This window comes from Kitasatospora sp. NPDC028961, from assembly GCF_055564815.1.
Map to the genome: position 1 here is coordinate 10,018 of NZ_JBVHVO010000017.1, position 53,616 is coordinate 63,633.

A 53,616-nucleotide genomic window follows, 5' to 3' on the forward strand; every position below is an offset into this window, starting at 1 on the left:
GGCGGTCTTCGTGCTGGGACCGAACGGCAGCGGGGTGGCGATCCGCGAGCAGGCGGCCCCGTCCGCCGGCTGGGGCGCCTGGAACGGCTCCTTCGGGCCCGCGGCATCCGACCTGAGTGTCGGTCAGAACGCGGACGGGCGGCTGGAGGTGTTCGCCGTGGCGCCGGACCGCAGTTCGATCTCGCACATCTGGCAGACGGAGCCCAACGGCGGGTGGAGTGGCTGGAACGGTGACGGCGGCGCGCCGTTCGGGGGCCCGACCGGCGGTGCGCCGGTGATCGGTCACCAGGCCGACGGGCGGATGGCGGTCTTCGTGCTGGGACCGAACGGCAGCGGGGTGGCGATCCGCGAGCAGGCGGCCCCGTCCGCCGGCTGGGGCGCCTGGAACGGCTCCTTCGGCGGCGCCGCCGCGACCGTGAACGTCAGCCGCAACGCGGACGGCCGGCTGGAGGTGTTCGCCCTCGCCCCCGGCGGAGCCAACATCTCGCACATCTGGCAGAACGCGCCCAACGGCGGCTGGAGTGCCTGGAACGCCGACGGCACCTTCGGCGGCGCCGCCTGGGTGGGCGTATGAACACGTCGAGAGGAACGGTCGAGCCCGCGATGCCACCGCGCACCCGCCCCGCCCGCCACGCGTCGCACGCCTCCAGGGCGACGGCCCGGGCCCTGCTGATGGCGCTCGTGCTCGTCCTCGCCCTGGCCGGCACCGGTCTGGCGACCGCGGGCAGCGCCCGGGCCGACTCGGCCCTCGGCGGCCCGATCACCCGCGGCGAGATCATCGCGCGGGCCCAGTACTGGGTCGACCACCAGCCGGGCCCGTACGACCAGGGCGGCTACTCGCCCGGCCCCGGTGGCGACTTCGACTACCGCCGGGACTGCTCGGGCTACGTGTCGATGGCCTGGCACCTGGACGCCAACGCCTGGACCGGGTCGCTGTCGGACACGTACTCGTACCCCATCGACCGCGGTGACCTGCGCCCCGGCGACATCCTCGACAACTACAGCGAGCACGTCTTCCTCTTCGACCAGTGGCTCGACGGCGACGGCGACTTCTCCTACTACTCCTTCGGCTCGGCGCCGGTCCGACACCTCACCGCCAACATCGGCGACGCCTCACTGGACGGGCACCCCAACGGCTCGTTCAGCGCCCGCCGTTACCACCGGGTGGTCGAGGACGGCCCGGCCGGGCCGCGCCCGTACCCGTCCGGCCGGATGGTCTCCGGCCGCGACGCGGACGGCCGGCTGGAGACCTTCGCCGCGGGCCCGGGCGGTGTCTGGCACACCTGGCAGCTGTCCGTCAACGGCGGCTGGTCGGAATGGGTCGACGAGGGCGGCCCGGGCAACGCCCAGCTGGCGATCGCGCCGAACCAGGACGGCCGGCTGGAGCTGTTCGCGCTCAACGGGAGCATGTTGGCCCACCTCTGGCAGACCGCACCGAACGCCGGCTGGTCGGGGTGGGCCGGCCTCGGCGGCGGCGGGTCCCGGATCGCGGCCGGTGGCAACGCCGACGGGCGGATCGAGGTCTTCGCCTCCAATGCCACCGGGGTGTTCCACACCTGGCAGACCGCGCCCAACGGCGCCTTCGCCGGGTGGGTCGGGGTCGGCGGCCCCGCCGGTGCACGGCTGCAGATGGAGAACGCGCCCGACGGCCGGCTGGAGCTGTTCGCCCTGTCGGACACCACCTTCGGCCACCTGTACCAGACCGCGCCCAACAGCGGCTGGTCGGCCTGGGACTCCTTCGGCGGCGGCGGGCACGGGCTGACGGTCAATCACAACTCGGACGGCCGGCTGGAGGTGTTCACCTCCAGCGGTACCGGGGTGTTCCACCGCTGGCAGACCGGCCCCACCAGCTGGTCGGCCTGGACCGGTACCGGCGGGGGAGCCGCCGACTCCGAGCTGTCCTCGGCGCGTTCCGCCGACGGGCGGATGGAGGTGTTCGCCATCAACGGCGGCACGGCCACCCACCTGTGGCAGACGGCCGTGAACGGCGGCTGGTCGGGCTGGGAGACCTTCGGCGGCGGCGGCACCGCCATCGCCGCGGCCACCAACCAGGACGGCCGGCTGGACGTGCTGGGCAGCAGCGGGTCCGGTGTCTTCCACCGCTGGCAGACCGGTTTCAGCGCCTGGTCCGGGTGGGGCCGGCTGAACTCCACGGACGGACCGGCGCTGGCCTGACGGCCGCCCGCCCCGACGGGGCCCGCCCGGCCGGGAGTTCCGCCGGCCGGGCGGGCCCCGTCGCGTCCGGGGACGGGGTCCCGGTGGCCGGCGCCGGCCGGATCAGCGCGCGAGGAGGCGACGGAGCCAGCGGGTCCGGGCGTCGCGGGCGTCCCGGGCCAGCGCCGAGTGCGGCGCGAGGGTGTCGAAGCCGTGGCAGGCACCGGGCCACACGTGCAGTTCGGCCCGGCCGCCGGCCTGCCAGAGCGCCTGGGCGTAGGCGACGTCCTCGTCCCGGAGGGTCTCGGCCGATCCGACGTCGACGTAGGCCGGGGGCAGCCCGGACAGGTCGGTGGCGCGGGCGGCGGCCGCGTAGGGCGGGAGGTCCGCGGCACCGTACCGGTCACCCAGCAGGGCCTGCCACGCGGTGGCGTTGGAGGTGCGGTCCCAGGTGTCGGTGCCGGCCAGCTGGTGGCTGGAGAAGGAGCGGTCGCGGTCGTCCAGCATCGGGCTGAGCAGCAGTTGCCCGAGCGGGACGGGCCCGCCCCGGTCCCGGGTGAGCAGGGCGAGCGCGGCGGCGAGCCCGCCGCCGGCGCTCTTGCCGCCGAGCACGATGCGCGCCGGGTCGATTCCCAGCCGGTCGGCGTGCGCGGCCGCCCAGGTGAGGCCGGCGTAGCAGTCCTCCACCGGTCCGGGGTACCGCGCCCGCGGTGCCAGCCGGTACTCGACGGAGATGACGGCCAGCTCCAGCGGGAGCGCCCACTCGCGCAGCACCCGGGGGAGGACGGACCAGGCGTTGCCCATGACCATGCCGCCGCCGTGCAGGTAGTACAGCAGCGGCAGCGGCCGGGAGATCCCGGCGGGCCGGGCGCTCAGCAGGGTGACCTCCGGCCCGTCCGGCGGTCCCGGTACCCGGAGTTCGGCCACCTCGAAACGGCCGCCGTCGGTCAGCTCGTGGACGGCGGGCCGGGGCCGGGTCGCGGTGTCCCGGGCCTGGCGGGCCGGCAGGTTCGCCGGGGTGAGCGGCTCCCCGGCCGCGTCGCCCAGAGCCGCCAGCGCGGCGGCCAGCTCGGGGTCGAACGGGGGCGCGGTCCGGGCCCTCGGGGCGGGGCCGGGTGCGGCCGGCGGGTCGGCGACGCTCATGCCCGGCCGTCCGGTCGAGCCCCGGGGCGCCGGCCGGACGGGACCGGGGGGAGGCAGCACGTCGAATGAACGAGGTCCATAGGGCCCAGTCAATCACCCGTCCGGCCGGGCCGCGGCAGCTCCGCCGCCCCCGTGGGCGGCCGGCTCCGGCCCCCCGGGCGGGCCGGTCGGGCGGGGGCCGGGAGAATGGTGGCCATGACCACCACCCTCGATCACCCCGCCGCTGTCGCCGCGGAGACCGCCCGCTTCGTCGCCGTCGTCCGTGCCGCCGACCCGTCCACCGCGGTGCCCACCTGCCCCGGCTGGACGCTGGCCGACCTGGTGCGTCACGCCGGGAGCGTGCAGCGCTGGTTCACCGTGCTGCTGCGGCAGCGGATCCAGGAGCCGCCGCGCAGCCGGGAGGTCGACCTGCGGCTGCCGGAGGGGCCGGACGGCTACCCCGACTGGCTGGCCGAGGCCGCGGTCGAGGCCGGTGCGGAGTTCGCCGCGGCCGACCTCGACGCGCCGATGTGGGCCTGGGGCGCCGACCAGCACGCCCGGTTCTGGGTGCGCCGGATGCTCTTCGAGACCCTGGTGCACCGCGTGGACGCGGAGCTCGCCCTGGGCCTGCACCCCGGGATCGACCCGGCGCTGGCGGCCGACGGCGTCGCGGAGTTCCTGGTCAACCTGCCCTTCGCCGCCGGCTTCGCGCCCGGGACGGCCCTCCTGCGGGCGGACGACCGGACCGTCCGGTTCACCCGCACCGACGGGGCCGGGGACTGGCTGGTCCGGCTGCGGCCCGACGGTTTCGGACTCGACCCGCAGGGTGCCGGGACGGCCGCCGACGTGACCGTGCGCGGCACCGCGGCGGACCTGCTGCTGTTCCTCTACGGCCGGCTGGACCGGGCCGCCGGCCGCTTCGAGGTGACGGGGGACGAGGGCCTGCTGGCGCACTGGGTGGCCAACTCCGCGTTCTGACTCCGCGTTCTGACTTCGCGTTGACCGGCGGGGCCGGCCGTCGCGAACGCGGCGGGCCGGGTGCGGCCGGGGCGGCGCCCCTCGCCACACCCGGCCCCGGGAGCCGGCCCGGTCGGCCCGGTCGGCCCGGTCGGCCCGGTCAGACCCGGTCAGACCCGGTCGGCCGCGATCAGGACGTACTGGAAGGAGCCGTCCTTGTACGAGGAGATGAACGCCTCCTCGATGCCCGTGACGAGCGAGGAGGTCGCGCGCAGCTCCCAGTACGGCAGGGTCGCCGGGGTGAGGTCGATGACGGCCTGCGGCACGAGCCGGTTGTCCGCCATGGCACGCAGGTACTCCCGGCGGGAGTGGATGTTGCACTCGAAGTGCGCGTTGATCTGCGACACCCACTTCGACGGCTGCCCGTAGGCGGGGTTCCAGCAGCCCGTGATGGTGACGTACCGGCCGCCGACCGCCAGCATCCGGGAGTGCTCGGCGAAGAGGTCGTGCAGGTCGACGTACATGCTGGACTCGTTGTTCCACGAGCCCGCCACCTGGCCGGTCTCGAAGGGCATGTCGAGCATGTTGCAGACCCGGGACCGGACCGAGCCGTCGATGCCGAGCTCCCGGGCGCGCCGGTTGCCGAACTCGGCCTGCTTGGCGGAGAGGGTGACGCCCTCGACCTTGCATCCGAAGCGCTGGTGGGCCATCACCATGGAGCCGCCGCGGCCGCAGCCGGCGTCCACCAGGGTGGCGTCCGGGGCGATCGGGCCCAGGTGGTCCAGCAGCACCTCCGCCTGGGCGGACTCCAGCCGGTGCAGCTCGGCGATCACCTTCTTCTCGCGCTCGCTGTCGCCCGGGTCGCCCAGCGAGGCGTGGTCGATGTCGCCGATGCCGTAGTGGTGGTGGTAGAGGCCGTCGACGTCACCGAGGCGCAGGTTGACGGGCCGGGCCTCGTGGTCCCAGTAGCGGGCGATGTCGCCCTGGTAGGGCGTGGCGGGGCCGGGAACGAGGCTGGTGGGCGTGGTGGGGATATCGGTCGTGGTCATGGGTCAGCTCCTTGGTTACCAGAAGTCGGGCAGGCTGTAGCGGTAGGTGTTGGTCCGGTGCCAGTAGTGGTTGCCGTCGATCCACACGGCCACGCCGCGCAGGAAGCGCAGCAGGGGCGGCGCGGGGCAGGCGGCGGCCAGGGCGGCCGCCTCGGCCTCGAAGGCGTGCATGAGGTCGTTGTGGACCTCGACCGCCTTCAGGTAGCCGTCGCGGTCGGTGCCGCCCTCCTGCTCGGCGAGCACCACCGGGAGGTTCAGGTGCCGGCCGGGGCCGGCGAGTTCCTTGGTGTAGGAGTAGAGGTCGTTGACGATCGTGGTGGCGTTGGAACCGAGCGCGATGACCCGTTGCAGGGCGGGCAGCGTGTGCAGGTCGGCGGGCAGCTCGTAGCCGCCGACGGTGTCCGTGATGGTCGGGCACGGGCGGAAGTTGTTGTACTGGCGCATCGCCAGGTACTCCCAGACCGTGGGGACGTGCTCGGTCTCGGCCCAGGCCGCCTCGGCGAGGTACCCCAGGTGCAGGCGCGCCATGTCGTGCCGGAACCGGTCCGCCTGGGACGGGCTCGCGGCGCGGTGGAAGTAGTCCATGGCGGAGCGGTAGGCGCGCCGCGGGGCGTCCTCCTGGAGCGACTCCTCCCAGGCCGGCTGGTACTCCGCCGTGGTGTGCAGGGGGTCGAGCGCGGTGTGCGCGAGGAGCAGCCGCCCGCCGAGGCCGACCGGCGAGCCGCCGTGGTCCTCGCAGTAGCAGTCGTCCACCACGTTCTCGGCGACCATCAGCCGGGCGGCGACCATCAGGTGGTCGGTGTCGGGGGCGTCGGGGTGGCAGGCGACCATGTACCGGCCGATCGAGAACCCGTCGAACTGGTCCTCCCACTCAGGCGGGTACAGCTGGACCTCGTCCACCGCCCAGGCCTTGATCCGGTTGCCGACCTCCTCGACGCGCCCGGGGTCGGGCTCCGGTACCGGGTGGTAGTAGAGGCCCGGAACGGCGCCGCCGGCCTCGGGCGGTGGCGTACGGCGGCCCGGGTGCAGGCCGCCCGTGCCGAGGCCGCTGGGGCCGCTGAGGATCCGCTCCAGGGCGGTACGGCTCATGACCGTACCGCCGAGGTGTCCCCGGTGATCTCCGGTCCGGTGTTCATGGGCATGGACGGGCCTCCCTCCGCGCAGGACCGCGCCGGATGACGGGTCGTCATCCGGCGCGACAGAAGGGGGATCCCGCAGGCGGTACCCCCCTTGCCGTTCGCTGATCAACGGTAGGCGGGGTGGTCTCGGCCGAAGGCCTCCGGAGCGGTTGATCTACTCGATAGGGTGAATGTTCGGGAAGATCGGGTTTCAAGCGCGCGGTGTGCGCGTGGTGGGGACGGCCGGGGCGGCGGCCGACCGGCCCGACGGCCGCCGACGGCCGGGTCCGGTACGGACCCGGGCTCCCGCGCACACGCAGATCGGGGCCGGGTCGGGGCGTGGAGGGCCGGGTCGGGTGGTGCGGGGCCGGAGGTGCGGATCGAGGGGTCGGGGTGCGGCGGGCGTTCCCCGGTGGGGACCGGGGACCACCGGCCCGCCGGGTCAGCCCTCGGGGTACCGCTCGGCGTCCTCCGCCGCGGCGGCGTCCCGCCGGTCCAGGGCTTCGGCGGTCGCGGGGTACTTGGACCGCAGGCGGTCCCGGAGCGAGAGCGAGGGGCCGCCTGCCCCCTCGGAGGCCGCCGGGTCGGCGGCCGGGGCGCGGGTGGGACCGGTCACCGGGGTGGCGGCGTCATGGGCCGGGGTCGCGGAGTCGGGCGCGGAGTCGGGCGCCGGGCCCGCGGGGGCGCGCAGCCGCGCCAGCTCGGCCTCCAGCTCGGCGACCCGGGACCGCAGCTGCTGCGCCTCCTGGGCGGCGTCCCGGTAGAGCTGCTTGTTGCGCTTGCCGACCTCGGAGAGGGTGTCCACCCGGTCCGCGAAGGCGTCGCGCTCACTGGCGATCGGCTGGACGATCTGGCCGGCGACCACCGCCGCGATCCAGTCGACCCACTCGTTGATCCGGGTGGTGCCCAGCGGGCCGATCAGCTCGGCGTCCTGCAGGCCGGTGAGCATGGGACGGCGGATCATGTCGGCGATGCTCCGCTGCGGGCCGCTCTGTTCGGTCACGACTGCTCCTCGATGCTTGCCCCGCGGTGGGGCGGTGGATGCCGCCGGCGTCACGGTCCGCAGGGCAGGTGCCGGTCTCCTCGGCGATCTCCAGCCTAGCCACCTGCGATTCGGCCGTCGCCGGGTGGCCGGGCCGGGGCCCCGGCGGGGGTGTTCCGGGCCGCCCGGCACCCGGTGGGGAGCGCCGGGCCACAGTGGCCGGATCCGGTCGTCCGTGAACGTCGGACACCCCGGGTAGTTCGTGCCGCCAGGGATTTTACCGGGGGTTAACAATCGGCCACCGGGTCGACGGGTCGTGTCCGGACGGGCAAGGCGGCGGGGCCGTTCGGGCAATTGCCGTGGTGAAGCGCCCTCACGGCCGTGATGCCTTGTGGGTACGGCCGGTTGGGCGCCGCCGACAGGCCTCTGACCACCGGCGCTGAAGCTTGATGTCGTGTACAGAGCGACCCTTGACGCGTTCTGCTGATGCTGGTTCAGTTGCGCTGTGGCCTCACGGGAAGCACACGTATCTTACGAATCTCTCATGTATTCCACTCACAGTGATGCGATAGCCGTTGTCGGTCTGTCGTGTCGGTTACCCGGAGCTTCGACTCCCGATGAGCTGTGGCGACTTCTCCGGCACGGTGAAACCTCTGTCACGGAGGTGCCGGAAGGCCGATGGGGTGAATTGCCGACGGATGGCGGACAAACAGTCGAAACCGGCGGATCGATACCCCGATGGGGCGGTTTCCTCGATCAGGTCGACCGATTCGACCCCGGCTTCTTCGGCCTTTCCCCGCGCGAGGCGGTCGCGACGGACCCGCAGCAGCGGCTGATGCTGGAACTCGCCTGGGAGGCCCTGGAGTACGCCGGGATCGTCCCGGCGACGCTCGACGGACGATCGGCCGGTGTCTTCTTCGGTGCGATCTGGGACGACTACGCGACCCTGCTGCACCAGCGCGGTCCGCAGGCCGTCACCCAGCACAGCGTGACCGGGCTGCAGCGCAGCATGATCGCCAACCGGGTCTCCTACACCCTCGGCCTGCGCGGGCCCAGCCTGGTGACCGACACCGGTCAGTCGTCCTCCCTGGTCGCCGTCCACCAGGCCTGTGAGAGCCTGCGTGCCGGCGAGACCGACCTCGCGCTCGCGGGGGGAGTGAACCTCAACCTCGCCCCGCAGAGCAGCATCGCCGTCGCCCGGTTCGGCGGCCTCTCGCCGACCGGCCGGTGCCACACCTTCGACGCCCGCGCGGACGGCTACGTCCGGGGCGAGGGCGGCGCGGTGGTCGTCCTGAAGCGCCTCGCGGACGCGCTCGCCGACGGCGACGGGGTGCACTGCCTGATCCTCGGCGGCGCGGTGAACAACGACGGCGGCGGTGAGGGGCTCACCGCACCCAGCCCGGCGGCCCAGGAGGAGGTCGTCCGGCGCGCCTACCGCCGGGCCGGGGTGGACCCGGCGGACGTCCAGTACGTGGAACTCCACGGCACGGGCACCAAGGTCGGCGATCCGGTGGAGGCCGCGGCCCTCGGCGAAGCCCTCGGGCGGCTCCGGGAGCCCGGGCGGCCGCTGGCGGTCGGCTCGGCGAAGACCAACGTGGGGCACCTCGAAGGCGCCGCCGGGATCGTCGGGCTGCTGAAGGTCGCCCTGAGTCTGCGGCACCGGGAGCTGCCGCCCAGCCTCCACTACGAGCGCCCCCATCCGCTGATTCCGCTGGACTCGCTCCACCTGCGCGTGCAGCGGGAGCTGGGGCCGTGGCCGGAGCCGGACCGGCCGCTGCTGGCGGGCGTGAGCTCGTTCGGCCTCGGCGGGACCAACTGCCATGTGGTGCTGGCCGCCGGGCCCCTGCCGACCGCCTCGGAGCCGGGGCTCTCGGAGGGTGGGCGGACGGAGCGCGGGCGGACGGAGGGCGGGTCCTCGGAGGTCGAGGTTGCGGAGGCCGGGGGCTCGGCGGCCGGGCCTTCGGGCGGCGGGGCGGGGGCGGCCCGGACGGTGCCGTGGCTGCTGTCCGGCCGCTCGCCGGCGGCGCTGCGGGCCCAGGCGGCCGCGCTGCTGGCGCGGCTCGACGAGCGGCCCGGGCTCCGCGCGGCGGACGTCGGGTACTCGCTGGCCGTGACGCGCTCGGCCTTCGAGCAGCGCGCCGCGGTGACCGGTCGGGACGACGCCGGGCTCCGGCGGGGCCTGACGGCGCTGGCCGGGGGCGGGCGCGCCGCCGAGGTGCTGTCGGGGCAGGCGTACGGGCCCGCCCGGCTCGCCTTCCTGTTCGCCGGTCAGGGCAGCCAACGGCCGGGAGCGGGGCGTGTGCTCTACCAGGAACACCCGGTGTTCGCAGCGGCGTTGGACGCCGTCTGCGAGCACGTCGACGCGGCCGCGGCCGCCGCGGGAGCGGGCCCGGACCGGCCGCTGCGGGACGTGCTCTTCGCGGCACCGGGCTCCGCCGCCGCGGATCTGCTGGACGGCACCGGTGTCGCGCAGCCCGCCCTGTTCGCGATCGAGGTCGCCCTGTTCCGGCTGCTGGAGAGCCGGGGCGTCCGACCGGACCTCCTGCTCGGCCACTCCGTCGGCGAACTGGCCGCCGCCCACGTCGCCGGGGTGTTCCCGCTCGCGGACGCCTGCACGCTGGTGACCGCCCGCGGCCGGCTCATGCAGGCGCTCCCGCCCGGCGGCGCCATGGCGGCGCTGCAGGCCGGTGAGCAGGAGGTGCTCCCGCTGCTGGCCGGCCGGGAGCACCTGGTCGGCCTCGCCGCCGTCAACGGCCCGGAGGCGACCGTCGTCGCCGGGGACGCCGAGGAGGTCGAGCGGATCGCGGCCCACTGGCGGACCGCCGGCCGCCGGACCAGAAGGCTGCGGGTGAGCCACGCGTTCCACTCCCCGCACATGGACGCCGTGCTGGACGACTTCCGCGGCGTCGTGGCGGCCCTGGACCTCCGGCCGCCGGAGCTGCCGGTCGTGTCCACGGTCACCGGCGATCTCGTCACGGCCGAGGAGTTCGGCTCGGCCGAGTACTGGGTGCGGCACGTGCGCCGGCCGGTCCGGTTCCTCGACGGCATGCGCCGGCTGGAGCGCGAGGGCGTCACCGCCTACCTGGAGCTCGGGCCGGACGGCACGCTCGCCACGATGGGCCGGGACTGTCTGACCGAGCCCGCGCGGCCGGGCGCCGGTCCCGTCCTCGTGCCCACGCTCCGCAAGGACCGGCCCGAGGCCGACGCGCTGGTCACCGCACTCGCCCGGCTGCACGTCCACGGCGTCGAGGTGGACTGGGCGGCGGAGTTCGCCGGGCACGGCGCCCGGCGGGTCGAGCTGCCCACCTACGCGTTCCAGCGGGAGCGGTACTGGCTCGGGGGCAGCGTGCTCTCGCCGGCCCCGGTGGCCGGGACGGCTCCCGCGCCTTCCGCGCCTCCCGGGGCCGACGCGGTCGAGCGGCCGGAGCGGGCGCCGGTCGGCGACCGGGGCCCGGGCGCGCTGCTCGACCTGGTGCGCTCCGAGGCGGCCGCCGTGCTCGGCCACCACGACGCCGGGCCGGTCGACCCCGGGCTCTCCTTCAAGGAGCTGGGCTTCGACTCGCTGACCGCGGTGGAGCTGCGGGACCGGCTCGGCGCGGCCACCGGGCTGCGGCTGCCGACCGGTCTGCTGTTCGACCATCCGACGCCTCTCGTCCTCGCCGAGCGGCTGGGCGCCCTGCTCCAGCCGGCGGACCGCGCGGCGGGCTCCGGGGCCCTGGCGGAGCTGGACCGGCTGGAGCGGTCGCTGGCCGCGCTCGGGCCGGACAGCGCCGCCTGGGAGCGGGTCGAGGCCCGGCTGCGGTCCCTGCTGGCCGCCAGGCCGCGAACCGACGGCGACGACCCGAAGCCGAACAGGCTGCGGACGGCGACGGTCGACGAGCTCTTCGCCTTCATCGACCAGGAGTTCCGCACCTCCTGACGCGCCCCGACGCGCGATGTCCGAACCTTCCGCACGGCCGCACCGACACGGAGTGAGAGCAGTGGCGAACGAGGAGAAGCTGGTCGAGTACCTCAGGTGGGTGACCACCGACCTGTACCGGACCAGGGAGCGGCTGCGGGCGGTGGAGGCCGCGTCGGGCGAGCCGGTGGCCGTGGTGGGCATCGGCTGCCGGTACCCCGGCGGGGTGCGGTCCCCGGAGGACCTGTGGCGGCTGGTGCTGGACGGCGGGGACGTCGTGGGGCCGCTGCCGACCGACCGGGGCTGGGACCTGGCGGAGCTGTTCGACCCGGAGGCCGGGCGGCCGGGGTCCAGCTATGTGCGGGCCGGTGGGTTCCTGGACGCGGTGGCCGAGTTCGACGCGGGGTTCTTCGGGATCTCGCCGCGTGAGGCGCTGGCGATGGACCCGCAGCAGCGGTTGCTGCTGGAGACCTCGTGGGAGGCGGTGGAGCGGGCGGGGATCGACCCGCTGTCGCTGCGGGGGAGCCGGACGGGCGTCTTCGCCGGGGCGACCTTCCAGGAGTACGGCCCCCGGCTGCACGAGGGCTCGGAGGACCAGGGCGGCTATCTGCTGACCGGCGTCACCCCCAGCGTGATCTCGGGGCGGGTCGCCTACGCGCTGGGCCTGGAGGGGCCGGCGCTGACGGTGGACACGGCGTGTTCCTCGTCGCTGGTGGCGCTGCACCTCGCGGTGCGGTCCCTGCGGTCGGGCGAGTGCGACCTGGCGCTGGCCGGCGGGGTCACGGTGATGCCGACCCCGGGCATGTTCGTCGAGTTCAGCCGGCAGCAGGGCCTGGCCCCGGACGGACGGTGCAAGCCGTTCGCCGCCGCCGCGGACGGCACGGGCTGGAGCGAGGGCGTCGGTGTCCTGCTGGTGGAACGGCTGTCGGACGCGGTGCGCAACGGGCATCCGGTGTTGGCGGTGGTGCGGGGCAGCGCGGTGAACCAGGACGGTGCGTCGAACGGTCTGACGGCGCCGAACGGTCCTTCGCAGCAGCGGGTGATCCGGCAGGCGCTGGCGGACGCGGGGCTCTCGGCGCAGGAGGTGGACGCCGTGGAGGCCCATGGCACGGGCACCCGCCTCGGCGACCCGATCGAGGCCGAGGCACTGCTGGCCACGTACGGTCAGGGCCGGTCCGAGGGGGCGCCGCCGCTCCGGTTGGGCTCGGTGAAGTCGAACATCGGGCACACCCAGGCGGCCGCCGGGGTGGCCGGCGTGATCAAGATGGTGTCGGCGATGCGGGCGGGCGTGCTGCCCAGGACGCTGCACGTGGACGAGCCGTCCCCGCACGTGGACTGGAGCTCGGGAGCGGTCGAACTGCTGACCGAGGCCCGGGAGTGGCTCCCGGGCGCGCGGCCGCGCCGCGCGGCCGTCTCCTCCTTCGGGATCAGCGGGACCAACGCGCACGTGGTGCTGGAGCAGGCGCCGGCCGAGGAGCCCGGCGAGGAGCCGGCCGGGCCGGAGAGCGGTCCGGAGAGCGGTCCGGCGGTGGTGCCGTGGCTGCTCTCGGGGCGCTCGCCGGAGGCGCTGGCCGCGCAGGCCCGGAGTCTGCTGGCGCACCTGGACGCCCGGGGTGCCCTGGATGCTCGGGGTGCTCTGGATACCCAGGGTGCTCTGGACGTCCGGGGTGCTCTGGACGTCCGGGGCGGCGAACGGCCGGTGGACATCGGCCTCGCGACGGTGGTCACCCGGTCGGTCTTCGAGCACCGCGCCGTGCTACTGGCCGACCGGGCGGACCGGGAGGCGTTCCGGACCGGGCTGGCGGCACTGGCCGAGGGCCGGTCCGTCCCGCAGGTGATCGTGGGCGACGCGGCGGTCCGTCCCGGCCGGGTGGTGTTCGTGTTCCCGGGGCAGGGGGCCCAGTGGGCGGGGATGGGCGGGGAGTTGCTGGATTCCTCGCCGGTGTTCGCGGCGCGGTTGGCGGAGTGCGCGGAGGCGTTGCGGCCGTTCGTCGACTGGGATCTGCTCGATGTGCTGCGTGGGGCGCCCGGTGCTCCGTCGTTGGAGCGGGTGGATGTGGTGCAGCCGGTGTCGTTCGCGGTGATGGTGTCGTTGGCGGAGTTGTGGCGTTCGTACGGTGTGGAGCCGTCGGCGGTGGTGGGGCATTCGCAGGGGGAGATCGCGGCGGCGTGTGTGGCGGGTGCGTTGTCGCTGTCGGAGGCGGCGCGGATCGTGGCGTTGCGCAGCCGGGTGATCGCGGAGCGGCTGGCGGGCCTGGGCGGGATGGTGTCGCTGGCGCTGAGCCCGGTGCGGGCGGGGGAGTTGGTGGCTGCCGCGGAGGGCCGGTTGTCGGTGGCGGCGGTGAACGGGCCCGGCTCGGTGGTGGTGTCGGGGGAGCCGGCGGCGTTGGAGGGGCTGCTGGCGGACTGTGAGGCGCGGGGGGTGCGGGCGCGCCGGATCCCGGTCGACTACGCCTCGCACTCCGCGCAGGTCGAGACCGTCCGGGAGCACCTGCTCGCGGCCCTCGGTCCGGACCGGGCGGCGGCCTCGGAGGTGGCGTTCTACTCCACCGTCACCGGCGACCTCCTGGACACCGAGGGGATCGACGCCGACTACTGGTACCGCAACCTGCGCGAGACCGTGCACTTCGACCAGGCCGTCCACCGGCTCTCCGCACAGGGCCACGGCGTCTTCATCGAGGTCAGCCCCCACCCCGTGCTACGCCCGGGCATCGAGGAGACGGTCGAGGAACTCGGCCGTGACGCCGTCGTGGTGGGAACGCTGCGCCGGAACGAGGGCGGACCCGAACGCTTCCTCACCTCGGCCGCCGAGGCCTTCGTCCGGGGCGGTCCGGTGGACTGGACGGCCGCGTTCGCGGGCACCGGTGCCACCCCGGCGAGCCTGCCGACGTACGCGTTCCAACGGCAGTCCTACTGGTGGCGGCCGGCCCCGGGAGCGTCGGGTGACGCGAGCACCCTGGGACTCACCCCGGTCGACCACCCCTTCCTGGGCGCGGCACTCGCGCTGCCCGACTCCGACGGCGTCCTCGTCACCGGTCGGCTCTCGCTGGCCGAGCACCCGTGGCTGGCGGACCACACCGTCCTCGGGACGACGGTGGTCCCGGGCACGGCCCTGCTGGAGCTGGTCTTCCAGGCCGCCGACCGGGCCGGCTGCGGCCGGGTCGAGGAGCTCACGCTGCACGCCCCGCTCGTCCTGCCGGACCAGGGCGCGGTGTCGCTCCAGGTGGTGGTCGGCGCGCCCGACGAGGCCGGGCGACGACCGGTGAGCCTGCACTCCCAGCCGGCGGGGGCGCCGGCCGAGCAGCCGTGGACCAGGCACGCCACCGGCCTGGCGGGGCCCGCCGGACCGGTAGGAGGGGCCGGAGCGGCCGGGGAACACGACGCCGGGCCGGCGGCCTGGCCCCCGCCGGGAGCAGGGCCCGTCCGGATCGACGGGCTGTACGCGGGCCTGGCCGAGACCGGTCTGCCCTACGGGCCGGCCTTCCGGGGCGTCAGGGCGGCCTGGCGGCGGGGCGACGAGGTGTTCGCCGAGGTCGCGCTGCCCGAGGACGCCGCCGACGGCGCCGACCGCTTCGCCGTGCACCCGGCGCTGCTGGACGCCGCGCTGCACGTCATCGGCCTGGCCGGGCCGGCCGCCGAAACGGCGGACGGCCTGCCGCAGTTGCCGTTCGCCTGGGAGGGCCTGACGCTGCACGCCGTCGGTGCGACCGCGCTGCGGGTCACGGTCACCCCGCTGGGGGCCGGCAAGGTGGCGCTGAGCGTCGCCGACACCACGGGCCGGCCGGTCGCCGGGATCGAGTCCCTGGCGCTGCGGCCGGTCACCCGGGAGCAGCTGGACGAGGTCGGCCGGGCCCACGGCGAGGCGCTCTTCCAGGTCGACTGGGTGGCCGTCGGCGCGCCCGCCGCCACCGCGTCGGGCTCCGGAGGCGACTGGGCCGTGGTGGGCCCCGGGGGCGCCGGCTCCGACGGCCCGGTGGTCGGCGGGAGGTTCGCCGATCTGCGCTCGCTGGCGGAGGCGGCGACGCGGACGAACGGTGCCGTGCCGGAGGTGGTCCTCCTGCCCTGCGCCGCCCCGGCCGCGACCCCCGGCGCGGCCGACCTCGGGGCGGCGGCCCGCGCGCTGGCCGCCGACGTCCTCGACGCGCTCCGGACCTGGCTGGCCGACGACCGGTTCGCCGCCTCCCGCCTGGTGGTGGTGACCAGGGGCGCCGTGACCGTCCGCCCCGGCGAGGGAGCGGCCGCACCGGTGCAGGCCCCGGTGTGGGGCCTGGTGCGGGCCGCGCAGGCCGAGAACCCCGGCCGCTTCGTCCTGCTGGACCTGGACGAGGGCGACGCCCCACCGGCGCTGCTGGCCGCGGCCGTCCACTCCGGTGAGCCCCAACTCGCCCTTCGCGACGGCACGCTGAGCGTCCCCCGGCTCGCCGGGGCGGCAGCGGCGCTGACGCCGCCGGTCGGCGCGGCCGCCTGGCGGCTGGACATCGAGGGCAAGGGCACCCTGGAGAACCTGGCGCTGCTGCCGGGCCCGGACGACTCCGCCACCGGCCCGCTGGCCGAGGGCCGGGTCCGGATCGCGGTCCGCGCCGCCGGACTCAACTTCCGTGACGTCGTGGTCGCGCTGGGTCTGGTCCCGAGGCTCGACGGGCTCGGCATCGAGGGCGCCGGCGTGGTCACCGGGATCGGCCCCGGGGTGGCCGGGCTCGCCGTCGGCGACCGGGTGATGGGCCTGTTCTCCGGCGCGTTCGGACCGGTCGCGGTGGCCGACCACCGGGCCGTCGTCCCGATGCCCGACGGCTGGTCGTTCGCCGAGGCGGCCGCCGTCCCGGTGGTCTTCCTGACCGCCTACCACGGCCTGCGGGACCTGGCGGACCTGCGGCGCGGCGAGAGCGTCCTGGTGCACTCGGCGGCCGGCGGGGTCGGCATGGCCGCGGTGCAGCTGGCCCGGCACTGGGGGGCCGAGGTCTACGGCACGGCCGGCCCGGGCAAGTGGGGCACGCTGCGCGCGTCGGGTCTGGACGAGGCGCACATCGCCTCCTCCCGGGACCTCGGCTTCGAGCAGCGGATCCTGGCGGCGACCGGCGGGCGCGGGGTCTCGGTCGTGCTCAACTCGCTGGCCGGCGAGTTCGTCGACGCCTCCCTGCGGCTGCTGACACGGGGCGGGCGCTTCCTGGAGATGGGGAAGACCGACCACCGGGACGGGGCCGAGGTGGCCGCCGCGCACCCCGGCGTCGACTACCGGATCTTCGACCTGATGGAGGTCGACCCCGGGCGGATCGGCGCGATGCTCCGGGAGGTCCTGGCCCTGTTCGCGGCCGGGGCCCTGCACCGGACGCCGCTGACCGTCTGGGACGTCCGGCGGGCCCCCGAGGCGTTCCGCCACCTCCGCCAGGCCCGGCACATCGGGAAGATCGTCCTGACCGTGCCCGCCGCGCCGGACCCGGACGGCACCGCGCTGATCACCGGCGCCCCGGGGACGCTGGGCGCGCTGACCGCCCGGCACCTGGTGACCCACCACGGCGTACGGCACCTGCTCCTGGCCTCGCGCCGGGGCGCGAAGGCCGACGGAGCCGCCGCCCTCGCCGCCGAGCTGACCGCCCTCGGCGCCACCGTGACCGTCGCCGCGTGCGACGTCACGGACGGCGGGGCGGTCGCCCGTCTGCTGGCCGGGATCCCGGCGGAGCACCCGCTGACGGCGGTGGTCCACACGGCGGGCGTGCTGGACGACGGGGTCGTCACCTCGCTGGACCGGGCGCGGCTGGACGGCGTCATGGCGCCGAAGGTGGACGCCGCCTGGCACCTGCACCGGCAGACCGAGCACCTGGACCTCGCGGTGTTCGCCCTGTTCTCCTCCGCCACCGCCCTGGTGGGCGCCGCCGGACAGGGCAACTACGCGGCGGCCAACGCCTTCCTGGACGCCCTGGCCGCGCACCGGCGCTCGCGCGGCCTCCCGGCCCTCGCACTCGCCTGGGGGCTGTGGGCCGAACGCAGCGCCATGACGGGGCACCTCGACGGCGCCGACCTCGACCGGATGCGGCGGGTCGGCATGGGCGCGCTGTCCACCGAGGAGGGGCTGGCACTCTTCGACGCCGCCCACCGCGCGGCCGCGCCGGTCCTGGTGCCGATGCGTCTGGACACCGCCTCCCTGCGGGCACGGGCGGCCTCCGGCGCCGGGCAGGCCGCCGTACCGCCGCTGCTGCGCGGGCTGGTTCGGGTGTCCGGCCGCCGGCCGGCCGCCGCGGCCTCGCCCACCGGGGGGACGACGCTGGCCCAGCGGCTCGCCGGCCTCCGCGGGCCCGAGCGCGAGCGGCTGGTCCTGGACCTGGTGCTCGACGAGACGGCCGTGGTGCTGGGGCACGGTCTCGCCGGCGCGGTCGACGCCCGCCGGGCTTTCCGGGACCTCGGCTTCGACTCGCTGGCCGCCACCGAGCTGCGGAACCGGCTGAACGCCGCGACCGGACTGCGGTTGCCGACCACCACCGTGTTCGACCACCCGACGCCCGCCGAACTCGCGGCCCTGCTGCGGGCCCGGCTCGTCGGCGAGGCCGAGGCCACCGGGGCGCCGGTACCGGACGCCCGCGCCGGGGCGGCCGTCTACCAGGAACTCGACCGGCTGGAGGGCGCGCTCGGCGCGGTGGCGCAGGACGACGAGGCGGTCGCCGGCATCACCGAGCGCCTCGAAGCCCTCCTCGGGAAGTGGAAGGAGGCCCGCGCCTTCGAGCCGGGGGCCACCGAGGACCGGCGGGACTACGAGTCCGCCACCGTCGACGACATCTTCTCGCTCATCGACGAGGAATTCGGCCTGTCCTGATCCGCCCCCGCTCCGCCCGGTCCCGTGCTGCCCCGCCCCGCTCCGTGCTGCCCCGCTGCTCCCTGCGGCTCCCCTGTCCCGACCGCCCGGCCTGACCTCGAACGGCGCTCCCGGCCTCTACCCGTTGGACGGATTCCCGATGGATAACGAAGAGAAGCTCCTCGACTACCTGAAGCGTGTGTCGGCCGACCTGCGGCAGACCAGGGAGCGCCTGCGGGCGGTGGAGGCCGCGTCGGGCGAGCCGGTGGCCGTGGTGGGCATCGGCTGCCGGTACCCCGGCGGGGTGCGGTCCCCGGAGGACCTGTGGCGGCTGGTGGTGGACGGCGGGGACGCCGTGGGGCCGCTGCCGACCGACCGGGGCTGGGACAACGAGGCACTGTTCGATCCCGAGGCGGCGCGGCCGGGGTCCAGCTATGTGCGGGCCGGTGGGTTCCTCGACGCGGTGGCCGAGTTCGACGCGGGGTTCTTCGGGATCTCGCCGCGGGAGGCGCTGGCGATGGACCCGCAGCAGCGGTTGCTGCTGGAGACCTCGTGGGAGGCGGTGGAGCGGGCGGGGATCGACCCGGCCTCGCTACGGGGGAGCCGGACGGGCGTCTTCGCCGGCGCGCTCTCCCAGGAGTACGGCCCCCGGCTGCACGAGGGCTCGGACGACCTCGCCGGCTACCTGCTGACGGGCAACACGCTCAGCGTGCTGTCCGGCCGGGTCTCGTACGCGTTGGGGTTGGAGGGGCCGGCGGTGACGGTGGACACGGCGTGTTCGTCGTCGTTGGTGGCGTTGCACCTGGCGGTGCAGTCGTTGCGGTCGGGTGAGTGCGACCTGGCGTTGGCGGGTGGGGTGACGGTGATGTCGACTCCGGGGATGTTCGTGGAGTTCTCGCGGCAGCGGGGGTTGTCGAGGGACGGTCGGTGCCGTTCCTTCTCGGTGGATGCCGAGGGGTTCGGTATGGCCGAGGGTGTCGGGGTCCTGTTGGTGGAGCGGCTGTCGGACGCGGTGCGCAACGGGCATCCGGTGTTGGCGGTGGTGCGGGGCAGTGCGGTGAACCAGGACGGTGCGTCGAACGGTCTGACGGCGCCGAACGGTCCGTCGCAGCAGCGGGTGATCCGGCAGGCGCTGGCGAACGCCGGACTGTCCGCGCCGGACGTGGACGTGGTGGAGGCCCACGGCACGGGGACCCGCCTCGGCGACCCGATCGAGGCCCACGCGCTGCTGGCCACCTACGGCCAGGACCGCCCGGCGGAGCGGCCGTTGTACCTCGGGTCGGTCAAGTCCAACATCGGGCATCCGCAGGCGGCGGCGGGTGTGGCGGGTGTGATCAAGATGGTGTCGGCGATGCGGGCGGGTGTGCTGCCGAGGACGCTGCACGCCGACCAGCCCTCGCCGGAAGTGGACTGGGACGCGGGGTCGGTGGAGTTGCTGACGGAGGCCCGGGAGTGGGGCTCTTCGGTGGAGCGGCCGCGTCGGGCGGCTGTCTCCTCCTTCGGGATCAGCGGGACCAATGCGCATGTGGTGCTGGAGCAGGCACCGGTGGAGGACCCTGCGGCTTCCTTGTCGGGGGCGGGGGTGGTGCCGTTGGTCGTCTCCGCGCGGGGCGGGTCGGCGTTGCGGGCGCAGGGCGCGCGGTTGGCCGACTGGTGGGAGGCACGGGACGACCTGGGTGTGCCGGACGTGGCCTACTCGCTGGCCTCGGGGCGTGCGCGGCTGGAGCGCCGGGCCGTGATCGTGGCGGGGGACCGGGCCCAGGCGTTGGCCGGTGTCCGTGCGTTGGCTTCGGGCGAGCCGTCGCCCGCGCTGGTGGAGGGTACGGCCGATCTGCCGGAAGCCTCCGGCGTGGTGTTCGTGTTCCCGGGGCAGGGGGCGCAGTGGGTGGGGATGGGTGGGGAGTTGGTGGATTCCTCGCCGGTGTTCGCGGCGCGGTTGGCGGAGTGTGCGGAGGCGTTGCGGCCGTTCGTCGACTGGGATCTGCTCGATGTGCTGCGTGGTGTGCCCGGTGCTCCGTCGTTGGAGCGGGTGGATGTGGTGCAGCCGGTGTCGTTCGCGGTGATGGTGTCGTTGGCGGCGTTGTGGCGTTCGTACGGTGTGGTGCCGTCGGCGGTGGTGGGGCATTCGCAGGGGGAGATCGCGGCGGCGTGTGTGGCGGGTGCGTTGTCGCTGTCGGAGGCGGCGCGGATCGTGGCGTTGCGCAGCCGGGTGATCGCGGAGCGGCTGGCGGGCCGGGGCGGGATGGTGTCGCTGGCGCTGAGCCCGGTCGAGGCGGGGGAGTTGGTGGCTGCCGCGGAGGGCCGGTTGTCGGTGGCGGCGGTGAACGGGCCCGGCTCGGTGGTGGTGTCGGGGGAGCCGGCGGCGTTGGAAGGGCTGCTGGCGGACTGTGAGGCGCGGGGGGTGCGGGCGCGTCGGATCCCGGTCGACTACGCCTCGCACTCCGCGCAGGTCGAGACCGTCCGGGAGCACCTGCTCGCCGCCCTCGGTCCGGACCGGGCGGCGGCCTCGGAGGTGGCGTTCTACTCCACCGTCACCGGCGACCTCCTGGACACCGAGGGGATCGACGCCGACTACTGGTACCGCAACCTGCGCGAGACGGTGCGCTTCGACCAGGCCGTCCACCGGCTCTCCGCACAGGGCCACGGCGTCTTCATCGAGGTCAGCCCCCACCCCGTGCTACGCCCGGGCATCGAGGAGACGGTCGACGCCGTGGTGGTCGGGTCGTTGCGGCGGAACGAGGGTGGGCTTGAGCGTTTCCTCGCGTCGGTGGCCGAGGTGTGGGTGCGCGGTGTGCCGGTGGACTGGGCCGTGGCCACGGGGGGTGGGCGTCGGGTGGAGTTGCCGACGTATGCGTTCCAGGGTGAGCGGTTCTGGCTGGAGCCGTCGGTGGTGGGTTCGGGTGTTTCGCCGTTGAGTGCGGTGGATGCGTTGCGGTATCGCGTGGTGTGGCGGCCGTTGGACGTGGTTCCGGCGGTGGTGTCGGGGGGTGCGTGGCTGCTGGTGGTGCCGGAGGGTGGCGCGGACGGTGGTTGGGGGTCGGCGCTGGTGTCGGCGTTCGCCGAACTCGGTGTGGATGCCGGTGTGTTGGTGGTGGACGGTGCGGTTGGGCGTGACTCGTTGGCGGCGTCGCTGAAGGGGCGTGAGCCGGCGGGAGTGGTGTCGCTGCTGGGCAGTGGGCCGGGCGCGGTGGCCGGTGGTGGGTCGGTGCCGTGGGGTCTGGCGGCGTCGGTGGCGTTGGTGCAGGCGTTGGAGGACGTGGGTGTGGCGGCGCCGTTGTGGTGTGTGACGCGGGGTGCGGTGGCGGTGGGTGGTGGTGAGCGGGTGTCCGGTCCGGAGCAGGCGATGCTCTGGGGTCTGGGCCGGGTGGTCGCCGCGGAGCTGCCGGACCGTTGGGGTGGTGTGGTGGATGTGCCGGAGTCGCCCGGCGTCGATCTGGCGCGGGCCACGGTCACCGCCCTGCTGGGTGGCCACGGTGAGGACGAACTGGCGGTCCGGTCTGCGGGGTTGTCCGTCCGCCGGTTGGAGCGGGCGCCGCTGGCGGGACGTCCGGCGGTGCGTGACTGGAAGCCCGGCGGTACTGTGCTGATCACGGGTGCCACCGGCGCGCTCGGCCGTCACCTCGCCCGGCGACTGGCCGCCGACGGCGCCGAACACCTGCTGCTGCTGAGTCGGAGCGGTCGTGCCGCCCCCGGCGCCGAGGCGTTCGAAGCGGAGCTCACGGGGCTCGGCGCGAAGGTCACCGTGGCCGCCTGCGACGTGTCCGACCGGGATGCGGTCGCCGAGGTGCTGGCCGCGCTGCCGGCGGAGCACCCGCTCACCGCCGTGTTCCACACGGCCGCCCTGCTCGACGACGCCCTGATCGGTGACCTGACCGTCAATCAGATGGAGCACGTGCTGCGGGTCAAGGTCGGCGGCGCCCGGGTGCTGCACGAGCTGACCGCGGGCCTGGACCTCTCCGCCTTCGTCCTGTTCTCCTCGATCGCCGGGACGTGCGGCCTGGCCGGTCACGCCAACTACGCACCGGGCAACGCCTATCTGGACGCACTGGCCCACCAGCGGCGGGCCGACGGCCTGCCCGCCACCGCGATCGCCTGGGGCCACTGGGACGGCGGCGGCATCGCCGCACCCGCCATCGAGGAGCAGATCCGGCGACGCGGTGTGCTGACCTTCCGGCCGGAGCTGGCACTGGACGCGCTCGCGGGGATCCTCGACCACGACGAGACCGCGGTCGCCGTCTTCAGCACCCGCTGGGACGGTACCGGGCTCGGCGCGGGCGCCAGGCCGGTCCCGCTGCTGAGTGACCTGCTCGCCGCCGATCGCCCGGTGGCCGGTCCGGAGCGGACGCCCGCGACCTCCGCCGAGGTGTCCCCGGACCTGGCCCGCCGCCTGGCCGGACGCTCCGCCGAGGAGCAGCGGAAGGCCCTGCTGGACACCGTCCGCCAGGTGGTCGCCTCCGTCCTGCGGCACTCCTCCGACGACACCGTCCCGCCGAGCCGCGCCTTCAAGGAGCTCGGCTTCGACTCGCTCACCGCCGTCGAACTGCGCAACCGCCTGCGGATCGCGACCGGCCTGCGGCTGACCGCCACCCTGATCTACGACCATCCGACCCCGGCGGCGCTCGCCGACCACCTGCACGCGGAACTCTTCGGGCACCAGCCGGCCTTCCCGGCCGCCCGTCCGGTGACGGCCGGGTCCGACGAGCCCGTCGTGATCGTCGGGATGAGCTGCCGGTACCCCGGTGGCGTGCGCTCGCCGGAGGACCTGTGGCGGCTGCTCGACGCGGGAACGGACGCGATCTCCGCGCTGCCCGCGGATCGCGGCTGGGACGTCGACGGCCTGTACGACGCCGACCCCGACGCGTCCGGGCGGTCCTACGTCCGGGCCGGCGGATTCCTGGACGCCGCCACCGAGTTCGACGCGGGGTTCTTCGGGATCTCGCCGCGTGAGGCGCTGGCGATGGACCCGCAGCAGCGGTTGCTGCTGGAGACCTCCTGGGAGGCCTTCGAAAGGGCGGGGATCGACCCCGATTCGGCCCGGGGCAGCAGGACCGGCGTTTTCGCGGGCCTCAGCATGCAGGACTACACGACCCTGCTGCGCGAGGCGTCGACCGAGGTCGAGGGCTACGCGGTGACGGGCAGCGCGGGCAGCGTGCTCTCGGGCCGGGTCTCGTACGCGTTGGGGTTGGAGGGGCCGGCGGTGACGGTGGACACGGCGTGTTCGTCGTCGTTGGTGGCGTTGCACCTGGCGGTGCAGTCGTTGCGGTCGGGTGAGTGCGACCTGGCGTTGGCGGGTGGGGTGACGGTGATGTCGACTCCGGGGATGTTCGTGGAGTTCTCGCGGCAGCGGGGGTTGTCGAGGGACGGTCGGTGCCGTTCCTTCTCGGTGGATGCCGAGGGGTTCGGTATGGCCGAGGGTGTCGGGGTCCTGTTGGTGGAGCGGCTTTCGGACGCGGTGCGCAACGGGCATCCGGTGCTGGCGGTGGTGCGGGGCAGTGCGGTGAACCAGGACGGTGCGTCGAACGGTCTGACGGCGCCGAACGGTCCTTCGCAGCAGCGGGTGATCCGGCAGGCGCTGGCGAACGCCGGACTGTCCGCGCGGGATGTGGACGCCGTCGAGGCCCACGGTACGGGCACCACCCTGGGTGACCCGATCGAGGCGCAGGCCCTGCTGGCCACCTACGGTCAGGACCGCGCCGGGGGAGCACCGCTCTGGCTGGGCTCGGTGAAGTCGAACATCGGGCACACCCAGGCGGCGGCGGGTGTGGCGGGTGTGATCAAGATGGTGTCGGCGATGCGGGCGGGTGTGCTGCCGAGGACGCTGCACGCCGACGAGCCCTCGCCGCACATCGACTGGTCCTCGGGCGCGGTGGAGTTGCTGACGGAGGCCCGGGAGTGGGGTTCTTCGGTGGAGCGGCCGCGTCGGGCGGCTGTCTCCTCCTTCGGGATCAGCGGGACGAATGCGCATGTGGTGCTGGAGCAGGCGCCGGTGGAGGAGCTGGCGGCCGCGTCGTCGGGGCCGGGGGTGGTGCCGTTGGTCGTCTCCGCGCGGGGCGGGTCGGCGTTGCGGGCGCAGGGCGCGCGGTTGGCCGACTGGTGGGAGGCGCGTGACGACCTGGGTGTGCCGGACGTGGCCTACTCGCTGGCCTCGGGGCGTGCGCGGCTGGAGCGCCGGGCCGTCGTCGTCGCGGAGGACCGGGCCCAGGCGCTGGCCGGTCTGCGCGCCGTGGGCGGGGCCTCGCCGGCAGCGGGGGTCGTCGAGGGTACGGCCGACCTGCCGCATGACGCGGGGGTGGTGTTCGTCTTCCCGGGGCAGGGAGCGCAGTGGGCAGGCATGGGCCGGGAGTTGCTGGATTCCTCGCCGGTGTTCGCGGCGCGGTTGGCGGAGTGCGCGCAGGCCTTGAAGCCCTTCGTCGACTGGGACGTGCTCGATGTGCTGCGGGGCGTGCCCGGCGCGCCGTCGCTGGACCGGGTGGATGTGGTCCAGCCGGTGTCGTTCGCGGTGATGGTCGCGCTGGCCGAGCTGTGGCGTTCCTACGGTGTCGAGCCGTCGGCGGTCGTCGGCCACTCGCAAGGGGAGATCGCGGCCGCCTGTGTGGCGGGTGCGATCTCCTTGGTGGACGCGGCGCGGATCGTGGCCTTGCGCAGCCGGGTGATCGCGGACGCACTCGCGGGCCTGGGCGGGATGGTGTCGCTGGCGTTTAGCCCGGTCGAGGCGGGGGAGTTGGTGGCCGCCGCGGAGGGCCGGTTGTCGGTGGCGGCGGTGAACGGACCCGGCTCGGTGGTGGTGTCGGGAGAGCCGGCGGCGTTGGAGGGGCTGCTGGCGGACTGTGAGGCGCGGGGGGTGCGGGCGCGCCGGATCCCGGTCGACTACGCCTCGCACTCCGCACAGGTCGAGACCGTCCGGGGCCGACTGCTCGACGTCCTGGGCGAGGTCACCGCCCGGTCGGCGGAGGTGCCGTTCTACTCGTCCGTGACCGGCGGCCGGGTGGACACGACGATGCTGGACGCGGAGTACTGGTACCGGAACCTGCGGGAACCGGTGGCGTTCGCCGCGGCCGTGCGGGCCTGTGCGGCCGACGAGTTCCGGGCGTTCGTCGAGAGCAGCGCGCACCCGGTGCTGAGCCTGGCCGTCGAGGAGACCTTGGAGGAGCACGGCGGAGACGCCGTGGTGGTCGGGTCGTTGCGGCGGAACGAGGGTGGGCTTGAGCGTTTCCTCGCGTCGGTGGCCGAGGTGTGGGTGCGTGGTGTGCCGGTGGACTGGGGTGTGGCCACGGGGGGTGGGCGTCGGGTGGAGTTGCCGACGTATGCGTTCCAGGGTGAGCGGTTCTGGCTGGAGCCGTCGGTGGTGGGTTCGGGTGTTTCGCCGTTGAGTGCGGTGGATGCGTTGCGGTATCGCGTGGTGTGGCGGCCGTTGGACGTGGTTCCGGCGGTGGTGTCGGGGGGTGCGTGGCTGCTGGTGGTGCCGGAGGGTGGCGCGGACGGTGGTTGGGGGTCGGCGCTGGTGTCGGCGTTCGCCGAACTCGGTGTGGATGCCGCTGTGTTGGTGGTGGACGGCGCGGTTCGGCGTGACTCGTTGGCGGCGTCGCTGAAGGGGCGTGAGCCGGCGGGGGTGGTGTCGCTGCTGGGCAGTGGGTTGGGCGCGGTGGCCGGTGGGTCGGTGCCGTGGGGTCTGGCGGCGTCGGTGGCGTTGGTGCAGGCGTTGGAGGACGCGGGTGTGGCGGCGCCGTTGTGGTGTGTGACGCGGGGTGCGGTGGCGGTGGGTGGTGGTGAGCGGGTGTCCGGTCCGGAGCAGGCGATGCTCTGGGGTCTGGGCCGGGTGGTCGCCGCGGAGCTGCCGGACCGTTGGGGTGGTGTGGTGGATGTGCCGGATTCGCCCGGCGTCGATCTGGCGCGGGCCACGGTCACCGCCCTGATCGGCGGCCACGGTGAGGACGAACTGGCCGTTCGTGCTGCGGGGTTGTCCGTCCGCCGGTTGGAGCGGGCGCCGCTGGCGGGCCGTCCGCCGGTGCGTGACTGGAGGCCCGGCGGCACTGTGCTGATCACGGGTGCCACCGGCGCGCTCGGCCGTCACCTCGCCCGGCGACTGGCCGCCGACGGCGCCGAACACCTGCTGCTGCTGAGCGAGGACGCCTTCGAGGACGCCGAGTTCCTCGCCGAGCTGACCGCCTCCGGTGCCCGGGTGAGCGCTCACCGGTGCGAGGTGTCCGACCGGGCCGCGGTGGGCGAGCTGCTGGCCGGGCTGCCCGGGGAGCACCCGCTCACGGCCGTGTTCCACGCCGCCACGCTGCTCGACGACGCCCTGGTCGATGCCTTGACGGTCGATCAGATGGAGCACGTGCTGCGGGTCAGGGCGGGCGGTGCCCGGGTGCTGCACGAGCTGACCGAGGGCCTGGACCTCTCCGCCTTCGTCCTGTTCTCCTCCTTCGCCGGCGTCTGTGGTCTGGCCGGTCACGCCAACTACGCACCGGGCAACGCCTATCTGGACGCGCTGGCGCACCAGCGGCGGGCGGACGGCCTGCCCGCCACGGCGATCGCCTGGGGCCACTGGGACGGTGCTGTCACGGCCGCCCCCGGTACCGAGGACCGGATCCGCCGGCACGGGGCCCGGGACCTCGACCCGGAGCTGGCCCTGGACGCCCTCCGGGGGATCCTGGACCACGACGAGACCTCCGTCGCCGTCCTGCACTGCGCCTGGGACGACCCGGCCTGGCGCCTGCCCCTGCTGAGCGGCCTCCGCGCCGAACGGCCAGGGCCGGCCCCGTCCGGCCCGGCGGTCGCCGACCCGCCGGACGACCCGGCGGCCGCGCTGGCCCGCCGCCTGGCGGAGCTGCCGGAGGCCGAGCGCCCCGGCGCCCTGCTGGCGCTGGTCCGGCCGGTGATCGCGACCGTCCTGCGGCACTCCTCGCCGGACGCGATCGAGCCCGACCAGCCGTTCAAGGACCTCGGCTTCGACTCGCTCACCGCCGTCGAACTGCGCAACCGCCTGCGGACCGCGACCGGCCTGCGGCTGACCTCCACCCTGATCTACGACCATCCGACGCCGGCGGCGCTCGCCGACCACCTGCACGCCGAACTGGCCCCGCGCCCCGACACCACCGTGGTGCCGGTCCTGGCCGAACTGGACCGGCTGGCGGCGGTCCTGTCCGCCGCCTCGCTCGCGGTGGCCGAACGCCAGGCGGTCGGCGACCGCCTCCAGGACCTGCTGGCCGGCTGGCGCGCCACCGCGTCGCGCGCCGACGGTCCCGCCGACACCGTCACCGAACTCGAAGCCGTGACCGACGACGAGCTGATCGGGCTCCTCGGCGACGAGTTCGGCATCTACCAGCCCGATCACTCCGCAGAGGGAAACGCTCATGAATGACGACCGGATGCGCTACTTCCTCAACCGGGTGACCGCCGAGCTGCGCGAGACCCGCGACCGCCTGCGGGAGGTGGAGGACAGCCGGCAGGAGCCGATCGCGATCGTCGGCATGGCCTGCCGGCTGCCCGGCGGCGTCACCTCGCCCGAGGGCCTGTGGGACCTGGTGGCGGCCGGCTCCGACGTGATCTCGGGGCTGCCCGTCAACCGCGGTTGGGACCTCACCGACTTCTACGACCCGGACCCCGACGTGCCGGGCCGCTCCTACGTCCGGGCCGGCGGGTTCCTGCACGAGGCCGCCGACTTCGACGCCGCGTTCTTCGGCATCTCGCCGCGCGAGGCGCTGGCGATGGACCCGCAGCAGCGGCTGCTGCTGGAGACCGCCTGGGAGGCCTTCGAGCACGCGGGCATCGATCCGGTGTCGGTGCGCGGGACCGACACCGGGGTGTTCGCCGGCGTGGTCTACGGCGACTACGCGCGGCGCGGTGCGCAGATCCCGGCCGATCTGGAGGGGCACGTCGGCACCGGCAGCGCCGCCAGTGTCGCCTCGGGCCGGATCTCCTACACCCTGGGCCTGGAAGGCCCCGCGGTGACGGTCGACACCGCCTGCTCCTCCTCCCTGGTCGCCCTGCACCTGGCCGTCCAGTCGCTGCGGTCGGGCGAGTGCTCGCTGGCGCTGGCCGGCGGGGTGACGGTGATGCTCACCCCCGAGGAGTTCGTCCGGTTCTCCCGGCTGCGCGGTCTGTCCACCGACGGGCGCTGCCGGGCCTTCGGGGCCGGCGCGGACGGCTTCGGGATGGCCGAGGGCGTCGGGCTGCTGCTGGTCGAGCGGCTGTCGGACGCGCGCCGCAACGGGCATCACGTCCTGGCGGTGGTGCGCGGGTCGGCGGTCAACCAGGACGGGCGGTCCAACGGGCTGTCCGCGCCGAACGGCCCCGCCCAGCAGCGGGTGATCCGGCGGGCCCTGGCCGACGCCCGGCTGTCCGCCGCCGAGGTGGACGTGGTCGAGGCGCACGGCACGGGGACGAAGCTCGGCGACCCGATCGAGGCCCAGGCCCTGCTCGCCACCTACGGCCGGGACCGGCCGGCGGAGCAGCCGCTCTGGCTGGGCTCGCTGAAGTCCAACGTCGGCCACGCCCAGGGGGCGGCCGGCGTCTCCGGGGTGATCAAGATGGTGATGGCGATGCGGAAGGAGGTCCTGCCGAGGACGCTGCACGCCGAGGAGCCGTCCCCGCACATCGACTGGTCCTCGGGCGCGCTCCGGCTGCTCACCGAGGCCCGGCCGTGGCCGGCGGGGGAGCACCCGCGCCGGGCCGGCGTCTCGTCGTTCGGCATGAGCGGGACCAACGCGCACGTCGTCCTCGAACAGGCCCCGGCCCCGGTGGACGCGGAGCCGGGGGAGGCGCCGGCCGCGGTCGCGCCGGTACCGGCGCCCGCCGTGGTGCCGTGGCTGCTGTCGGCGCGCAGCGCGCCCGCGCTCCGCGAGCAGGCCGCGCGCCTGCGTTCGGCCCTCGGGGCGGGCCGGGCCGAGGATCCGGCGGCGGTCGGCCATGCGCTGGCGACCACCCGGGCCGTTCTGGAGCACCGCGCGGTGGTGCTCGGGACCGACACGGACAGCCTGCTGCGCGGTCTCGACGCCGTGGCCGGGGACTCCCCGGCGCCGGGTGTGGTCCGCGGCGTGGCGGCGGCCCCCGGCCCGGGCCGGACGGTGTTCGTCTTTCCGGGGCAGGGTTCGCAGTGGGTCGGGATGGGTGTGGAGCTGTTGGCGGAGTCGGAGGTGTTCGCGGCGCGGTTGGCAGAGTGTGCGGAGGCGTTGGGGCCGTTCGTCGACTGGGATCTGCTCGATGTGCTGCGTGGTGTGCCCGGTGCTCCGTCGTTGGAGCGGGTGGATGTGGTGCAGCCGGTGCTGTTCGCGGTGATGGTGTCGTTGGCGCAGTTGTGGCGTTCGTACGGTGTGGAGCCGTCGGCGGTGGTGGGGCATTCGCAGGGGGAGATCGCGGCGGCGTGTGTGGCGGGTGTGTTGTCGCTGTCGGATGCGGCGCGGGTCGTGGCGTTGCGCAGTCGGGCGTTGACCGGGTTGGCCGGGCGCGGTGGGATGGTGTCCGTTCCGCTGCCTGCCGGTGAGGTAGGTGAGTTGATCGTCCGCTGGCGGGACCGGATCCAGGTGGCGGCGCTGAACGGCCCGGCGGGGACGGTGGTGGCCGGTAAACCGGAGGCGCTGGACGAGCTTCTGACGCATTGCCAGGAGCGCGGGGTGCGGGCCCGGCGGATTCCGGTGGACTACGCCTCGCACACCTCGCAGGTGGAGCGGTTGCGCGAGGAACTGCTGGCGGTGCTCGCGCCGGTCGAGCCGGGCCCGGCCGGGGTGCCGTTCTACTCGACGGTCGAGGAGCGCTGGCTGACCGGCGCCGAGCTCGACGCCGACTACTGGTACCGCAACCTGCGCCGGACCGTCGCCTTCGAGCCCGCGACCCGGGCGCTGGCGGAGCAGGGCCACGGCGTCTTCGTCGAGGTCAGTCCGCACCCGGTGCTGACGGCGAGCCTCCAGGAGACGCTGGAGGCGGCCGGGATCCAGGGCATCGTGACCGGCTCGCTCCGCCGCGACGACGGCGCCCCCGCCCGGTTCCTCGGCTCGCTCGCCGAGGTGCACGTCCAGGGCCGCCCGGTGGACTGGGCGGCGGCCTTCGGCGGCCCGCCCGCACGGCGGGTGGAGCTGCCGACCTATCCGTTCCAGCGGCAGCGCTACTGGCTGAACGCCTCCGGGCTCACGAGCGGCGGACTGACCGGCGCGGGGCTCGGCACGGCGGACCACCCGCTGCTCGGCGCGGTGATCGAACCGGCCGACAGCGACGAAGTCCTGTTCACCAACCGGCTCTCGCTGGACACCCACCCCTGGCTGGCCGACCACGCCGTGGCGGGCACCGCCATCCTGCCGGGCACCGCCTTCGTCGAACTGGCCGTCCGGGCCGGTGACCAGGTGGGGTGCGAGCTGCTCGACGAGCTGGTCATCGAGCGGCCGCTGGTGCTGCCCGACCAGGGCGGTCTCCAGTTGCAGGTGCGGGTGGGCGCCGCCCAGCCGTCCGGGGTGCGGCAGGTCGGGGTCCACACCCGCCCGGACCAGGGCGGCGAGGAGCCGTGGACCCGCCATGCCACCGCCGTGCTGGCGGCCGCCGGCTCGGCCCGGGACCGGTCCCCGGAGGCCTTCGACGCCGAAGTGTGGCCGCCGCCCGGCGCGGTGGCCCTGGAGACCGCCGGGCTGTACGAGCGGCTGGTGGCGGCGGGCTACCACTACGGGCCCGCCTTCCGGGGGCTGCGCGCCGCCTGGCGCCGTGGCGACGAGGTGTTCGCCGAGGTCGGCCTGGACGAGGAGCAGTCGGCCGAGGCGGGCCGGTACGGGCTCCACCCGGCGCTGCTGGACGCGGCCCTGCACGCCACCTTCCTGACCGGCGCCGACGCGGACGCCGATGCCGGCGCAGGCTCAGCCTCAGGCGCCGGGCCGGACGCGGTAGCCCGTCCCGGCGCCCCGATCGCCACCCGACTGCCGTTCGCCTGGAACGAGGTGCGCGTCCACGCGGTGGGCGCTTCGGCCCTGCGCGTCCGGCTGCGGCCGGACGGACCGGACCGGATGGCCCTGTCCGTCGCCGACCCCGCCGGGCAGCCGGTGGCGACCGCCCGGTCGCTGGCCCTGCGTCCGGTCTCCGCCGAGGAGTTCGGCCCGGCGGGCGCCGCCGCCGGGGACTCCCTCTACCGGATCGCATGGGCGCCGGCGCCCGGTGCGCCGGAGGCGGCGGCCCCGGCCCCGGCCGTGGTCGTCGAGCACTTCCCCGCGCCCGGGGCGGAGGGGGCGGCGGCCGTGCACCTGCTGGCCCGGCGGGCCCTCGACACCCTGCGGTCCTGGCTGGCCGACGAACGGTCGGCGGACCACCGGCTGGTGGTGGTGACGCGCTCCGCGACCGCCGTCCGGCCGGGCGAGGCCGCGGACCCGGCCGGCGCGGCCGTCTGGGGGCTGGTGCGCTCCGCGCAGGCCGAACACCCGGGGCGCCTGGTCCTGGTGGACGTCGACGACCCCGCCGCAGTGCCGCTCCTGCCGCCCGCCGTCCTCGCCTCCGAGGAGCCCCAACTGGCCGTCCGGGCGGGCGAGGTGCTGATGCCCCGGCTGGTCCGGGCGATCCCGTCCGGGGGCGGCGCACCGGCCCCGCGGTTCGATCCCGAGGGCACGGTGCTGGTCACCGGTGGTACCGGCACGCTGGGGTCGCTGCTGGCCCGGCATCTGGTGACGGCGTACGGGGTGCGGCATCTGCTGCTGGTGGGCCGTAGTGGCCCGGCGGCCGAGGGTGCCGGTGAACTGGAGGCCTCGCTGCGCGAACTGGGCGCCGAGGTGACCGTCGCGGCCTGCGACACCGCCGACCGCGACGCGCTGCGGGAGCTGCTCGCCGGCCTCCGGCGCCCGCTGACCGGTGTGCTGCACGCCGCCGGGGTACTGGACGACGGCCTGGTGGCCGGGCTGACGCCGGAGCGGCTGGCGGCCGTCCTGCGGCCCAAGATCGATGCCGCGCTCGCGCTGCACGAGCTCACTGCCGGTGAGGACCTCGCCGCGTTCGTCCTCTTCTCCTCCGCCGCGGGCGTGCTCGGCGGCGCCGGCCAGGCCTCCTACGCGGCGGCCAACGCCGCCCTGGACGCGCTCGCCGGGGCGCGGCGGGCGCAGGGGCTGCCCGCCGTGTCGCTGGCCTGGGGCCTGTGGGCCGAGGCCAGCGGGATGACCGGTCACCTGGACCGGGCCGACCACCGCCGGATCGCCCGGAGCGGCGTGCGGCCGTTCTCCTCGGAGCAGGGTCTCGCGCTGTTCGACGCCGCGCTCGCGGCCGACGAGGCGGTCCTGGTGCCGATGGCGCTCGACCTGGCCGGGCTGCGGTCCGCGGACGCGACCGTCCCCGCCCTGCTGCGCGGCCTGGTCCGGCCGGGGCGGCGGGTGGCCCGGGCCGCCGCCGAGGGCCGGGCGGCCGGGACCCTGACGGAGCGGCTCGCCGGCCGGCCGGCGGGTGAGCGCGGTCGGGCCCTGCTGGAGCTGGTGCGCGCGCACGCCGCGACGGTGCTCGGTCACAGCACCGGCTCCGGGATCGAACCGGCGCTCGCCTTCCGCGAGTTGGGCTTCGACTCGCTGACCGCGGTGGAGCTGCGCAACCGGCTCGCCACGGCCACCGGGCTCCGGCTGCCGGCCACCCTGGTGTTCGACCATCCGACGCCGGCCGTGCTGGCGCGGCGGCTGGAGGCCGAGCTGTTCGGCGAGGCCGAGGGCGCCCGCCCGGCCGCACTCGCCGCCGAGGCGCAGGACGAGCCCATCGCGATCGTCGGCATGTCCTGCCGCTTCCCGGGCGGCATCGACTCGCCGCAGGACCTCTGGGAGACGGTCGCGGCGGGCCGGGACGTGGTCGGGAGCTTCCCCGAGAACCGGGGCTGGGACCTCGACACGCTGTTCGACCCGGACCCGGACCGGCCGGGCAAGAGCTACGTCGACGCGGGCGCGTTCCTCGCCGACCCCGGGGAGTTCGACGCGGAGTTCTTCGGCATCTCGCCGCGCGAGGCGCTGGCGATGGACCCCCAGCAGCGGCTGCTGCTGGAGGCCTCCTGGGAGGCGTTTGAGCACGCGGGCATCGACCCGGCGGCGCTGCGGGGCAGCGACACCGGGGTGTTCGCGGGACTGCTCTACCACGAGTACGGCGCGCTGCTCGACCGGGCCGAGGGGGCGTCCGAGCTGGAGGCCTACGCGGGTACGGGCGGGGCGGGCAGCGTCGCGTCGGGCCGGATCTCCTACACGCTCGGGTTGGAGGGCCCGGCGATCACCGTCGACACCGCCTGCTCGTCCGCCCTGGTGGCGGTGCACCTGGCGAGCCGTTCGCTGCGCTCGGGTGAGTGCTCGCTGGCGCTGGCCGGCGGCGTGACCGTGATGACCACGCCGGCCGCGTTCACCGGTTTCTCCCGGCAGCGCGGGCTGGCGGCGGACGGGCGGTGCAAGCCGTTCTCCGCGACGGCCGACGGCACCGGCTGGTCCGAGGGGGTCGGCCTGCTGGTCCTGGAGCGGCTCTCCGACGCGCGCCGCCACGGACACCGGGTGCTCGCGGTGGTCCGGGGCAGCGCCGTCAACCAGGACGGGGCGAGCAACGGGCTGTCGGCGCCGAACGGACCGGCGCAGCAGCGGGTGATCCGGCAGGCGCTGGCCAACGCCGGGGTCGCCGCCGACGGCGTGGACGCCGTCGAGGCGCACGGCACCGGAACGGTGCTGGGCGATCCGATCGAGGCGCAGGCGCTGCTGGCGACGTACGGCCAGGACCGCGCCGAGGCGGAACCGCTCTGGCTGGGCTCGGTGAAGTCGAACCTCGGCCACACCCAGGGCGCCGCCGGCGCCGCCGGAATGATCAAGATGATCCAGGCGATGCGGCACGGGGTGCTGCCGAAGACGCTGCACGTGGCGGAGCCGACGGGGCAGGTGGACTGGTCGTCGGGTGCGGTGGAGCTGTTGACGCGGGCGCGGCCGTGGCCGGAGACGGGGCGGCCGAGGCGTTCGGCGGTGTCCTCGTTCGGGATCAGCGGGACCAACGCGCATGTGGTGCTGGAGCAGGCGCCGCCGGAGCCGTCGGAGTCGGCGGAGGCGGGCGCGGGCGGTGTGGTGCCGTGGCTGCTGTCGGGTGCTGACGAGGGCGCCCTGCGGGCCCAGGCCGGCCGGCTGGCTGCGCATCTGCGGGAGCGGCCGGAGCTGGGCGTGCGGGACGTCGGCCACGCGCTGGCGGTCAGCCGGGCGGCGCTGCCGGAGCGGGCCGCGGTCCTGGGCGCGGACCGGGCGGTGCTGCTGCGCGGCCTGGACGCGCTGGCCGAGGGTCGGCCCGCCGCCGCGACGGTGCGGGCCCGGGCGACGGCCGACGACCGGGTGGTGTTCGTCTTTCCGGGGCAGGGTTCGCAGTGGGTCGGGATGGGTGTGGAGCTGTTGGCGGAGTCGGAGGTGTTCGCGGCGCGGTTGGCGGAGTGTGCGGAGGCGTTGGGGCCGTTCGTCGACTGGGATCTGCTCGATGTGCTGCGTGGTGTGCCCGGTGCTCCGTCGTTGGAGCGGGTGGATGTGGTGCAGCCGGTGCTGTTCGCGGTGATGGTGTCGTTGGCGCAGTTGTGGCGTTCGTACGGTGTGGAGCCGTCGGCGGTGGTGGGGCATTCGCAGGGGGAGATCGCGGCGGCGTGTGTGGCGGGTGCGTTGTCGCTGTCGGATGCGGCGCGGGTCGTGGCGTTGCGCAGTCGGGCGTTGACCGGGTTGGCGGGCCTGGGTGGGATGGTGTCCGTTCCGCTGCCTGCCGGTGAGGTCGGTGAGTTGATCGTCCGCTGGCGGGACCGGATCCAGGTGGCGGCGCTGAACGGCCCGGCGGGGACGGTGGTGGCCGGTGAACCTGCTGCGTTGGACGAGCTTCTGACGTACTGCCAGGAGCACGGGGTGCGGGCTCGGCGGATTCCGGTGGACTACGCCTCGCACACCTCGCAGGTGGAGCGGTTGCGCGAGGAACTGCTGGCGGTGCTCGCGCCGGTCCAACCGGGCCCGGCCGAGGTGCCGTTCTACTCCTCGACGACCGGGAAGACGATGGAGGGGCGGGAGCTGGATGCCGCCTACTGGTACGCCAATCTGCGGCAGCCGGTGGAGTTCGAGGCCGCCACCCGGGCGCTGCTCGACGACGGCCACCGGGTCTTCGTCGAGGTCAGCCCCCACCCGGTGCTGACCACCAGCATCCAGGACACCGTCGAGAGCGCGGAGGCCACCGCGACGGTGACGGGCACGCTGCGCCGTGACGAGGGCGGGCCGGAGCGCTTGCTGGCCTCGGTGGCCGGGCTCTGGACCGCCGGTGTGCCGGTCGACTGGAGCGCCGCGACCGCCGGTGGCCGCCCGGTCGAGCTGCCCACCTACGCCTTCCAGCGCCGCCGCTACTGGGTGCAAGCGGCGGCGGACGAGCAGGGCGGTTCGGCCGCCGGCCTCGGGCTGGGGGACGCCGGCCATCCGCTGCTCGGCGCCGTGGTCGCCCCGGCGGGCGGTGACGGCCTGCTGCTCACCGGCCGGCTGTCGCGGCGCGGCCACCCGTGGCTCGCCGACCACGCCGTGCGGGAGACGGTGCTGCTGCCGGGGACGGCCTTCGTCGAGCTGGCCGTCCGGGCCGGTGACGAGGCCGGCTGCCCGGTCGTCGAGGACCTGGTCATCGAGGCGCCGCTGGCGCTGCCCGAGCGGGCGGCGGTCGGCATCCAGGTCGCGGTCGGGGACGCCGACGACACCGGACGGCGCACGGTGACCGTCCACGCCCGCCCGGGCGAGGGGCGGCCGTGGACCAGGCACGCCTCCGGGACCCTCGCCCCGGCCGACCCCGTGGAGGAGCCGGCCGACCTGGCCGTCTGGCCCCCCGCCGGTGCGGTCGCGGTGGACACCGAGGGCTTCTACGAGGGCCTCGACGAGGCCGGGTACCGCTACGGACCGGCGTTCCGCGGCCTGCGGACCCTCTGGCGGCGCGGTCCGGAGCTCTTCGCCGAGGTCGGCCTCCCGGAGTCCGAGCGCGCCGGGGCCGGGCGCTACGGACTGCACCCCGCCCTGCTGGACAGCGCCCTGCACGCCTGGGCGCTCCAGGGCGTCGGCGGCGCCGCCCGGCTCCCCTTCTCGTGGAGCGGGTTCCGCCTGCACGCCTCGGGCGCCACGGCGCTGCGGGTCCGGCTGGTGCCGACCGGTGAGGACAGCGTGTCGCTGCTGGTCGCCGACGAGGACGGCCGTCCGGTGGCCTCGGCGGCCTCGCTGCTGGTCCGGGAGATCCCGGGCGGCGCGCTCGCGCAGCGCGAGGCGGTGCTCCCCGACGCGCTCTTCGAGGTGGCCTGGCAGCCGCTGCCGCTCCCGGCCGGACCGGTCGCGCGGACGGCGCGGATCCTGGTCACCGCGGCGGGCGACGCCGACCCGGCCCGGGCCGTCCGGGACGCCGTCCGGCACGCGCTGACGGAGGTCCGGGCCAGGCTGGCCGAAACCCCCGCCGACGCCGGCCCGCTGGCCGTGGTGACCCGCGGTGCGGTGGCCGTCCGGGCGACGGACGGCGCGCCGGACCCGGTGGGCGCCGCCGTGCTGGGGCTGCTCCGCTCCGCCCAGGCCGAGCACCCCGGCCGCTTCGTCCTCGTCGACCTCGACGACGATCCCGCCGCTCCCGGGCTGTTGGACGCCGCCGTCGCCACCGGCGAGCCCCAACTCGCGGTCCGCGACGGCGTACTGCACGCCCCCCGGCTGGCCCGGGCGGTGGCGGCCCGGGGTGAACTGGCACTGCCCGACCCGACTGAGCTGCCCGCCACGCCTGAGCTGCCCGCCACGCCCGCCTGGCACCTGACCGCCGACGCGTCGGGCACCCTGGAGGGCCTGGCGTTCGCCCCGCACCCCGAGGCGCTCGCGCCGCTGGCCGCCGGCGAGCTGCGGATCGCCGTCCGCGCGGCCGGACTGAACTTCCGCGACACCCTGGTCGCGCTGGGGATGTACCCGGACCCGGCGGCGTACCTCGGCGGCGAGGGCGCCGGGGTGGTGCTGGAGACCGGCCCGGGGGTGACCGCCTTCGCCCCCGGGGACCGCGTCCTCGGCATGCTGCCCAAGTCCTTCGGACCGGTCGCGGTGGCCGATGCCCGGCTGGTGGCCCGGATTCCCGAGGGCTGGTCGTTCGCCGAGGCGGCGGCCATGCCGGTCGCCTTCCTGACGGCCTACTACGCCCTGTACGACCTGGCCGACCTGCGCCCCGGCGAGTCGGTGCTGATCCACGCCGCCGCCGGCGGGGTCGGAACGGCCGCCGTGCAACTGGCCCGGCACCGGGGCGCCGAGGTCTACGGCACGGCCGGCCGGGGCAAGTGGCCGGCGCTGCGCTCGCTCGGCCTCGACGACGACCGCATCGCCGACTCGCGGACCACCGGCTTCGAGCAGGCGTTCCTGGCGGCCAGCGGCGGGCGCGGGATGGACGTCGTCCTGGACTGCCTCGCGGGGGAGTTCGTCGACGCCTCGCTGCGCCTGCTGCCCCGTGGCGGGAGGTTCGTCGAGCTGGGCAAGACCGACGTCCGCGCCGCCGACGAGGTGGCCGCCGCGCACCCGGGCGTGACCTACCGGGCGTTCGACCTGGTGGCGGCCGCCGGACCGGACCGGATCCAGCAGATGCTGGCCGAACTGGTGGACCTCTTCGAGCAGGGCGTGCTGTCGCCGCTGCCGACGACCTGCTGGGACGTCCGGCGGGCGCCCGAGGCCTTCCGGCGGCTGAGCCAGGCCAAGCTGGTCGGCAAGGTCGTGCTGACCGTCCCCCGGCAGCTGGGCCCCGAGGGCACGGTGCTGGTCACCGGTGGTACCGGCACGCTGGGGTCGCTGCTGGCCCGGCACCTGGTGACGGCGTACGGGGTGCGGCATCTGCTGCTGGTGGGCCGTAGTGGCCCGGCGGCCGAGGGTGCCGGTGAACTGGAGGCCTCGCTGCGCGAACTGGGCGCCGAGGTGACCGTCGCGGCCTGCGACACCGCCGACCGCGACGCGCTGCGGGAGCTGCTCGCCGGGGTCCGACCGCCACTGAGCGGCGTCGTGCACACCGCGGGCGTGCTCGACGACGGCGTGGTGGAGTCCCTGACCGCCGAGCAACTGGACGCGGTGCTGCGGCCCAAGGCCGACGCGGCGCTCGCGCTGCACGAGCTCACCGCTGGTGAGGACCTCGCCGCCTTCGTCCTCTACTCCTCGGCCGCCGGTGTCTTCGGCAGCCCCGGGCAGGCCAACTACGCGGCGGCCAACGCCTTCCTGGACGCGCTCGCCGCCCGGCGACGGGAGGCCGGCCGGCCGGCGCTCTCGCTCGCCTGGGGGCTCTGGGAGCCCCGCAGCGGGATGACCGGACACCTCGGCGCGAGCGACCACGGCCGGCTGGCCAGGAGCGGCGCCCTCGGGATGACCCCGGAGCAGGGCCTCGCCCTGTTCGACGCCGCGGTCCGGCTGGACCGGTCGACGCTGGTGGCCGCGCCGCTCGACCTGGCCGGTCTGCGCGAGCGCGGCGGGGACGTCCCCCCGCTGCTGCGCGAGCTGGTCGCCCCGGCGCGCCGGCCGGCCGGCACCGGCCGGCCGGCGGACGGTTCGCTGGTCCTGCGGCTGACCAGGCTGCCCGCGGCCGAACGCACCCGCGTCCTGCTGCGGGCGGTCCGGGGCCACGCCGCCACCGTGCTCGGCCACGACGGGCCGGACCTGGTGGGGGCGGACCGCCCCTTCAAGGACCTCGGCTTCGACTCGCTGACCGCCGTCGAGCTGCGCAACCGGCTGAACACGGCGACCGGGCTGCGGCTGCCCCCCACCGTGGTCTTCGAGAGCCCGAGCGCGCGCGAACTCGCCGAGCGGCTGCGGCGGGAGCTCTTCCCCGACGGGGAGGCGCCCGGGGCCGGCGCCGCCGCGGTGCCCGGTACCGGCGCCGACGAGGACGGGATCCGCCGGACCCTCGCCGCGCTGCCGCTCGACCGGCTGCGGGAACTGGGCCTGCTCGACGTGCTGTTGGGCCTCGCCGAGGAGGCCCCGGCCCCCGCGGCGGCCCCCGGGCCGTCCCCCGAGCCGTCCGCTGTGTCGGCGCCCGACCCGACGTCCGACCCGGCGCCCGTCGCGGAGGACGAGCTCGACCGGCTCGACGGCATGGACGCCGAAGACCTGATCGCCCGCGCGTTCGGCAGCGCGACATGACGCCGCGCCCCGACCGCCCGGCCGGTCCGCCCGCCCGGGCCCCGCATGCCGACCGACCCGGAACCGCCAGTGGAGGAAAGATGGCTGAGACCCAGGACCGCCTCGTCGAAGCCCTGCGGCTCTCGCTGAAGGAGAACGAGCTGCTGCGCCGGCAGAACGCCGAACTCGCCGACCCCGCGCCCGAACCGATCGCGATCGTGGGCATGGCCTGCCGCCTCCCGGGCGGGGTGCGCACCCCGCAGGACCTCTGGACGCTGCTGACCGACGGCGCGGACGTGATCGCCGACCTGCCCCGGGACCGCGGCTGGGACATCGACGGCCGGTACGACCCCGACCCCGACGTGCCCGGCACGTTCTACGTCCGGCAGGGCGGCTTCCTGACGGACGTCGCGGAGTTCGACGCGGAGTTCTTCGGCATCTCGCCGCGCGAGGCACTCGGGATGGACCCCCAGCAGCGGCTGCTGCTGGAGACCTCCTGGGAGGCCGTCGAGGCGGCGGGCATCGACCCGCACTCCCTGCGCGGCAGCCGGACCGGCGTCTTCGCGGGCCTCGGCTACCACGACTACGGCACCCGGCTCGGCCGGGTGCCGGACGGGCTGGAGGGCTACCTGGGCAACGGCCGCTCGGGCAGCGTCGCCTCCGGCCGGGTCTCCTACACGCTCGGGCTGGAGGGCCCGGCCGTCACGGTGGACACGGCCTGCTCGTCCTCGCTGGTCGCGCTGCACCTCGCGGCCCGCTCGCTGCGCCAGGGCGAGTGCGACCTCGCGCTGGCCGGCGGGGTGACGGTGATGTCCACCCTGGACGGCATCCTGGAGCTGTCCCGCCAGCGGGCGCTGGCCCGGGACGGCCGCTCCAAGGCGTTCGGCGCCGGCGCCGACGGCATGAGCACGGCCGAGGGGGTCGGCCTGCTGCTGGTGGAGCGGCTCTCCGACGCCCGCCGCCTCGGCCACCCGGTGCTCGCGGTGCTCCGGGGCAGCGCGATCAACCAGGACGGCAGGTCGAACGGCCTGACCGCGCCGAACGGCGCCGCGCAGCGCCGGGTGATCCGGCAGGCCCTCGCCGAGGCGCGGCTGACGCCGGACCAGGTCGACCTGCTGGAGGCGCACGGCACCGGCACCGCGCTGGGCGACCCGATCGAGGCCGTCGAGCTGCTGGCCACCTACGGCCAGGGCCGGCCGCCGGAGCACCCGGCCTGGCTGGGCTCGGTGAAGTCGAACCTCGGCCACACCCAGTTCGCCGCCGGTGTCACCGGGGTCATCAAGGCCGTCCTCGCGATGCGGCACGGGGTGCTGCCGAAGACCCTGCACGCGGACGAGCGGACCGCGCAGGTGGACTGGTCGTCGGGTGCGGTGGAGCTGTTGACGCGGGCGCGGCCGTGGCCGGAGACGGGGCGGCCGAGGCGTTCGGCGGTGTCCTCGTTCGGGATCAGCGGGACCAACGCGCATGTGGTGCTGGAGCAGGCACCGCCGGAGCCGTCGGAGTCGGCGGAGGCGAGCGCGGGCGGTGTGGTGCCGTGGCTGCTGTCGGGTGCTGACGAGGGCGGCCTGCGGGCCCAGGCCGGCCGGCTGGCGGCGCATCTGCGGGAGCGGCCGGAGTTGGGCGTGCGGGACGTCGGCCACGCGCTGGCGGTCACCCGGGCGGCGCTGCCGGAGCGGGCCGCGGTTCTCGGCGCGGACCGGGCGGCCCTGCTGCGTGGCCTGGACGCGCTGGCCGAGGGCCGGCCCGCCGCCGCGGTGGTCCGGTCCGCCGTCACCGAGCACGACGGCACCGTCTTCGTCTTCCCGGGCCAGGGCTCGCAGTGGCTCGGGATGGGTGTCGAGCTGCTGGCGGAGTCGGAGGTCTTCCGAAACCGGATGGCGGAGTGCGCCGAGGCGCTGAAGCCCTTCGTCGACTGGGACCTCCTGGACGTCCTGCGGGGCGCGCCCGGCGCGCCGTCGCTGGACCGGATCGACGTCGTCCAGCCCGTGCTGTTCTCCGTCCTGGTGTCGCTGGCGGCGGTCTGGCGCTCCTACGGGGTGGAACCCTCGGCCGTGGTGGGGCACTCCCAGGGCGAGGTGGCGGCGGCCTGCGTGGCCGGCGTGCTGACGCTCCCGGACGCCGCCCGGCTGGCCGCGCTGCGCAGCCGGGCCCTGGCCCGACTGGCCGGACTCGGTGGGCTGGCCCCGGTGTTCCTGCCGGTGGAGCAGGTGCGCGAGCGCCTGCGGGCCTGGGAGGGCCGGCTCTCGGTGGCGGCCGTGAACGGGCCGGGCACCGTGGTGGTGTCCGGGGACCTCGACGCGCTGGGCGCCTTCGTGAAGGACTGCGAGGCGGACGGCGTCCGGGTCCGCCGGGTCCAGGCGGGCGTCGCCTCGCACGGGCCGCAGATCGATCTGGTCCGGGACGAGCTGGCCGGGGTACTGGCGCCGGTCGTGCCGGGCCCGGCCGCGATCCCGTTCTACTCCTCGGTGACCGGGCGGCTGATGGAGGGGCGGGAGCTCGACGCCGCCTACTGGTACGCCAACCTGCGGCAGCCGGTGGAGTTCGAGGCCGCCACCCGGGCGCTGCTCGACGACGACCACCGGGTCTTCGTCGAGGTCAGCCCCCACCCGGTGCTGGCGGCCGGCATCCAGGACACCGTCGAGAGCGCGGAGGCCACGGCGACGGTGACGGGCACGCTGCGCCGCGACGAGGGCGGGCCGGAGCGCCTGCTGGCCTCGGTGGCCGGGCTCTGGGCCGCCGGTGTCCCGGTCGACTGGAGCGCCGCCACCGCCGGCGGCCGCCCGGTCGAGCTGCCCACCTACGCCTTCCAGCGCCGCCGCTACTGGCTCGACGCCGAGCCGGAGGAGGAGCCGGAGCCGGGCGGCCGGCCGCTCGCGGACCAGCCGTTCTGGGCGGCCGTCGAGCAGGGCGACATCGAGGCCCTGGCCCGCGCGCTGGGCGCCGGACCGGACGGCGGGGCGGCCGTCGACGCCCTGGCGCCCGCCCTGCCGCTGCTCGCCGCCTGGCGGCAGCGGCAGCGGACGCTGTCCGTGGTGGACGGCTGGCGGTACGTCATCGACTGGCAGCCGCTGCGCGAGCCGTCCGGGCCGGCCCTGTCCGGCACCTGGCTGGTGGTGGTCCCGGCCGGTGACACCGGTGACCCGTGGGCCGCCGAGGCCGAACGCGCCCTCGCCGAGCACGGCGCCCGGGTGCTGCGGATCGCGCTCGACCCGGCCGCGGACCGCGCCCGGCTGGCCGACCGGCTGCGCGAACTCGCCGGCGGGCCGGAGCCCTTGGCGGGCGTGCTGTCGCTGCTGGCGCCGGCCGGGCAGCCGCACCCCGAGCACCCCGCGCTGTCGGTGGGCCTGGTGCTCACGCTGGCCCTGGTGCAGGCGCTCGGTGACGCCGGTGTCGCGGCCCCGCTCTGGTGCGCGACGCGCGGCGCGGTCACGGTCGGCGCCGCCGACCCGCTCGACAGCCCCGGCCAGGCCGCCCTCTGGGGCCTGGGCCGGACGGTCGCCCTGGAGCACCCCGACCGCTGGGGCGGCCTGGTCGACCTGCCCGGGCAGCCGGACGACCGGGCGCGCGCCCGGCTGTGCGGCGTGCTCGCGGGCATCGCCGACGAGGACCAGGTGGCCGTCCGGGCCGGCGGCCTGTACGCGCGCCGGCTGGTCCGCGCGACCGCCCCGGCCCCTGGGGCGGAGGTCGCAGCGGGGGGCGGGGCCGAGCCGGGGACGGCGGCCGAACCGGCCGGCTGGCGGCCGCGCGGCACCGTCCTGCTCACCGGCGCCACCGGGGCGGTCGGCCCCTACCTCGCCCGCTGGCTGGCCCGCAGCGGGGCCGAGCACCTGGTGCTCACCAGCCGCTCCGCCGCCGGGGGCCCGGCCACCGACGCGCTGCGGGCCGAACTCGCGGCCACCGGTACCAGGGTGACGGTCACCGCGTGCGACGTCGCGGACCGGTCCGCGCTCGCCGCGCTGGTGGCCCGGCTGGCGGCGGACGGCACGCCGGTGCGGGCCGTCGTGCACGCGGCCGCCTTCATCCGGCTGAGCTCGCTGGACGCCACCACCCCGGCGGAGTTCGCCGAGGTGGTCGCGGCCAAGGCGGACGGCGCCCGCCACCTCGACGAGATCTTCGACCGGGACGACCTGGACGCCTTCGTGCTCTTCTCGTCCGTCGCCGGGGTCTGGGGCAGCGGCGACCACGGCGCCTACGCGGTGGCCAACGCCTACCTGGACGCCCTCGCGCAGCAGCGCCGGGCCCGCGGGCTGCGGGCGACCTCGGTCGCCTGGGGGCTCTGGAACACCCCGGACCGCTGGGGCCCCGAGGGCCCGTCGAAGGAGGCCGAGCGCCGGCTGTTCCGGCAGGGGCTGCCGCTGATGGACCCCGAACCGGCCGTCGCCGCCCTCCAGCAGGTGCTGGACCGCGACGAGACCTTCGTCGCCCTGGTCGACGTGGCCTGGGACCGCTTCGTGCCGACCTTCGCCTCCGCCCGGCCGCGGCCGCTCCTGGACGCCATCCCCGAGGCCCGCCGGGGCCGCCGGAGCGAGCAGCCGGAGCCCGGGCACGCGGCGGACGCCCTCGCCCGGTGGCGCGACCGCCTGGCGGGCCGCCCGGCGGCGGAGGCCGACCGGGAGCTGCTGGAGCTGGTCGCCGGGACGGTGGCGGCGGTGCTCGGCCACGACTCGCCCGAGGCGATCGCGACCGGGCGGCCCTTCCGCGAACTCGGCTTCGAGTCGCTGGCCTCGGTCGACCTGCGCAACCGGCTGAACGCCGCGACCGGCCTGCGGCTGCCGACCACCGTGGTCTTCGACCACCCGACGGTCCGGGCGCTCGCCGACCGGCTGCGGACCGAGATTCTGGGGGAGTCGCCCCAGGTGGCCGAGCACCCGGCGCCCGCCGGTGCCGCAGCCGGGGACGACCCCGTCGCGATCGTGGCGATGAGCTGCCGGCTGCCGGGCGGCGTCCGGACGCCCGAGGACCTCTGGCAGCTGCTCGACGCCGGTACGGACGCCGTCTCCGGGCTGCCCACCGAGCGCGGCTGGGACCTCGCGGGCCTCTACCACCCGCAGCCCGGACGCCCCGACACCACCTGCACGCGGGAGGGCGGATTCCTGCACGACGCCGCCGAGTTCGACCCCGGGTTCTTCGGCATCGGTCCGAGCGAGGCGCTGGCGATGGACCCGCAGCAGCGGCTGCTGCTGGAGGCCTCCTGGGAGGCCGTCGAGCGGGCCGGCATCGACCCGCACGCCCTGCGCGGCAGCCGCACCGGCGTCTACATCGGCTCCCGCTACCAGGGCTACGGTGCCCGGGCCGAGGTCACCGACGAGCTGTCGGCGCACCTCGGTCTCGGCGACGTGATCAGCATCCTCTCCGGCCGGGTCTCCTACACCCTCGGCCTGGAGGGCCCCGCGGTCACCGTCGACACGGCGTGCTCGTCCTCGATGGTGGCCCTGCACCTGGCCGCCCAGGCGCTGCGCCAGGGCGACTGCTCGCTCGCCCTGGCGGGCGGGGTCACCGTGATGTCCTACCCGTCCGAACTGGTCGGGCTGAGCCGGCTGGGCGAGCTGTCGGCGGACGGCCGCTGCAAGTCCTTCTCGGCGGAGGCCGACGGCATGGGGATGGCCGAGGGCGTCGCCGTCGTCCTTCTGGAGCGGCTGTCGGACGCCCGCCGGCACGGGCACCCGGTGCTGGCCCTGGTCCGCGGCTCGGCCGTCAACCAGGACGGCGCGAGCAACGGGCTCACCGCGCCCAACGGTTCGGCGCAGCGGCGGGTGATCCAGCAGGCCCTGGCCAACGCCGATCTGACGCCCGATCAGGTCGACGCGGTGGAGGCACACGGCACCGGTACGGCGCTGGGCGATCCGATCGAGGCCACCGCGCTGCTGGCCGCCTACGGCGCCGGCCGCTCGCCCGAACGGCCGCTCTGGCTGGGCACCATGAAGTCCAACATCGGCCACACCCAGTCGGCGTCCGGCGTGGCCGGAGTGATCAAGATGGTGCTGGCCATGCGGCACGGCGTGCTGCCCAGGACCTTGCACGCGGACCGGCCGTCACCGCAGGTGGACTGGGAGGCCGGCGCGGTCCGGCTGCTGACGCGGGCGCGGTCCTGGCCGGAGACCGGTCGGCCCAGGCGGGCCGGGGTGTCCTCGTTCGGGATGAGCGGCACCAACACCCATGTCGTGCTGGAACACGTGGCCGAGGACGCCCCGGACTCCGGGGGCGCTCCGGCTCGGCAGCACGGGCCGCTGCCCTGGGCACTGTCGGGCCGCACCGCGGCCGGGCTGGCCGCCCAGGCGGCGCGCCTCGCCGCCTTCCTGGAGTCGGGGGCCGAGCCGTCCGCCCTGGACGTCGCCTTCTCGCTGGCCACCGGCCGGGCGGGCCTGGAGCACCGCGCGGTGGTGTTCGCCGCCGACCGGGAGGGGTTCCTCGGCGGGCTCAAGGCCGTGGCCGAGGGGGTGCCGGCCGAGAACGTGATCGACGGCCGGCCGGAGGCGGACACCGCGGCCCCGGCGACCGGGACGGCCGGCGGACTGGAGGCGCTCGCCCGGCGGTGGGTGCGCGGCCAGGACGTCGACTGGCGGACCGCCCTGCCGGGCGGGCGGCGGGTGGACCTGCCCACCTACGCCTTCCAGCGCGAGGCCTTCTGGCTGACGCGCTGACGCGCTGACCCCCCGGCACCCGCACGGGCCGGTCCGGACGGGAGCACCGTCCGGACCGGCCCGCGCGGTTCGGCTCAGGTGCGGGCGGCCGTCTGCCGCTCGGCCCAGCCGGCCAGCTCCTCGCGCCCGATCTTCGCGTTGTGCCGGATGTCGACCGGGAACCCCGGGTGCCGCAGGAACTCGCGCAGCCCGGCCGTCAGCGGCCGGTCGGCGCCGAGCCGGCGCAGCTCGGTCAGCAGCTCGGGCCACTGCTCCTCGGAGACGCCGTCCTCGGTCTCCACGCACACCACCGGGCGCTGGGCCCCGGGGGCCCCGATGCCGACCAGGGCGCTGCGCCGGACCAGCGGGTGCGCGTTGAAGACCCCCTCGCAGCGGACGGTGTGCAGGTCGCCCCCGGCGGTGCGCACCCGCTGGGCCCGGCGCCCGCAGAACCAGAGGCGCCCGGCGTCGTCCAGGTAGCCCAGGTCACCGGTCCGGTGCCAGGTCCGCTCGGGACCGTCGGCGGGCCGCTCGCGGATCTTGTACTGGGCGTTGGCGTCCGCGGTGGCGTGGTAGCGCGGGCTGACCACGTCCCCCGCCACCACGATCTCGCCGATCTCCCCGGCGGGGACCGCCAGGTCGTCCTCCCAGTCCGGCAGCGGGCCGTCGTCGACCCGCACCAGCCGCACGAGCGTCCCGTCGACCGGCCGGCCGACGCAGGTGCCGTCGCCCAGCGCGCCCCGGGCCGCCGTCTCGCCCAGGATCTCGGTGGACTCGATCGAGGAGATCGGCATCGCCTCGGTGGCGCCGTAGGCGACGTGGATCCCGGTCCGCTCGTCCAGCACCCGGCGCAGCGAGGCGACCAGGTCGGGCGGGACGGGTGCGCCGGCGGACACCACGCCGCGCAGCTCGGGCAGCGGGACGCGCTCGCGCTCCAGGTGGGCGGCGAGGACGCGGAACAGCGCCGGGGAGCCGAACACGGTGGACACCCGGAACCGGGTCAGGGCCGCCGTCAGCAGCTCCGGGTCCGCCTGCGCCACCTTGGCCGGCGCGATCGGCGCCAGCACCATGGTCGAGCCGTAGATGAGGTCGAACAGCCCCCAGATCGGGACGGTGACCAGGGATATGTCGTCACGGTCGCGCCCGTGCGCGGCGTGCATCTGGCGGGCCGTCGCGGTGGCCATCCGGTGGACGCTCTCGACGCCCTTGGCGGCCCCGGTGCTCCCGGTGGTGAAGGCGATCATCATCAGGTCGTCGCCGGTCACCGGCCGGGCCGGCGCCGAGCCGGAGCCGCCGAGCAGCCCGTCCAGGGTGTGGCCGCCCCAGAACCAGCGCCGGCCCAGCGTCACCTTGATCCGGACGGTCGCGAAGGTGCGGCGGCCGAGCACCCGGACGGCGTGCGCGACCGAGGGCCCGACGAAGGCCTCCGCGCCCACCGCGCGGTAGCAGTTGAGCATGCGTTTGATGCCCATGCCCGGGTCCACCACCACCGGTACCGCGCCGATCCGCAGCAGCGCGAAGACGAGGATGTACAGATCCGGTCCGGGCTTGGGCATCAGGATGGTCCGCATGCCCGAGGTGATCCCGATCCGGCTGAACCCGGCCGCCAACTCCTCGACCTGGCGTTGCAGTTCGCCGTAGCTGAGCTCGCGGTAGCGGATCGCGCCGTCCGGCTCCCGGCCGTCGGGGTGGATGATCGCGGTCTTCTCGGGGGAGGTGCGGGCGTGCCGTTCCAGGTAGTCGGCGAGACCGGCCTCGGCCTCGAAGGGGTGCCGGGGTGCGACGGTCATCGGCGGGCCGCCCGTCCGGCGGTGGCCTCGACTCCACGGTGGCGCCTGGCAGTCATCACTGGTTCTCACTCCTCGGGGTCCACACGAAGGCGCGCTCCCCGTAGCGCCGCCCTGACATGTCGCACCGGGCGGCACACGGTGCCCGTGCGGCAGCCGGTGCCGGTGGGCCTCGGACGACAGGAGTGACGCTACCGGCCGGGCGATCATCGCGGTCGAGAACCGTCAAAAAGGGTCGTGCGCGGTGCAGATGGACCGCCCGCCCCGGATCACCGGCCGCATGCGAAGCCAATGAGACGATACGTCTCGTCTTGACGAGAAGGCGGAACGGGGACGATAGTGGAGCCATCAAACGAGACGAACCGTCTCGTCTCTCGTAAGTGGAGGAGTACCGGGTATGCGCACCTCAGCCGCAAGCACCGACCGGGTCTGGTTCATCACGGGCGCCAGCCGGGGCCTCGGCCGCGCCTTCGCGGACGCGGCACTCGCCGCGGGGGACCGGGTCGCGGTCGCCGCGCGCACCACCGGGCCGCTGGAGGAGCTGGCGGCCGCCCACCCCGGGCGGGTGCTGCCCCTCGGGCTGGACGTGACCGACCGCGGCGCCGTCTTCGCGGCGGTCGCCGAGGCCGTCGGCCACTTCGGCCGGCTCGACATCGTCGTCAACAACGCCGGGATGCTCTCGATGGGCATGGTCGAGGAGTTCGGCGAGGCCGAGGCCCGGGCCCACCTCGACGTCAACTTCTTCGGCGCGCTCTGGGTGAGCCAGGCGGTGCTGCCCGTGCTGCGCGGGCAGGGCTCCGGGCACCTGGTGCAGATCTCCAGCGTCGCCGCGCTGGGCGGATTCCCGAGCACCGGGCTCTACAGCGCCGGCAAGTTCGCGCTGGAGGGCCTGAGCGAGGCGATCGCGAGGGAGGTGGCGGGCTTCGGCGTGAAGGTGAGCATCGTGCAGCCCGGTGGCTACTGGACCGACCTCTACACGGCGATGCACAGCACCGACACCCTGGACGCCTACGACCCGCTCCGGGCCGAACTGGCGAAGCAGTTCGCCGAGGGCTCGGTCGACAGCGACCCGAAGCTCGCCGCCGAGGCGCTGCTCCGGCTCGTCGACAGCGACGAGCCCCCGCTGCGCCTGCTGCTGGGGAGCATGGTCTACGACCTGGCGTTCGACATCGCGCGGACCAGGATGGAGACCTGGGCCGGCTGGGAGGAGGTCAGCCGTGCGGCGGAGCACGCGGTGCCCGCGCCCGGCCCGGCCGCCGGGGTGCGGTGACCGCCGGGGCGGCCGGCGCGCGGCGTCAGGCGTCGGTCGGCAGGACCGGGGTGAGGCGGCGCGGTGGCGCCGTGCGCGGCTGGGCGGGGAGCGGGAGGGCGAGGGCGTCGCGGCTGCCGGCCGGCAGCGCCAGCGCGGCCCCGACCTCGGCGGGCAGGTCGCGCAGGCCGAGCAGTCCGGTGCAGAGCCGGGCGGTGGCACGGTGCCAGTCACCGGAGCGCCGGAGGAGGGCGTGACCGCTGCCGACCACGGTGTACCCGCAGACCCCGGCCCCGGCCGAGCGGGCGCGGGCGGCGAAGGCGCGGGTGTCGGCCGGGCCGGTGACCTTGTCGCGGTCGCCGTGCAGCATCAGGACGCTCCGGCCGGCGAGCTGTTCGCACGGGTCCTCCGCCGGGCACCAGGGCGCCAGCGCGACCACGCCGGTGACGTTCGGGTGGCCCGCCGCGCGCAGCGCCGCCCGGCCGCCCATCGAGTGGCCGACCAGCAGGGTCGGCACGTGCCCCAGCTCCTCGGCCAGGTCGCCGAGCGCGGCCCGGGTGTCCCGGGCGGCGTCGGCGCGCTCGCCGTTCCAGCCCTGGTGGCGGTAGCGGACGGTGCCGATCGCGACCCCGGCCCCCGCCGTCTCCCGGCGCAGGGCCCGCACGAACCCGGTCATCCGCAGGCCGGGCAGGTTGACCGGGCCGGGCCGGCCGAGGCCGTGCTCCCGGCCGCCGTGCAGGACCAGCACCGCGGCCACCGGGCGCTCGGGCAGCTCCCGCCAGACCAGCGCCCGGTGGCCGGTCGCACCGCTCTCGCGACCCGCCCGGACCGTGCTCCCCGTGTCGCCGCTCACCCTGTACCGTCCCGCCCCCGCCGTCCGTCCGTTGGACCGCCACTGTACGCGTCGACCCGTCGGCGCCGGGCCCGCCCGGGAGGATCGCCCCGGCCGCACCCGCCCTCAGCGGGTGAGCAGGCCCTGCTCGCGCACCAGCCAGCAGATCGCGGTCAGCCGGTGCACCGCGAAGTCGTACCCCACCGGCTCCCGCCAGCCGATGTCGATCAGCGCGTCGACGAACTCCGCCGCGTACCGCGACAGCTCCGCGCGGTCCAGCGCCAGGGGCAGCAGCTCCGGGCCCTGCGCGTAGAGCAGTTCGCGCAACTGGGCGACGTGCTGGTCGACCGCGGCGACGAAGCCGGGCTCGAAGGCGAACTCGGCCAGCCGCGGCGTGAAGGCGGCGACGATCCCGGGCAGCGGGCAGCCGGCCGGCTGGTCGGGGGAGTCGCGGTGGGACTCGTCGGGCGTGGCGAACATCCGTCCAAGGTAGGCGAGCGGCGGCGGGGGAGCGGCCGCGCTGGCTGAGACCTTGGCCACCCCGCCGCCCGCCGCCCGGCCGGTCCCGCCCTCCGCCCCGCCGCGTGGCCGAAAGCGCGGATCGCCCGGAAGCACGGGGCGATCTGCCCCAGAATGGACCGCATGGATCTTCGAATCTTCACCGAGCCCCAGCAGGGCGCGAGCTACGACACGCTGCTCCGGGTGGCGCGGACCACCGAGGAGCTCGGCGCCTTCAGCGCCTTCTTCCGCTCCGACCACTACCTCAAGATGGGCGGGGTGAGCGGCCTGCCCGGCCCGACCGACGCCTGGATCACGCTGGCCGGCCTCGCCCGCGACACCAGCACCATCCGCCTGGGCACCCTGATGACCGCCGCCACCTTCCGGCTGCCCGGCGTGCTCGCCATCCAGGTCGCCCAGGTCGACGCGATGAGCGGCGGCCGGGTCGAGTTCGGCCTCGGCGCCGGCTGGTTCGAGGAGGAGCACACCGCCTACGGCATCCCGTTCCCCAAGGAGAAGTTCGGGCGGCTGGAGGAGCAGCTGGCGATCATCACCGGCCTCTGGAACACCAAGGTCGGCGACACCTTCGACTTCGCCGGCGAGTACTACCGGCTGACCGAGTCGCCGGCGCTGCCCAAGCCCGCCCAGGAGAAGATCCCGGTGCTGGTCGGCGGCACGGGCCCGACCCGGACGCCGGCGCTGGCCGCCCGCTTCGCCGACGAGTTCAACCTGCCCTTCGTCTCGGTCGAGCAGAGCGCCGCCCAGTTCGGCCGGGTCCGGGCCGCCGTCGAGCGGGCCGGGCGCCAGGCCGACGACCTGGTGTACTCCAACGCCCTGGTCGCCTGCGTGGGCCGGGATGACGCCGAGGTGGCCCGCCGGGCCGCCGCGATCGGCCGCGACGTGGACGAGCTGAAGGCCAACGGCCTGGCCGGTACCCCCGACGAGGTGGTGGCGACGATCGGCCGCTACGCCGCCGTCGGCTCCGAGCGCTTCTACCTCCAGATCCTCGACCTGGACGACCTCGACCACCTGGAGCTGATCGCCTCCCGGGTCGCCCCGCAGCTGGACTGAGCCGCCCCGCGACCGTCCGGCTCCCCTGCCCGCCCTTGCCCGCCTCCGCCCGCCTGCGCCGCCGGGCGGAGGCGGGCAGGGGCGGCGCGCTCTGCCCCGGGCAGCCGGGCCGAAACAGCCGGTACGAACGGCCGGGGCGAATGCGTCGGTTCCGAGGGCGTGGTGCGAGGGCGTTGTGCGGGAGGCGCCGCCGCGGCGCGGGAGGGCTCGGCCGCACCGGCGCTGACCACTAGTCTTTACTCTCTCTTGAAGGGGGAAGGTTTCTTCGGGAGGCGGAGGCCGGGGAGCCGGGGCCGCGGAGTCAGGGGGAGTGCCGGTGGTTGAGGTCGGGGTGTCCGGGGCCAAGGTGCCCGTACCGAGATCGGCGTGCGCCGCCGAGGTCCGCCCGGCCGCGGCGGTGCTGCGCCCGCGCGGCCTGCACGACCTGCGTCGGGGGCCCGGCACGGCCGGGCGCGGCGAAGCGGGGGCCGCCCCGGTGCCCGCGCAGGCGCTGCACTACCGCGCCGATGACCTGCTGGTCGTGTCGGGCCTGCCGGGCAGCGGCAAGAGCACCCTGATGCGCCGCTGCGTCCGCGCCCCGCTGGTCGACTCCCAGCAGGTGCGGGAGGAGTACGCGGCCCGGGTCCCCGGCTGGCTGCCCTATGCCGCCTACCGCCCGCTGGTGCGGGCCGCGCACTACCGGCGGCTGCGCCGCGCCGTCCTGGCCGGCGGCCCGCTCGCGGTGCACGACTGCGGCACGCTGCCCTGGGTGCGGTACTGGCTGGGCCGCGCGGCCGCCCGGCAGGGGCGCCGGGTGCACCTGATCCTGCTGGACGCGAGCGCGGAGGAGGCCCGGGACGGCCAGCACGCCCGGGGCCAGCGCGTCTCCGCGTACGCCTTCGCCCGGCACCGTGAGTCCGCCCGGCGGCTGCGCGGGCGGCTGGCCGGGACGGGCGAGCCGCCGGCGGGCTGTGCGTCGGCGGTGGTACTCGACCGGGCCGGTGCGCGCGCCGTGCGGGAGATCGTCTTCGTGGCGTCGTAGTCTCGGCGAGGCGGTGCGGGGCCGCCCACCCGACCGGTCCGGTCGGCCTTCCGAGGCCTGTCCGGCGGACGGAGCGTCAACTTTCGGACAACCCGGGGGCGTTGCCCCGACCGTGCGGCACCGGAAATGCTCCACCTGTGACCGGGGTCACTCGATCGGGCTTCCGGGTTATGTCCGATATGTCGTCAGAACTTTGCGGCCGGAAGAAACCTGACGCGTACACGCGGCCCTGCGTAGCCTAGGCTCGGCGGCCCCCCTCCGCCACCCCCCACAACTCCCCCTCAGGAGCGCAGATGCGTCGTTCTGCCCGCGTACCCTCGCGTGTCCCCCGCAGATTCCTCAGCGCCGCAGCCCTCGTCACGGCCCTCGGGCTCACCCAGTTCGCCGCTCCCTCGGCGTTCTCCACCGCCGCCGCGCACGCCCCCGGCGCGGTCGCCGCCCCGTGCGTCGGCGGGGAGAGCCAGGACGCCGGGGCCCGCAAGCCCGCCGGCAGCCCGGGCGGCCAGGAGCCCAACGCCGTCACCGAGGCCCAGGCCCAGGCGATGGACGCGGACCTCAGCGCCCGGGTCGCCCAACTGGCCCACTCCTCCCAGGGCAGCGCGCTGCTCGCCCCGGGGACGCTCGCCGCCACCACGACCATCCCGGTGTACGTCCACGTGGTCCACGCCGGATCGACGGGCAAGCTGACCGCGACGGACATCAGCCGGCAGATCTCCGTCCTCAACGCCGCCTACGGCGGCCAGGGCGCGGGCAACACCGCCAGCCAGTTCCAGTTCCAGCTGACCGGCACCGACTACACCGACAACTCGTCCTGGTACAACGGCATCACCCCGGGCTCCTCGGCCGAACGGTCGATGAAGAGCTCGCTGCGCAAGGGCGGTGCCAACGCCCTCAACCTCTACACCGCCAAGCTCGGCCAGTCGCTGCTCGGCTGGGCGACCTTCCCCAGCTCCTACCAGTCGAACCCGAGCGACGACGGCGTGGTCATCCTCGACAGCTCGTTCCCCGGCGGCTCGGCCACCAACTACAACGAGGGCGACACCGTCACCCACGAGGTCGGCCACTGGCTCGGGCTGTACCACACCTTCCAGGGCGGCTGCGGCGGCCAGGGCGACTACGTCTCGGACACCCCGGCCGAGAAGACCGCCGCGTACCAGTGCCCCGCCGGCCGCGACACCTGCACGGCCACCGGCGTCGACCCGATCCACAACTTCATGGACTACACCTACGACTCCTGCATGACCCAGTTCACCCCCGGCCAGGTCGCCAGGATGTCCAACTCCTGGGCCGCCTACCGGGCCTGACGGGCCGTCCGTCCAGAGACCCTGGCGGGGGGGGGGGGGGGAAGGGAAAGGCCCCCCCCCCCCCCCCCCCCCCCCCCCCCCTTTTTTTTTCTCTTTCTCGAACGGAACGCCCCC

The 53,616-nt window shown here is 75.6% G+C and carries 19 protein-coding genes; 12 read left to right on the forward strand and 7 right to left on the reverse strand.

Annotation, left to right across the window (positions count from 1 at the left end):
• On the forward strand, positions 1-574 hold a 574-nt coding region (locus ACZ4UX_RS25250; protein WP_465708324.1), incomplete at its 5' end, for a DUF8189 domain-containing protein.
• Positions 571-2,175 (forward strand): PLL family lectin, encoded by a 1,605-nt coding sequence (locus tag ACZ4UX_RS25255; RefSeq protein ID WP_465708325.1) that lies wholly within the window; start codon positions 571-573, stop codon positions 2,173-2,175. The genes ACZ4UX_RS25250 and ACZ4UX_RS25255, both read left to right, overlap by 4 nt.
• A 102-nt stretch (positions 2,176-2,277) precedes the next feature.
• On the opposite strand, the gene ACZ4UX_RS25260 is transcribed toward ACZ4UX_RS25255, so the two are convergent.
• Positions 2,278-3,297, reverse strand: coding sequence for an alpha/beta hydrolase (locus ACZ4UX_RS25260; protein WP_465708326.1), 1,020 nt, complete (start codon positions 3,295-3,297; stop codon positions 2,278-2,280).
• 195 nt (positions 3,298-3,492) lie between these two features.
• On the opposite strand from ACZ4UX_RS25260, the gene ACZ4UX_RS25265 reads away from it, so the two are divergent.
• Positions 3,493-4,254 carry a maleylpyruvate isomerase family mycothiol-dependent enzyme gene (locus ACZ4UX_RS25265; RefSeq protein WP_329491087.1) on the forward strand — a complete coding sequence of 254 codons (762 nt, stop codon included), beginning with the start codon at positions 3,493-3,495 and terminating at the stop codon, positions 4,252-4,254.
• A gap of 149 nt (positions 4,255-4,403) precedes the next feature.
• On the opposite strand, the gene ACZ4UX_RS25270 is transcribed toward ACZ4UX_RS25265, so the two are convergent.
• The 3 genes from ACZ4UX_RS25270 to ACZ4UX_RS25280 form a co-directional block, all read right to left on the reverse strand.
• Positions 4,404-5,282, reverse strand: coding sequence for a geranyl diphosphate 2-C-methyltransferase (locus ACZ4UX_RS25270; protein WP_465708327.1), 879 nt, complete (start codon positions 5,280-5,282; stop codon positions 4,404-4,406).
• Positions 5,283-5,297: 15 nt separating this feature from the next.
• Positions 5,298-6,530 (reverse strand): family 2 encapsulin nanocompartment cargo protein terpene cyclase, encoded by a 1,233-nt coding sequence (locus ACZ4UX_RS25275; protein WP_465708328.1) that lies wholly within the window; start codon positions 6,528-6,530, stop codon positions 5,298-5,300.
• Positions 6,531-6,842: 312 nt separating this feature from the next.
• Positions 6,843-7,403 (reverse strand): hypothetical protein, encoded by a 561-nt coding sequence (locus tag ACZ4UX_RS25280; protein ID WP_465708329.1) that lies wholly within the window; start codon positions 7,401-7,403, stop codon positions 6,843-6,845.
• Positions 7,404-7,926: 523 nt separating this feature from the next.
• Here ACZ4UX_RS25280 and ACZ4UX_RS25285 point away from each other — a divergent pair.
• The 5 genes from ACZ4UX_RS25285 (at position 7,927) to ACZ4UX_RS25305 (ending at position 45,761) form a co-directional block, all read left to right on the forward strand.
• Complete coding sequence (locus ACZ4UX_RS25285) at positions 7,927-11,301, forward strand: type I polyketide synthase (RefSeq protein ID WP_465708330.1); 3,375 nt, start codon at positions 7,927-7,929, stop codon at positions 11,299-11,301.
• A gap of 61 nt (positions 11,302-11,362) precedes the next feature.
• On the forward strand, positions 11,363-18,085 hold the full coding sequence (locus ACZ4UX_RS25290) for an SDR family NAD(P)-dependent oxidoreductase (protein WP_465708331.1): 6,723 nt from the start codon (positions 11,363-11,365) through the stop codon (positions 18,083-18,085).
• A gap of 139 nt (positions 18,086-18,224) precedes the next feature.
• Complete coding sequence (locus tag ACZ4UX_RS25295; protein WP_465708332.1) at positions 18,225-27,425, forward strand: type I polyketide synthase; 9,201 nt, start codon at positions 18,225-18,227, stop codon at positions 27,423-27,425.
• Positions 27,418-39,141 carry an SDR family NAD(P)-dependent oxidoreductase gene (locus ACZ4UX_RS25300; protein WP_465708333.1) on the forward strand — a complete coding sequence of 3,908 codons (11,724 nt, stop codon included), beginning with the start codon at positions 27,418-27,420 and terminating at the stop codon, positions 39,139-39,141. The genes ACZ4UX_RS25295 and ACZ4UX_RS25300 overlap by 8 nt, the downstream gene beginning before the upstream one ends.
• Positions 39,142-39,221: 80 nt before the next feature.
• Entirely contained in the window at positions 39,222-45,761 is a 6,540-nt protein-coding gene (locus tag ACZ4UX_RS25305) for a type I polyketide synthase (protein WP_465708334.1), read from the forward strand.
• 74 nt (positions 45,762-45,835) lie between these two features.
• On the opposite strand, the gene ACZ4UX_RS25310 is transcribed toward ACZ4UX_RS25305, so the two are convergent.
• Positions 45,836-47,530 carry a fatty acid CoA ligase family protein gene (locus ACZ4UX_RS25310; protein WP_465708335.1) on the reverse strand — a complete coding sequence of 565 codons (1,695 nt, stop codon included), beginning with the start codon at positions 47,528-47,530 and terminating at the stop codon, positions 45,836-45,838.
• A gap of 394 nt (positions 47,531-47,924) precedes the next feature.
• Here ACZ4UX_RS25310 and ACZ4UX_RS25315 point away from each other — a divergent pair, with 394 nt between their 5' ends.
• Entirely contained in the window at positions 47,925-48,797 is an 873-nt protein-coding gene (locus ACZ4UX_RS25315; protein WP_352293808.1) for an SDR family NAD(P)-dependent oxidoreductase, read from the forward strand.
• A gap of 25 nt (positions 48,798-48,822) precedes the next feature.
• Here the strand turns inward: ACZ4UX_RS25315 and ACZ4UX_RS25320 are convergent, their stop codons facing one another.
• Positions 48,823-49,629, reverse strand: a complete 807-nt coding sequence (locus ACZ4UX_RS25320; RefSeq protein WP_465708336.1) for an alpha/beta hydrolase — start codon at positions 49,627-49,629, stop codon at positions 48,823-48,825.
• 105 nt (positions 49,630-49,734) lie between these two features.
• On the reverse strand, positions 49,735-50,088 hold the full coding sequence (locus ACZ4UX_RS25325; RefSeq protein ID WP_465708337.1) for a DUF6401 family natural product biosynthesis protein: 354 nt from the start codon (positions 50,086-50,088) through the stop codon (positions 49,735-49,737).
• A 162-nt stretch (positions 50,089-50,250) separates the two neighbouring features.
• Between ACZ4UX_RS25325 and ACZ4UX_RS25330 the strand changes: the two genes are divergently transcribed.
• The 3 genes from ACZ4UX_RS25330 (at position 50,251) to ACZ4UX_RS25340 (ending at position 53,502) form a co-directional block, all read left to right on the forward strand.
• Positions 50,251-51,177 carry an LLM class F420-dependent oxidoreductase gene (locus tag ACZ4UX_RS25330; protein ID WP_465708338.1) on the forward strand — a complete coding sequence of 309 codons (927 nt, stop codon included), beginning with the start codon at positions 50,251-50,253 and terminating at the stop codon, positions 51,175-51,177.
• Between the two features lie 316 nt (positions 51,178-51,493).
• On the forward strand, positions 51,494-52,198 hold the full coding sequence (locus ACZ4UX_RS25335; RefSeq protein WP_465708339.1) for an AAA family ATPase: 705 nt from the start codon (positions 51,494-51,496) through the stop codon (positions 52,196-52,198).
• Positions 52,199-52,491: 293 nt separating this feature from the next.
• Positions 52,492-53,502 (forward strand): zinc metalloprotease, encoded by a 1,011-nt coding sequence (locus ACZ4UX_RS25340; RefSeq protein WP_465708340.1) that lies wholly within the window; start codon positions 52,492-52,494, stop codon positions 53,500-53,502.
• The last annotated feature ends 114 nt before the right edge of the window (positions 53,503-53,616 follow it).

Coding starts and splice junctions, on each gene's coding strand:
- ACZ4UX_RS25255 (WP_465708325.1), top strand. CDS start 571: ATGAACACGTCGAGAGGAACGGTCGAGCCCGCGATGCCACCGCGCACC.
- ACZ4UX_RS25260 (WP_465708326.1), bottom strand. CDS start 3,297: ATGAGCGTCGCCGACCCGCCGGCCGCACCCGGCCCCGCCCCGAGGGCC.
- ACZ4UX_RS25265 (WP_329491087.1), top strand. CDS start 3,493: ATGACCACCACCCTCGATCACCCCGCCGCTGTCGCCGCGGAGACCGCC.
- ACZ4UX_RS25270 (WP_465708327.1), bottom strand. CDS start 5,282: ATGACCACGACCGATATCCCCACCACGCCCACCAGCCTCGTTCCCGGC.
- ACZ4UX_RS25285 (WP_465708330.1), top strand. CDS start 7,927: ATGTATTCCACTCACAGTGATGCGATAGCCGTTGTCGGTCTGTCGTGT.
- ACZ4UX_RS25295 (WP_465708332.1), top strand. CDS start 18,225: ATGGATAACGAAGAGAAGCTCCTCGACTACCTGAAGCGTGTGTCGGCC.
- ACZ4UX_RS25300 (WP_465708333.1), top strand. CDS start 27,418: ATGAATGACGACCGGATGCGCTACTTCCTCAACCGGGTGACCGCCGAG.
- ACZ4UX_RS25305 (WP_465708334.1), top strand. CDS start 39,222: ATGGCTGAGACCCAGGACCGCCTCGTCGAAGCCCTGCGGCTCTCGCTG.
- ACZ4UX_RS25310 (WP_465708335.1), bottom strand. CDS start 47,530: ATGACCGTCGCACCCCGGCACCCCTTCGAGGCCGAGGCCGGTCTCGCC.
- ACZ4UX_RS25315 (WP_352293808.1), top strand. CDS start 47,925: ATGCGCACCTCAGCCGCAAGCACCGACCGGGTCTGGTTCATCACGGGC.
- ACZ4UX_RS25325 (WP_465708337.1), bottom strand. CDS start 50,088: ATGTTCGCCACGCCCGACGAGTCCCACCGCGACTCCCCCGACCAGCCG.
- ACZ4UX_RS25330 (WP_465708338.1), top strand. CDS start 50,251: ATGGATCTTCGAATCTTCACCGAGCCCCAGCAGGGCGCGAGCTACGAC.
- ACZ4UX_RS25340 (WP_465708340.1), top strand. CDS start 52,492: ATGCGTCGTTCTGCCCGCGTACCCTCGCGTGTCCCCCGCAGATTCCTC.